Origin of the sequence: Pseudomonas nitroreducens, assembly GCF_024170165.1 — a bacterium.
Taxonomy (GTDB): domain Bacteria; phylum Pseudomonadota; class Gammaproteobacteria; order Pseudomonadales; family Pseudomonadaceae; genus Pseudomonas; species Pseudomonas nitroreducens_C.
Genome location: NZ_JALJXP010000002.1, coordinates 111,072 through 166,136, shown reverse-complemented (window position 1 = coordinate 166,136; position 55,065 = coordinate 111,072). Strand labels below are relative to the sequence as shown.

The following is a 55,065-nucleotide window of genomic DNA, read 5'->3' as shown; positions in this document are numbered from 1 at the left end:
AGCAACGGAGCCTTGGATGAACGACACCTTTGTTCGCAGTGGGCCGCTCAAGGAGCTTTCCAGCTATCCGCACTGGGCCCAGCGCCTGGTGCAGGAGTGCGAAACCAGCCGTCTGGCGGTGGTCGAGCATCCCCTCTATGCGCGCATGCGCGACGGCCAGCTGAGCCGGCAGACCCTGCGCGCCTTCCTCATCGGCGGCTGGCAGGTGGTGGAGCAGTTCCCCCTGTACATGTCCCACAACCTGCTCAAGACCCGTTTCGGCCGCAGCCCCGGCGAAGACATGGCGCGGCGCTGGCTGATGCGCAATATCCGCGTCGAGCTCAACCACGCCGACTACTGGGTGCGCTGGGCCGAGGCCTACGGCGTGACCCTGGCCGAGCTCAAGGCCCAGCTGGTGCCTGCCGAACTCCACGCCCTCGGCCACTGGTGCTGGCACAGTTGCGCCACCGAGGAGCTGGCGCTGGCCATGGCCGCCACCAACTACGCCATCGAAGGCGCGACCGGCGACTGGTCGGCGCTGGTCTGCTCCACCGACACCTACGAACGCAGCCTGCCTGCCGGTACCCGCAAGGACGCCATGCGCTGGCTGAGGATGCACGCCCGCTACGACGACGATCATCCCTGGGAGGCCCTGGAGATCATCTGCACCCTCTGCGGTCCGCAACTCGCCATGCCACGCTGCCTGGCGCTGCGCGAGGCGATCTGCAAGAGCTACGGCTACATGCGCCTGTTCCTCGACCAGTGCCTGGCGCTGGAGCAGGTGCAGGGTGAGGTGCGGCGCGGGCCGATGCAGATAGCCGGCTGAGAGGCGAACCTCACAGCCGCGGCCCGACTCAGGGCACGAGAATGATCTTCTCGCTGCTCCCCTCGTTGATCTCGTGATAGCGCTGCACCCCCTCGCTCAGCGGTACTTCGCGCAGGCCCGTGGGCAGCGGCAGCCTGCCGTCGTCGAACCACTGGCCGAACTGGCGCAGCATCGCGGCGCAGGCCACCGTGTCGTACAGCAGCGAGTTCACTCCGACCACCGAGCCGCCACGGCGATACAGCGCCAGGGCCGGCAGCTGCACGTGACCGTCCACCGGCGCGGCGATGATCGCGATGCGACCGAAGGTGGCCAGCGCGGAAACCGCCGCCGGCAGCCAGAAACCGGTGGTGTCGAAGATCACCTCGGCGCCGCCGGGGAAGTGTTCTTCCACCTGCGCCGCCAGGGTGTCCGTCGAGCCCAGCAGAATGCTCGGCACCTTCTGGGCCTGCAGTTCCGCCTGCGACTCGGCGCGCCGAACCGCCCCCAGCACCTCGGCACCACGGGCCTTGGCCAGGGAAATGGCCGCCGCGCCGACGGCGCCGGAGCCGATCACCAGCAGGCGGGTGCCGGCGCCGACCTGGCTGCGCTCCAGCGCGTCCCAGGCGGTGGTGAAGGGCACGCCGCAGCTGGCGGCCTGGGCGAAGCTCATGCGCTCGGGCATCAGCGCCACGCCGCCGGCCGGCACGCTCATCAGCTGCGCGTGGCTGCCGTCACGGCTGAAGCCCAGCCCGCGGCCGGTGCCCCAGACGGATTTACCCAGCAGCTCGGCCGGGCCCTGCACCACGGTGCCGGCGAAATCACGGCCGGGAACGCGGGGCAGGGTGGTGTAGGGGAAGCGGCCGAGGACGTTCTTCACGTCGCTGGGGTTCAGGCCGGCGGCGTGGATTTCCACCAGCACTTCGTCGGCGGCGGGTACCGGGTCGTTGATGTCGATGAAGCTCAGGGCGGCGAGGTCGCCGGTGCGATCGAATTGCAGGGCTTTCATGGCACGGATCCTTGGCAATCAGTGGTAGACGAGGGGGTCAGTGGAACCAGCGGTTCAGCAGCGGCAGGGCGTTCTCGCCGATCTGCATGCCCAGCAGGCCGACCAGCGCCACCAGCGGCGGCGCTGGCGAGCGGAAGTCGAGGAAGTGGTAGGCGAGGCCGACGTTGATGCCGATGGCCAGGGATATCAGGTAGTTCATCTTGTACTCCGCGGGGGCTTCCGGCGGCTGGCGGGAATGGAGCCAGTCTAGGAGCCGCGCCGGGGCGCCGCCGGTCATTGGCTTCGGAATATCGGACAGATGTGGGCAGGGGGTATTGGATGGGCGTGTCGGGCCCAGGAGAGGGCTGGGGCCAGATCGTAGGGTGCATAACGCGCCAGCGTTATCCGCCGCAAGGTAATCGGCGGACAACCCGTTCCGGGTTATGCGCCCTACGGTCCTGCAGCAGCAGGCCCCGCCCGAGATCCGCCTGCAGGGCCGGTGCTTTGCTCTGGTGTCGGAGGTCTGCTGCGTCGGCTTGAGTGTTTCTGCGTCGCATAGACATGCGCGGAGGTATTGGGTTTCGCCCCCTCGGGCGACCTACTTTGCCAAACGACGCAAAGTAGGCAAAGGTCTTGCCCCGGACATCCGGTTTTTCGCTTAGGCGAAAAATTCCCTCGTTGAAGCGAAGTTCCAGGGGCACGCCGCGAAGGGCCGTCCCTGGCCCATCGCAGCTCTCGCGGCATCCATGCCGCTCAACCCCTGAAACTCCGCTTCAACGAGGCCTCCTGAACGGGGCAGTTCGGAGTGCGCGGGTATTTCTCTGGAAGACTTTCGAGCCAGAGCCAGAGCCAGAGCCAGAGCCAGAGCCAGATCAGGGCATTTTGCTTTTCGTAGGAGCGAGCTTGCTCGCGAACCGGCCAACGCCAAACTTCACTTGGCGCAATACTCCGACGGCGCCACCCCCAGTTCCCGCCGGAACATCTCGCTGAAGCTCCCCGGCTGATACCCCAGTCCATGGGCGATCTGGCTTACCGCGAGGCCTTCGTTGAGTTGCGCCACTGCCGTGGCCAGCTGCACCTGCCGGCGCCACTGGGCAAAGCCCATGCCCAGGCTGCGTGTGAACAGGCGGGCAAGCGTACGCACGCTGGCGCCGGCGTCGGCGGCATGCTGCTCGAAGGAAATCTCCTGGCTCGGCTCGGCCATCACCGCCAGGCACAGGTTCAGCAGACGGCGGTCGGAGTCGTCCGGCAGCGGCACACGCAATAGCAGGCTGCGCGCGCGTTGCAGTTCCAGCACGGCCAGTTGCGACAGTGCCTGGTAATAATCGGTGTCCGGCTCGCGCTCGTGCTCCACCAGCCGGACGATCAGCTCGCGCAGCAGTCCGCCGACTTCGAACGCCTGCACCTGCTCGCCAAGGGAATCCGCCGTCCCCGGTCGCAGGTAGATGTTGCGCATCTGCAACTCACTGACCACGCGGATGCCATGGGGCACCTGCGGCGGCAGCCAGACGGCGCGGTTGGGCGGCACCAGCAGCGCTTCGGAGGGCGTCTCCAGCCACATCACCCCGGACATGGCATAGAGCACCTGCCCCCAGTCGTGGGAGTGCGGCTCGATGTGCAGGCCGCGCGGGTAGCTGCGGGCCAGGGCACGCAGGGTCGCCGGGGTAGCTTCGAAATCAGGGGGAGCGGCGCGGGCCGTAGTGCGGGCCATAGTCCGATTCGGGCAGGGGAGATGGGCCGCATGGTAGCCGCCGCACGGCGCCCTGACGAGAGCGGGCTGGCAGGCTGGCGCACCACCTTGTCACGAATTCTTTACGGTGTGGCGGCATGCCGCATGGGTCTTTGGGGGGTGTAAGGATTTCTTGCCGGGCTCGCTGTGCAATCAAGCGCGGAGTGGCCATTGTCCTGCTTGTTCCAAAGCCCCGCGACAGTTGAGATGGAGGCATTCCAGACGCCTGGACGGCCCCGAGCCGAGCCAGCCGATAATGACAACGAGGAGGCCGGATGAACGCCGTGACCAAGATCGAACAGCACAACCCCATCGGCACCGACGGCTTCGAGTTCGTCGAATTCACCGCCCCCGACGCCCAGGGCATCCAGCAACTGCGCCAGCTGTTCACCGGCATGGGCTTCACCGAGACCGCCAAGCACCGTTCCAAGGAAGTCTTCCTGTTCCAGCAGAACGACATCAACATCGTGCTCAACGGCAGCCCCACCGGCCACGTCCACGAGTTCGCCAAAAAGCATGGCCCGAGCGCCTGCGCCATGGCCTTCCGGGTGAAGAACGCAGCGCAGGCCGCTGCCTACGTCGAATCCCAGGGCGCGAAACTGGTGGGCAGCCACGCCAACTTCGGCGAGCTGAACATCCCCTGCGTCGAAGGTATCGGCGGTTCGCTGCTGTATCTCGTCGACCGTTATGGCGACAAGAGCATCTATGACGTCGACTTCGAGTTCATCGAAGGCCGCAGCGCCAACGACAACGCCGTCGGCCTGCTGTGCATCGACCACCTGACCCACAACGTCAAGCGCGGCCAGATGGACGTCTGGTCCGGTTTCTACGAGCGCATCGCCAACTTCCGCGAGATCCGCTACTTCGACATCGAAGGCAAGCTCACCGGCCTGCTGTCCCGCGCCATGACCGCGCCCTGCGGCAAGATCCGCATCCCGATCAACGAGTCGGCGGACGACAAGTCGCAGATCGAGGAATTCATCCGCGAATACCACGGCGAGGGCATCCAGCACATCGCCCTGACCACCGAGGACATCTACGCCACCGTGCGCCAGTTGCGCGCCAACGGCGTGGACTTCATGAGCACTCCGGACACCTACTACGCCAAGGTCGACACCCGCGTCGCCGGTCACGGCGAGCCGCTGCAGCAATTGCGCGAGCTGAACATCCTCATCGATGGCGCGCCGGGCGACGACGGTATCCTGCTGCAGATATTCACCAACACGGTGATCGGCCCGATCTTCTTCGAGATCATCCAGCGCAAGGGCAACCAGGGCTTCGGCGAGGGCAACTTCAAGGCCCTGTTCGAATCCATCGAGGAAGACCAGATTCGCCGTGGCGTGATCTCCGACCAGTAACGCGCTTGCCGGGTGGCCGCGCAGCTCGCGTGGCCGCTCGCGGAGAACCGCCATGCTCACCCTGTATTCCTACTGGCGCTCCAGTGCCGCCTACCGCGTGCGCATCGCCCTCGGGCTCAAGGGCCTGGCCTACCGCCAGGTCCCGGTGCACCTGGTGAAGGACGGCGGGCAGCAGCACGCCGCCGACTACCGCTCGCTCAACCCGCAGGAGCTGGTGCCGTTGCTGGTGGATGGTGACGCGCGCATCGCCCAGTCCCTGGCCATCCTCGAATACCTCGACGAAACCCATCCGCAACCCGGCCTGCTGCCGCGCGATGCGCTGCAACGTGCGCAGGTTCGCGCGCTGTCCCTGCACATCGCCTGCGACATCCACCCGCTGAACAACCTGCGCGTGCTGCAGTACCTCAGCGGCCCGCTGGGTGTGGTGGACGAGGCGAAGAATGCCTGGATCCGCCACTGGGTCGAAACCGGCCTGCATGCGGTGGAAGAGGGCGTCGCCCACTGGACCGGCCCGCTGTCCCTGGGTGAGCGGCCCGGCTACTTCGAGGCCTGCCTGATTCCCCAGCTGTACAACGCCCGCCGCTTCGACTGTGACCTCTCCGCTTGCCCGCGCCTGCTCGCCATCGCCGCGCGCTGCGAATCCCTCGAAGCCTTCCAGCAGGCCGCTCCCGAGGTGCAGCCCGACGCCCAGTGAACCCGGCTGTCGAGGTCACAGCTCCGCCGCCCGACTTTGAGACGGGCCGCCCGTGATTGACCGTGCGCCCCGACCTTTCCTAGAGTGACCGGGCCATTTTTCGTTAGAGGGATACTCATGAAAAAAGCACTTTGGCTGCTCGCGGCCGCCGTGCCGGTCCTTCTCGTCGCCTGCGGCGGCGAGGAAAAGAAAGCACCCCAGGTCGATGCACTGGTCCTGCCCGGTGACGCCAAACTGGATTCGCGCAGCGTCTCGTACAAGTGCGAGGACGGCCGCAAGATCAGCGTGCAGTACCTGAACAAGGGCGACAACAGCCTGGCCGTGGTGCCGGTGAGCGACGCCTCCAGCCTGGTCTTCGCCAACGTCATCTCCGCCTCCGGAGCGCGTTATGCGGCAGGCCAGTACGTGTGGTGGACCAAGGGCGAAGACGCCACCCTGTACAAGGACTGGAAAGGCGGCGAGCCCGCCGACGGCGTGGCCTGCAAGGAGAACTGATTGTTCTTGTAGCACCCGAACGAAGAAGCCCGGCAGATGCCGGGCTTTTTCATTCGCGTTCGATTCGCGAGATTGGCGTTGGGCGAACAGCCGCCACACCTGCCGCTAGAAGGTGAACTCCAGGTTCACCGTCGGCGTCGAGGTGCGCGTGCCGCGTCCGCCGTCCACGCCGAACTTGTTGTGCCAGTACTCGTAGCCCACGCCGACCCACAGGTTCGGCTGGCGCTTGGTGCCGGGCAGGGGGGCGAACATCAGCGAGGTACGCACCAGCGTTTCCGGCGCGGTGTCGTTGTCGTTGTAATCCTCGCCCTTCTCCCCGGTGTAGTTCAGGAAGCCCTGGAACTTCGCCCCGTGGTCGCCCAGCTGGAACGGCCGCAGCCAGGTCAGGTTGACCATGTAGGTGGTGTCGAAGGTGTGGTCCGGGTGCTTCACGTTGGGGATGCCGGAGTGGTTCTTCTCGCGGTAGTAGAACAGCGACAGGTCGAGTACGCCGGGGCTGTTGAACTTGATGGTGGGGCCGAACACCAGCGCGCGTTTCTTCGCCGAGCCGAGGTTGTTGTTGCGGCTGGCGTCGAAGCCGAAGGTGAAGGCGTGGTCCTTCACCAGACCCTTGCCCTGTGGCAGGTCGAACACCCGCGAGGCGAACAGCTGGCTGCGGAATACCCCATAGACCTCGCTGCTGCCGTGGTCGGTGCCCTTGCGCGGGTCATTGCTGTCGGACTCCAGCACGTCGAGATGGAAGAAGTTGCTGCCGTAGCGGTAACCGTCGGCGTGACTGAAGCTGAAGATGTTCTTGCTGATGTCGTGCGGGTTGTTCGGGTTGGTGAAGCCCTTACCGTAACGGTACCCGAGGGTATTGCTGGTCCACTCGAAGAAGCGATCGTCGTCATCGGCCTGCGCCATGCCCAGCGGGGCAAGCACCAGCGCGGTACCGAGGGCGAACCGGCGGCCGTTGCTCAGGCGGCGGCTGGAACGCAGTTGGGGGCGGGCGGCGCCAAAGGCCGTCATCGCGGATGAAACCATGCTGCACCTCTGTATTGTTCTTGTTTTTCGTGGCTTCGGGGCCGGCGTCCCGCAGGCGGAACTGCGGTCGGTGACAGGCTGGGTTCTAATGGTGAATTGCCGACATTGCAAGAAAAACTTGTACACAAATCCGTATACAAAAATTGACGCGAAAGTCAGGAACGGGCGCTCCGCGGCGAACTGGAAGGCTTCGCGACAGGCGTCGCGGTGCGCGGTATCCTGATCATCATTTCCCCGTTGAATCCTCTCCATGCTGCAGATTTCCAATACCGTGCAGATTCCCGACGCCGAGATCGAGCTGAACGCCATCCGTGCCCAGGGCGCCGGCGGGCAGAACGTCAACAAGGTGTCCAGCGCCGTGCACCTGCGTTTCGACGTGCGCGCCTCCTCCCTGCCGGAGTTCTACAAGGAACGCCTGCTGGCCCTCAGCGACCAGCGCCTCACCAGCGACGGCGTGGTGGTGATCAAGGCGCAGCAGTACCGCACCCAGGAGCAGAACCGCGAGGACGCGCTGAACCGCCTGGCGGAGTTGATCCGCAGCGTCGCGAAGGTGGAGAAGAAGCGCCGCCCGACCAGGCCGACGCTGGGTTCGAAGACGCGCCGGCTGGAAGGCAAGAGCAAGCGCGGGGCGATCAAGGCGGGGCGGGGGAAGGTGGATTTCTGAAGCATCGCCGCCCCTGTAGGAGCGGGCATGGCCCGCTCCTACAGGGAGCTCCAGTCCCGCACGGCGGATAACGCTGACGCATTATTCGCCCTACGCGAAGCTCCAGCGGCGAATCAGTGCACCAGCATCCCGGTGAACACATAGGCCTGCGCCAGGGTGATCAGGCCGATGAACGCGGCGAAGATCAGGCTGTGCTTGACCGTGAAGCGGAACAGGTCCGACTCGCGGCCGACCATCCCGGTGGCCGCGCAGGCCACGGCGATGGACTGCGGCGAGATCATCTTGCCGGTTACCCCACCCGTGGTGTTGGCCGCTACCAGCAACGTGTCGCTGACCCCGAGCTGGTGCGCGGTGGTCGCCTGCAGCGAGCCGAACAGGGCGTTGGACGAGGTGTCCGATCCCGTCAGGAACACCCCCAGCCAGCCGAGGAACGGCGAGAAGAACGGGAAGGCCGCGCCGGTTCCCGCCAGCACCAGCGCCAGAGTCGTGGACATCCCCGAGTAGTTGGTGACGAAGGCGAAGGCCAGCACCATGCCGATGGTCAGCACCGGCCACTTCAGCTCCTTCAGCGTCTCGCCGAAGGTCGCCGCGCCGCTCTTCACGCCGATGCGCAGGATGGCCATGGAGATCAGCGCCGCGAAGAAGATCGCCGTGCCGCTGGCCGACACCAGGTCGAACTTGTAGATCGCCGGCATCGGCGTCGGGTTGGCCACGATCGGCGCAGCCTTCAGAACAAGCTGATCGAGGTAGGGCACGGCGATCACCGCCACCCAGTTCTCCAGCGCGCCGCCGGGCAGGAACATCGCCTTGAAGGGCTTCATGGTCCAGATCGTCACCAGCACGGTGAGGATCAGGAACGGCGACCAGGCCTTGAAGATCTGCCCGAAGCTGTACTGCGATTCCCGGCGCTGACCGCCACTTCCACCGACGCCGCCCAACGTCGCGGTGCCGTCGGCGTTGATGCTGGAGAACTCCGTCTCACGCACGTTCGCCGGCTGCCACACGCGCAGGAACAGGGTCAGGCAGACCATGCTCAGCAACGCCGAGGTGATGTCCGGCAGCTCCGGGCCGATGAAGTTGGAGGTGAGGAACTGGCTGATGGCGAAGGTGCCGCCGGCCACCAGCAGCGCCGGCCAGGTCTCGCGGATGCCGCGCCAGCCGTCCATCATCGCCACCAGCCAGAAGGGCACGATCACCGACAGGATCGGCAGCTGGCGGCCGGCCATGGCGCCGATCTTGAAGGCGTCCACCCCCGACACCTGCCCGGCGACGATGATCGGGATGCCCAGCGCGCCGAAGGCTACCGGTGCAGTGTTGGCGATCAGGCACAACCCGGCCGCGTACAACGGGTTGAAGCCCAGGCCCACCAGCAGCGCCGCGGTGATCGCCACCGGTGCACCGAATCCCGCCGCGCCTTCGAGGAAGGCACCGAAGGAGAAGCCGATCAGCACCACCTGCAGGCGCTGGTCGACGGTTATCGACAGCACCGAACTGCGGATGATCTCGAACTGCCCGCTTTTGACCGTCAGCTTGTAGAGGAACACCGCCGCCACGATGATCCAGGCGATTGGCCAGAGCCCGTAGAAGAAGCCGTAGACCGCTGAGGCCAGCGCCTTGTCCACCGGCATGTGGTAGACGCTGATGGCGATCAGCAGCGACAACACCAGGGTGATGGCGCCGGCGACGTGACCCTTGAGGCGGAACACCGCCAGGGCGAGGAAGAAGAAGATGATCGGCACGAGGGCCGCCAGGGCCGAGAGGCCGAGGCTGCCGAGCGGGGTATAGAGCTGCTGCCAGGTTTGCATGGGGATTGTCCCTTGTTGTTGTCGGTGGCAAAGCGTCAGCGGTGGAGAGGTCTTCCCGGTGGATCATTGGCGGGCGGCGCACGCGCCGGCAGGTATTGAAAAAGCCCCGCAACGCGGCGCGTAGCGGGGCTTCTGCAAGCTGATTCGGGCAAGCTTTCCGGGGTGTCGCCGCCGGCTCGCTTGAGGCCGGCGACGACCACCACGCGGCCGGTGGCTGTCTGTCGCCCGGGCCGCGTGAGGTCTTTCAAAGCGCGGCCACTCCGGCACTGGCGACCTGCGCATCCTCGCCGGCCTTCACCCCGGAAACGCCCACCGCACCGATCACCTGGCCGTCGACCAGCACCGGCACGCCGCCTTCGAGCGAGGTGATTAACGGCGCGGTGACGAAGGCGGTGCGGCCGCCGTTGACCATGTCCTCGTAGCCTTTGGTTTCGCGCCGGCCCAGTGCCGCGCTGCGGGCCTTTTCCGTGGCGATGTAGGCGCTGGCCGGCGCGCAGCCGTCGAGGCGTTCCAGGGCCAGCGGATGGCCGCCGTCATCGACCACCACGATGGACACCGCCCAGTGGTTGCGCTGTGCTTCGTTGCGCGCGGCGGCGAGGATGCGGCCGACTTCCTGCTGGGTCAGAACGGCTTTGCTGAGCATGCTTGCACCTCGCCTTGAAGGGATTGCAAAGGCGCATCGGCGAGCGCCTCTTCCACCAGTTCGATCCAGTGCCGTACCGGCGTGCGGCCGGCGCCGCCCAGGTGCGTCTGGCAGCCGATGTTGGCGGTGACTATGACTTCCGGGGCACCGCTCTCCAGCGCCTTCAGGCGGTTGTCGCGCAGGCGCCGGGAGAGCTCCGGCTGGGTCAGCGAATAGGTGCCGGCGGAGCCGCAGCACAGGTGGCTGTCCGGCACGCTGGTGAGGCTGAAGCCCAGCCGGGTGAGCACGCCCTCCACCGCGCCGCCGAGTTTCAGGGCGTGCTGCAGCGTGCACGGGCAATGGAAGGCCAGACGGCGCTCGCCTCGCAGATGCAGGTCTTCCAGCGGCTCGTCGCGCAACACTTCGGACAGGTCGCGGGACAGCTCGCTGACCCGCCGGGCCTTGTCTGCGTACTGCGCGTCGCGCTCCAGCAGATGGCCATAGTCGCGGACAAACGCACCGCAGCCGCTGGCCGTCTGCACGATGGCTTCGGCGCCGGCGTGGATTGACGGCCACCAGGCGTCGATGTTCCTGCGCGCCCGCTCCAGCCCCTGTTCCTGGGCGTTCAGGTGATAGTCCACGGCGCCGCAGCAGCCGGCATCCGCCGCCGGGATCACGCTGATACCGAGGCGATCCAGCACCCGCGCAGCGGCGGCATTGGTGTTGGGTGACAGCGCCGGTTGCACGCAGCCTTCAAGCATCAGCATGCGCCGCGTGTGGCGCGGTTTCGGACGCTCCACGGGCGGATGCGGATGGCGCGGCAGCTTGCTTTGCAGGCCCTCCGGCAGCAGCGGGTAGAAGGTACGCCCGGCCTTGGCCAACGCGCCGAACAGCGCCGCATTGGGCACCACCGCGCGCAGGCCCCGGCGCATCACCCGTTCGTTGAAAGTGCGCGGCACCTGTTCCTCGACCACGGCGCGGCCGATGTCCAGCAGGTTGTGATAGTCCACGCCGGAAGGGCAGGTGGTTTCGCAGTTGCGGCAGCTCAGGCAGCGGTCCAGGTGCTCGCGGGTGCTGGCGCTGGGCGCGGTGCCTTCGAGCACCTGCTTGATCAGGTAGATGCGCCCGCGCGGGCCGTCCAGCTCGTCGCCCAGCAACTGGTAGGTCGGGCAGGTGGCGGTGCAGAAGCCGCAGTGCACGCAGGAGCGCAGGATGCGCTCGGCTTCCTCGGCGCGCGGCAGGTGCCTGGCCTGTTCGCTCAGGTTGGTTTGCATCAGAGCTCCCTGTACATCCGGCCGGGGTTGAAGACGCCTTGCGGGTCGAGCTGCTGCTTGAGGCTGCGGTGGTAGCGCAGCAGGGCGGCGGGCAGCGGGTGGAAGCCATCGTCGCCCGGGGTGTAGCGCAGTGCATGGCCGCCGACTTCGGCGACGCTGTGGCGGATCAGCTCGGCGTCCGCGTCGGACTTCAGCCAGCGTTGCGCACCGCCCCAGTCGATCAATTGTTCGCCCGGCAGGGACAGCGCCGGCGTGGCATTGGGTAGCGACAACCGCCACAGCGTGCCCGGGCCGGTGAAGAAGTCCAGGCGCTGTTCGCGCAGGTCCTGCCAGTAGGCGCTGTCGATCTCCTCGCCACCCAGGCGCAAACGGGCGGAACACACCGAACCTTCGCCACCTTCCAGGCGCAGGTGCAGCGCGCTGCCGTCATAGCAGGCGGCGGTGATCGGGATCGGTTGCGCACCCCATTCGGCGAGCTCGCCCAGCGCCTGCTGGACGCCCATTTCCAGGCGCAGGCTGGCGCACATGCGCGGCTTGGGCAGCACCTTCATCGACACTTCGGTGATCACTCCCAGGCAGCCGAAACTGCCTGCCAGCAGGCGCGACAGATCGTAGCCGGCGACGTTCTTCATCACCTCGCCGCCAAAGCGCAGCAACTTGCCGTGGCCGGTGATCAGCCGGGTGCCGAGCACGTAGTCGCGTACCGAGCCGGACCAGGGCCGGCGCGGGCCGGAAAGCCCGGCGGCGACCACGCCGCCGAAGGTCGCGCCCGAATGATTGGGTGGCTCGCACGGCAGCATCTGCCCGGCGGCCTCCAGCGCCGCTTCGATCTCCGCCAGCGGCGTGCCGGCGCGGGCAGTGAGCACCAGTTCGGTCGGGTCGTAGCTGACGATGCCGTTGTGCGGGCGCGTGTCCAGCTCCGCCCCGTTCACCGGGCGGCCGAGGAACGCCTTGCTGTCGCCGCCGCGAATGCGCAACGGCGTACGAGCGGCGAGCGCCTGATTCACCTGGTCGAGCAGTTCGCTGCTGGCATCGGGCATCAGAAACGCTCCAGGTCGGGGAAGGGCAGTTGCCCGTGGTGCACGTGCATCGCGCCGAATTCGGCGCAGCGGTGCAGGGTCGGGATGTTCTTGCCGGGGTTGAGCAGGCGGTCCGGGTCGAAGGCCGCCTTCACCGCGTGGAACAGGGTCAGCTCGTCGCTGTTGAACTGCGCGCACATCTGGTTGATCTTCTCGCGCCCTACGCCGTGCTCGCCGGTGATGCTGCCGCCCACCGCCACGCAGAGTTCGAGGATTTTCCCGCCGATGGCTTCGGCGCGTTCCAGCTCGCCGGGCACGTTGGCGTCGAAGAGGATCAGCGGGTGCATGTTGCCGTCGCCGGCATGGAACACGTTGGCCACGCGCAGGCCGAATTCCTCGGAAAGCTCGGCGATGCCCTGCAGCACGCGCGGCAGCTCGCGACGCGGGATGGTGCCGTCCATGCAGTAGTAGTCCGGGGAGATGCGCCCCACCGCCGGGAAGGCATTCTTGCGCCCGGCCCAGAAGCGCACGCGTTCGGCCTCGTCGCAGGCCAGGCGCACGTCGGTGGCGCCGGCCGCGCGCAGCACGCCGTCGACGCGCTCGCAGTCGTCCTGCACGTCGGCTTCCACGCCGTCCAGTTCGCACAGCAGGATGGCCGCGGCGTCCACCGGGTAGCCGGCGTGGATGAAATCCTCGGCGGCGCGGATCGACAGGTTGTCCATCATCTCCAGCCCACCGGGAATGATGCCGGCGGCGATGATGTCGGCCACCGCGCGGCCGGCCTTTTCCACCGAATCGAAACTGGCCAGCAGCACCCGCGCCACCTGCGGGCGCGGCAGCAGCTTGACGGTGACCTCGGTGACGATGCCGAGCATGCCCTCGGAGCCGGTGAACAGCGCCAGCAGATCGAGGCCGGGGCTGTCCAGGGCGTCGCTGCCCAGCGTCAGCTGCTCGCCCTCGACGGTGAGGATCTCCACCTTGAGCAGGTTGTGCACGGTCAGGCCGTACTTCAGGCAATGCACGCCGCCGGCGTTCTCGGCGACGTTGCCGCCGATGGAGCAGGCGATCTGCGAGGAGGGGTCCGGCGCGTAGTACAGGCCGTGCGGCGCGGCGGCCTGGGAGATCGCCAGGTTGCGCACGCCGGGCTGCACGCGGGCGAAGCGCCCCTGCGGGTTCACTTCGAGAATGCGGTTGAAGCGCGCCATCACCAGCAGGATGCCTTTCTCCAGCGGCAGCGCGCCGCCGGAGAGCCCGGTGCCCGCGCCGCGCGCCACCACCGGCACCTTGCGCGCATGGCAAAGCTTCAGCAGCGCCTGCACCTGCTCGATGCGTTCGGGCAGCGCCAACAGCATGGGCACGGTGCGGTAGGCGGAAAGGCCATCGCATTCGTAGGGCTTGAGGTCTTCGGCGCGGTGCAGCAGTTCGAGGTCGGGCAGGGCCGCGCGCAGCTCGGCCAGCAGGGCAGACTTGTCGACGGCAGGCAACGCGCCATCGACGCGTTCGTCGTAGAGGATGTTCATAGGCTGACGGTGCTCTGATCTTGTTTTTGTTGGTTCGCGCCCGCCAGGCGGTCGCGTGGAGCCACGGCACGCTGAAAATGCGACGGCCGCTCAGGCGGCGTCCATCTGCATTGATACTGGTCCTACCAGTTCTTGCACGAGCGTCCACTGGAAAAGCCCTGTCCTGGCGGCTAGGGTTCTTCGCAGCCACGCAGGCCAGTGGTAGCTGGTCCTACCAGTTCGGGAGAGGCGCAATGACGACCTATGCACAGGGCAAGCAGCGTGTCGCCGATCAGGTGGCCGAGAAGATCGAGCGGTTGATCGTCGATGGCGTGCTCAAGGTCGGCCAGGCGCTGCCCTCGGAGCGGCGCCTGGTGGAGAAGCTCGGCTGCTCGCGCTCGGCGTTGCGTGAAGGGCTGCGCGCGCTGCGTGGGCGCGGCATCGTCGACACCGAGCAGGGGCGCGGCTCGTTCGTCGCTGACCTGAATGGTTCGGAGGACGTGTCACCGCTGCTGCACTTGTTCCGCTCGCAGCCACGCACGCTCTACGACCTGCTGGAGGTTCGCGCGCTGCTTGAAGGTGAGTCCGCGCGCCTGGCGGCGCTGCGCGCCACCGAGGCCGATCTGGTGCTGATCGGCCGGCGCTTCGAGGAGATGCACGCCGCCTACGACGAACCGCAGCCGCTGGACCCGCGCGAGCATGCGCGGCGCGATCACGCCTTCCACCAGGCGATCAGCGAGGCGTCGCACAACCCGGTGCTGGTGCACACGCTGCAGTCGCTCAACGAACTGATGCTCAGCACCGTGTTCGCCTCGGTGAACAACCTCTACAACCGTCCGCCGCAGAAGCGCCAGATCGACCGCCAGCACGCACGGCTGCACCGCGCCATCAGCGAACGCCAGCCGGAACAGGCCCAGCGCGCCGCCCGCGAACATATCCACAGCGTGCGCGACAACCTGCGGGAGATCGAGCAGGAGGAACAGCGGTTGGTGCGCGCGACCTTGCGCCTGGAAGGCTGGAAATAACCTTCTCGGTTTTGCCTGTGACACACCGTAGGGCGCATAACGCGCCAGCGTTATCCGCCGTTCCGGGGGAGGGCGGCGGATAACCTGTTCCAGGTTATGCGCCCTGCGTTTCTGTAGGAACGGGCCATGCCCGCGACCGCGTAACGGACCGGCCGGCGGCCGGAGCGCGAAATCAGGATTCGGTGGGGGCAGGGCGCTTGGCTGCAGCAGCGGACTTTGTCCGCTCGTCGCGGGCATGGCCCGCTCCCACAGGCTTGGGCTTCTCGTTGCGGGCCTTGCGCTCGCGCATTTCCGCCAGCATGCGCTCGGCATTGGCCTGGCAGCCCATGCCCTCGGGCTTGTTCTCGATGCCGTCGATCACCGCCAGCAGCCGCTCGCGGTTCTGCCGCAACTGCTGCTCCATCACCTCGATCTCCGCGACCTTGCGGCGCAGGCCGGCGACCAGTTCGCCGTGGCCGTTCTCGATGGGGTTGGAGTGCGGCAGCAGGCTGCGGATTTCCTCCAGGCTGAAACCGGTCTGCTGGGCGCTGCGGATGATCTCCAGCAGGTCGAGGGTTTCCGCTGGGTACGCGCGGTAGCCGTTGGCCAGGCGGCGCGCCGGGGCGATCAGCCCGCTGGCTTCGTAGAAGCGGATGCGCGAGGGAGCGAGGCCGCTGAGGCTGGCCAGTTCACCGATTTTCATGCTGGGCTCCGAAAGGGGCTTGACCTTGAAGTGAACTTTAAACTTAACCTCGCCGCAGCCACAACCACCCGGACAACCACCCGAACAATCACGGAGCCCCGCCATGTCGCCCTTCCAGCCCCTGCGCCTGCCCAACGGCGGCGAAGTCCCCAACCGCATCGCCAAGGCCGCCATGGAAGAAAACATGGCCGATGCCGACCAGGCGCCCTCGGCCGCACTGCTGCGCCTTTACCAGGCCTGGGCGGACGGCGGCGTCGGCCTGATCCTCAGCGGCAACGTGATGATCGACGGCCGCGCCATGACCGGCCCTGGCGGCGTGGTGCTGGAGAATGACCGGCATCTGCAGCGCTTCCGTGAATGGGCGCGCATCGGCCGTTCCCGCGGTGCGCAGTTCTGGCTGCAACTCAACCACCCCGGTCGCCAGGTGCAGACCAACCTTGGCCAGGGCGCCATCGCACCGTCGGTAGTACCGCTGGAGATGGGCAAGTTTTCCAAGCTGTTCGCCATCGCCCGCGAGATGACCGAAGGCGATATCGCCGAGGTGATCCGGCGTTTCGTCCGCGCTGCCCAGCTTGCCGAGGAGGCTGGTTTCACCGGCGTGCAGATCCACGCGGCGCACGGGTACCTGCTCAGCCAGTTCCTCTCGCCGCTGGCCAACAAGCGGCAGGACCGCTGGGGCGGCTCGCTGGAAAACCGCGCGCGGCTGCTGCTGGAAGTGGTCCGCGCGGTGCGCGCCAAGGTGTCGCCAGAATTCTGCGTGGGGGTGAAGATCAACTCCGCGGACTTCCAGCGCGGCGGCTTCGACGCCAGCGACGCGCGTCAGGTGATCGAGTGGCTGAACGACGAGCAGGTCGACCTGGTCGAGCTCTCCGGCGGCAGCTACGAGGCACCGGCGATGCAGGGCGATGCCCGCGACGGCCGTACCCTGGCGCGGGAAGCCTACTTCCTGGAATTCGCCCGCGAGATGCGTGAAGCGGCGCGCATGCCGCTGATGGTGACCGGCGGCATCCGTCGCCTGCCGGTGGCCGAACAGGTGCTGGACAGCGGGCTGGAGATGGTCGGCATCGGCACCGCCCTGGCGCTGGAGCCGCAGCTGGTGCTGCACTGGCAGCGCGGCAGCCAGACCCAGCCGGAGCTGCCGGCGATCCGCTGGCGCTCCAAGCCGCTGGCGGCGCTGGCCTACATGGCGCTGGTGAAGCTGCAACTGAAGCGGATCGGCGCCCGCCGCGCGCCCAATCCACAGGCTTCGCCGTGGCGCACGCTGGTGATGGAACAGTGGCACACGCTGCGCCGGGCCAGGCAGTACCGGCGCTGGGCGGCGCGGCAGGTGGGCTGATCAGGTGCGACGCCGTCTGATTTTCTGCGGTTTCTGATCGTCCGTGCGGGGGCTTGCCCTCTCCCTAACCTTGGCTACGCGCCCCGCTCCGAAGGGAGAGGGGACTGTCCGGTGAGCCCGGAGAGTTCGGTGCTCGCCGGCTAACTCCATAAAGAGCCCTTGCGCCGAACGGCTCCCTCTCCCTTCAGGGAGAGGGCGGGGGGAGAGGGCATGAATGGCAGAGGAGCACATTGTGGGCGGGCCGCACATACAAAGGTACGGTGAGGCCGGTAAATCACGCCTGCTGCCGGGTCGCTGCCAGCACGATCTCGCGGATGCAGACACCCTGCGGCTGGTCGTAGGCGTAGCGAATCGCGTTGGCCACGTCCTCGGCGCTGAGCACCTTGCCGCCCATGTCGCGCTTCCAGTCCTGGTAGCCGCTCTTGATCGCTTCGTCGGTGGTGTGGCTGAGCAATTCGGTCTCCACCGCGCCGGGGGCGATGGTGACGACGCGGACGTTGTGCGCCGCGACTTCCTCGCGCAGGTTCTCGGAGATCGCGTGCACGGCGAACTTGGTGCCGACGTAGGCGACGTGGTTGGGGAAGGTCTTGCGCCCGGCCACCGAGCTGACGTTGATCAGCGTGCCGCGGTTGCGTTCGACCATGCCCTTGAGCACGGCGTGCACGCCGTTGAGCAGGCCCTTCACGTTGACGTCGAGCATGCGCTCCCATTCGGCCGGGTCCTGCTCGACCATGTTGCCCAGCAGCATGACGCCGGCGTTGTTCACCAGCGCATCGGCCGGACCGAAGCGTTCCTCGGCCTCTGCCACGGCGGCCTCCAGGGCTTCGCGGTTGGTCACGTCCACGGCGCGGCACAGGGAGTTGGGCAGTTGCAATGCTTCCAGGCGCTCGACGCGACGGGCGAGCAGCAGCAGCGGGTGGCCCTGCTGGGAGAAGAGGCGGGCGGTGGCTTCGCCGATACCGGAACTGGCGCCGGTGACGATGATCAGGGGCTTGCTCATGGGGATTCTCCTGCTATCGGAAAACTGGATGACTGAACGATGCAGTGAAGTATATTGAGCGGTATTCCGCCTGAAAAATGGCTTATTCCTGTGCCTGGTATCGGGGTTGCCTATGGATATCCGACAGCTGGCCGCCTTCGTCGCGGTCTTCGAAGAACGCAACATCACCGCCGCCGCCCAGCGCCTGTTCGTCAGCCAGCCGACGCTGTCGGTGACCATCCGCCAGCTGGAAGAGGCCTTGGGCACCGAGCTGTTCCTGCGCCAGGCGCGTGGGGTGGAAGTCAGCGAAGCGGCGCGCACCCTGTATCCGCGCGCCCGCGCGCTGCTGGCCGAAGCCGACGGCCTGCGCAACATGTTCCGCCAGGCCTCGGCACGCCAGCCGTTGCACCTGGGGGTGGAAGGCGACGTCAGCGCCGAGCAGGTCGAAGGCTTCGTCAGTCTCGCGCAGCAGGCCGTGCCCAATCTGCTGCTGCACCTGGAGGAGGGCTGCGTGGGCGATGCGCGGCTGGCGGTGGAGGAATTCTGCTGCGAGGACGAACTCTTCGTGCCGGTCTGGGAAGACCCGTACGTGCTGGCGTTGCCGCCGGGTGTGGAGGATGCGCAGGACTGCGGCTGGATCACCTGCCCGACTCACCCGTCCCATCAGCGCCTGATGACCGCCTATGGCAGCGCGCCGGTCGTTGCCCAGGCCAGCACCCTGAACCTCGCATTGCGGCTGGTCAGCGCGGGCATTGGCGCGGCGATCCTGCCGGCATCGCTGCTGGCCGGCGCGCCGGCGGTGCGCAGCGGCACGTTGAACCTGCCGCTGCCGATCCGCCGCATCGGCCTCTGCCATTCCGCCCAGGCGCTGGAGCACCCGGCGGTGCGCGGGCTCTACGATTTCCTGCGAGCCCGCGAGGCGGCCTGACTCAGGCCTGCACCTTCTGTGCGGCGGGCCCACGCAAGGACAGCAGCAGGACCAGCGAGGCCGCGAGAATCTGCAGGCTGGCGTAACCGTTGGTGGTGGCGACCAGGCCGTAGCGCTGGATTGCCAGTCCCGCGAGGATCGCCGGCACGCTGAAGGCCAGGTAGCTGAGCACGTAGAAGCTCGCCATCAGTGCACCGCGTTCGTGGGCGTGGGCCAGCGGCACCACCGAGCGCAGGGCGCCGAGGAAGGCGCCGCCGAAACCGAGCCCGGCTACCGCGGTGCCGAGGAAGAACAGCCAGAGGTTGCCGCTGTCCACGCCGAGCAGGGTGATCAGCAGGCCGATGACCAGTGCCAGGCCGCCGCGGCGCAGGATCACCGCCGCCGGCCGGTTGCGCAGGGCGAAGATCGCCAGCGCGCCGCACAGGCACAGCAGCGACACCAGCCCGCCGCCGATCATCGGTACTTGCAAGCCAGTCACCTGGCGCGCCAGCGTCGGCCCCAGCGACAGGTAGAAACCGCCCAGCGCCCAGAGGCTGGCGTTCAGCGGCGCCACACTCCAGAACGCGCGGCGCGCCTGCGGGGGAATGCGGATGCGCGGCTTCAAGGAGGCCAGAGCACCGGGTTGCCGGCTGATGCTTTCCGGCAGCCAGCGCAACAGCACGATGCCCAGGGCGAACAGAGCCAGCAGCCAGACATAGACCTCATGCAGCGGATCGGCGCCGAACTGCACCAGCGTGCTGCTGCCCAGCGCACCCATGGCCATGCCGAGCATGGGCGCGATGCTGTTGATCAGCGGGCCGCGCTCGCGGTCGATATCCAGCATCGCCGCGCCCAGCACGCTGGTGGCGATGCCGGTGGCAAAGCCCTGCAGCAGGCGTGCGAGGATCAGCAGTTCGACCGAGTTGGCGTAGAGGAACACCGCCATCGCCAGCAGTTCGAGGATCAGTGCGGCGCGGATCACCGGGCGCCGGCCGAGGTGGTCCGACAGCGAGCCGAACACCAGCAGCGCCAGCATCAGGCCGCCCGCGTAGATGCTGAACACCAGAGTCAGCAGGGCCGGGGAGAAGTGCCAGGACTCGCGGTACAGCGCATACAGCGGCGTGGGCGCGGCAGCAGCGGCGAGGAAGGCCATGAGGATGGCCGTCAGCAACCAGGCGGAAGCCTTGGCTGAGAAGCCGGACGCGCTTTTCGATTGGGTGTGTGCCATGATTCAGCTCGCAAAGGCTAAGATTTTGCTTTTGCGAGATGCTGGACCGGTTTTCGGATAAAAGCAAATTCTTTGCTTTAAGGTGCTTATGGCAATTAATCAGGGTGTTCGGCCGGGCGGCCGCAGCGCGCGGGTGCAGGCCTCGGTACACAAGGCCGTGGCAGAGCTGCTGGAAGAGCGCGACCGCTCCGAACTGACCGTGCCGATGATCGCGGCGCGCTCCGGCGTCACGCCGTCGACCATCTATCGGCGCTGGGGCGATTTAAGCGAATTGCTTGGCGACGTCGCCCTGCAGCGCATCCGCCCAGACGCCGAACCGGCCGACACCGGCAGCCTGCGCGGCGACCTGCTGGCCTGGGGCGAGCAGTACATGGAGGAAACCGCCTCGGTGCCCGGCCGCGCGGTGGTGCTCGACCTGCTGGCCGCCGGTGGCGGCTCCTCGGGGCGCTGCATGGCGATTGCCTGCGGCCAGTTCGACATCATCCTGCTGCGCGCCAGGGAGCGTGGCGAAAGGCTGCCGGAGCTGGACCGCATCGTCGACCGGCTGATGGCGCCGCTGGTGTACCGCATCCTGTTTTCCGGCGAGGAACTGGAAGTGGCCTATGTCGAGCGCCTGGTCGATCTGACGCTGGAGGGGTTGTAACCCACCGCTCGGTGCCCGCTGCAGGAGCGGGCCGTGCCCGCGATCGCGCGCAGGGCACGCTCCTGCGGTTTGAGGCTTGGCTTCAGGCGCGGCTCAGGCGGATCACCGTACGGGCGACGGACACCCCGGTGAACAGCACCACGAACAGCCGCAGCGTCTGCATCGCCAGCACCAGACCGACGTCGGAGTGGGTGTCCACCGCGATGATCGCCATGGCGTCGAGGCCGCCGGGGCTGGTGGCGAGGTAGAGGGAGAGGAAGTCCATCCCGGTGATGGCCGCCAGCGCCCAGGCGAACAACGCGCAACTGGCGATCAGGGCCAATGCGCTGACCAGCATGGCCGGCAGGTGGCGGCCGACGTAGGCGAGACTTTCACGGTCGAAGCGCAGGCCGATGTAGCAGCCGATCACGCCGTAGGCGCTGGCCAGTAACCAGTGCGGCAGGGTGATGTGCAGCACGCCGGTGAGTTGCAGCACGGCGCCGGCCACCAGCGGTACCAGCAACGGACCGGCCGGCAACTTTGCGCCGGCGGTGGTGCAGACGAAGATCAGCAGCAGGCAGTTGATCAGGTCGGGCAGGGTGGCGGTGTCGACGATCGGCGTGCTGTGGGCCGCCGAGCCGCCGCCTTCGATGCCCAGCAGACGGCCGACCAGGGCGCCGGCCATGACCACGCAGACCACCCGTACGTACTGCATGGTGGCGACCACGCGCGGGTCGGCGCCGTTGGCTTCGGCCATCGACACCATGGCCGCCGCGCCGCCCGGCGCGGTGCCCCAGGCGGCGGTGCTGCCGGGGATGCCGCCGAAGCGCACCATGGCGTAGCTGACCACGGCGGAGAGCAGCAGAGTGAGGAGGGTGGCGCTGAGCATCAGCGGCCAGGAAGCGACCATCGCCTGCAGCACCGACCAGCTCATGGCGTGGGCGACCAGCAGGCCGATGCAGCCCTGGCTGAGGCGGAAAGCCTGGCGCGGCAGGCGGATTTCCGCACCGCTGACGCCAAAGGCGATGGCCACCAGCATGGGGCCGAGGAACAAGGCGGCGGGGATGCCGAGCCAGGTCAGCAGTTGCCCCGCGCCTCCGGCTCCGAGCGCCAGGGCCAGCCATTGCAGGCTGACGGGGATGCGGGCGACGGGCAGGGCAGGGCGGCTGGACACGGACGGCTCCGGGTGGGGAAGACGTCGGAATTATCGGTAGCCGGATCGATCAAGTCTATTTTCTAATAGTCATGAATCCATTCCTGAAATCTATCGGTTGGCTGCCATGGACCTGCGAGATCTCGCCTACTTCGAAACCATCGCCGAGCTCGGCCACCTGGGCCGTGCCGCCGAGCGTCTGGGGCGCAGCCAGCCGGCGCTGACCAAGAGCATCCAGCGCCTGGAGGAGTCCCTTGGCGCGCGACTGTTCCAGCGCGATGGCCGACGCATCCGCCTGACGCCGGCCGGCGAACTGATGCTGCAACGCGCCCGGCAATTGCGACAGGACATCGAGGAAACCCGCCGCGAAGTGCGCGATTTCGCCAGCGGCGTGGTGGGCAATATCCGCCTCGGCTGCGCCGCGACCATGGCCGAGTACCTATTGCCGCGCCTGACCGAGGACCTGCTGGCGCGCGCACCGGAGGTCACCATGAGCCTGGTGCTGGGCCAGGACGACGTGCTGCGCGAGGCGCTGCGCAGCGGGCGGCTGGACATGGCGATCTGCTCGCGGATCGTCGACGACCCGCAACTGAGCAGCGAGCCGCTGCTGCAGGACCAGGTGGTGGTGGTCGCCAGCCGTGACCATCCGATCTTCGCCACCCCCGTCACCCTGGCCGACCTCTGCCGCTACCGTTGGGTGTTGCCGGCTACCGGCGTGTCGTCGCGGCGCTGGATGGACTCCACCTTCCAGGCCCACCAGTTGCCGATGCCGCAAGTGCAGATCGAGACCAACGCGATCCCCATGCTGCCCAACCTGATCGCCCGTACCCGCCTGCTCAGCTTCATCGCCCGCGAGGCGCTGGCCGGCGGGCACGGCATGGACCAGTTGCGTGAGGTGGAGCTGGCCGAGACCACGCTGACGCGGACCATCGGTCTGGCGGTGCGTGAGGGCGCCTACCTGTCTCCCGCCGCACAATTGCTGCGTGGCATGTTGCGCGAGCATGCACAACGCTACGGCACGGAGCTTTAGGTCTTTTGTAGGAGCGAGCTTGCTCGCGAACCGCACCCTGCCGCTATCCCTGGCAAGCGCTTACGTAGGATGGGTGGAGCGTGCGATACCCATGCTGTCGGTACGCCGGAATCGATGGGTATCGCTGCGCTCCACGCCATCCTACATTCGAGGATTACTGGATACGGTATGCGTGTGGGTCGTAGGGCGCATATCCCGTTCCGGGTTATGCGCCCTACGCATTACAAGAGCGCCAAACCCAGCGCACCGTGTTTGGTTTTGGCTCTTGAAGACTTCCAGCGAAACATCCGCACACGCCGAATGCCCCGTTCAGGAGGCCTCGTTGGGTCGGAGTTTCAGGGGTTGAGCGACATGGATGTCGCGAGAGCCACGATGGGCCAGGGATGGCCCGTCGTGGCGTGCCCCTGAAACTTCGATTCAACGAGGGTATTTTTCGCCCCAAGCGAAAAGCCGGATGTCCGGGGCAAGACCTTTGCCTACTTTGCGTCGTTTGGCAAAGTAGGTCGCCCGAGGGGGAGAAACAAGATGCCCGCGCGCACGCCGATGCGGCGCAGAAACACCCAAGCCGAAGCATCTTCGTAGGGCGAATAACGCACCAGCGTTATCCGCCGCAACGCATCCGGCGGATAACCTGTTCCAGGTTATGCGCCCTACGATCGCACCGTCTGCTCAACGGCTTGGGACTTCACCCACCACCGTCGTGCGATACATCTCCCGGCGCATTCCATGGTAATCCGACACCGGATAATGCCAGGTGCTGCGGTTGTCCCAGATCGCCAGGGTGCCCGCGCTCCAGCGCATGCGGCAGGTGAATGCCGGCTGGGTGGCGATGCTGAACAGGTAATCCAGCAGCGGCTGCGACTCGGCCGGGCGCATGCCCTTGATGCCGCTGGTGTAGGCCGGGTTGATGTAGAGGATCTTCTTGCCGGTCTCCGGGTGTCGGGTCACCAGCGGATGCGAGCGCACCTCGCCCTCATGGCTGCCGTAGCGCACCGCCATGTTTTCCATCAGATCGTTGTGCTTGGCCTCGGCACCATAGGCGCGCTCGGGGCTGTGGATGGCGTCGAGGGTTTCCAGCTGCGCGCGCAGCTTCGGTGACAGCCATTCGTAGGCCAGCGCCAGGTTGGCGTAGAGGGTGTCGCCGCCAAACGGCGGGATGTCGTGGCCGTAGAGCAGGGTGAAGGCCGGCGGGCGCTCCTGGAAGGACCAGTCGCTGTGCCAGGCGCCGCCGAACACCACCGGGGTCTTCTCGTTGGCTTCCTTGACCACCCGCACCACGTGCGGGTGATCGTCCATGCCGACCACATAGGGTTCGCGGCCGAATTCGCCGAAGCGCAGGGTCACGGCTTCGAGGTTTTCCACGCTGAGGTTCTGCCCGCGGATGAACAGCACCTTGTGCGCCAGCAGCGCCTGGCGCAGTTCGGCGTAGCCTTCCGCGCCCAGGGTGGTGAGGTCGAGATCGCTGACGTCCGCGCCGATCGCACCGGTGGCGGGGACGATGCGGAAGTGGCGGTAGTCGGCCGCACGGTTCTGGCTCGGCAGCGCGTAGAAGAACTCGAACATGGGGAAGCCTCTTGTGAGTGTTATTGGCATGTCCAGCATGGTCAGTGCTGGCGCTTTCTTCCATGATGAAGTCCGCCAAAAAATGACTTTCTCCGCCACGTTGTTCTTTCCGCCCGCAGGAGCCCGCGATGGACTGGCGCCAGACCCGCGAGATCACCGGAGTGCGTTACCTGCTCGACAGCGCCCGCGACGAGGGACTGGGCGCGGACGATTGTCTGGTGGGCAGCGCGATCGCGCTGGCCGACCTGCAAGCGCGTGCCGGGCGCATCCAGGCCTGGCAGGAACTGGCGGTAATCCGCAATCTGCTGCAGCACGTCGACCGCCCCGGTTTGGGGCTGGCGACGGGGCGGCGCTATCACCTCACTTCGCTGGGCCTGCTGGGTTTCACCATGCTCGCCAGTCGCACCTTGCAGGAAGCCTTCGAGACCTTCGGGCGCTTCCAGAGCCTGGCGCTGACGCTCTGCCCGGTGAGCAGCGAGGTGGAGGCGCGGGGATTGTGGCTGGTGTTCGATGACCGCGTGCTGCCCGAGGATGCCCGCGCCTTCGTGGTGGAACGCGGCATCGCCGGTTGCTGGCAGCTTTCCGGTGAACTGCTGCAGCGGCCGCTGCAACCTTTGGCCATCGAACTGCGCAGCCCGGCGTTGGAGGATGCTGGCGCGTTCCGCGAGACCTTCGGCATCGAGCCGGTATTCGCGGCACCGCGCAACGCCATGCTGTTCGCCCTGGAGGACTTGCAGGCGCCATTGCCCCAGGCGCAGATCAGCGCACGGGACAGCGGTGAGGAGCTCTGCGAACGCCTGTGTGGCGAACTGGCGCTGACGCTGGCAGCGACACCCACCGCGCGGCAGGTGCAACAACTCCTGTTGCGCGACTCCGCCAGCCTGCTCGGCGCGGCGACGGTGGCCGAGCGCATGGGCCTTTCCGAGCGCACGCTGCAACGGCGTCTGGCGGAGGAAGGGCAGAACCTGCAGGGGCTCAACGACGGCATCAAGCAGCGTCTCGCCGAGCGCCTGCTGCGCGAATCGCGGATGGACCTGCAGGGCATCGCCCAGTGCCTGGGCTATGCCGAGGCGGCGAGTTTTTCCCGCGCTTTCCAGCGCTGGACGGGGCAGTCGCCCGGACGTTGGAAACGTCAGTCCGGAACCCTGCCGGCGCGCTGAAGTCGAACCGCCCGCGACGCCTCTGGAACGGTTGAAAGCCGCGAGATAGAGCCTTCTGGTGTGGCCGATTGCCATCGGTCACGGGTTAATTTCGCGCGTCTCCCATCCGTTGCCCTCAAGAGGCGTGTCGTCATTTTCACGAGGCGTCCGAGAAGAAAAAGGAGAACCCATGTCCTCAGCAACCTGCCTGCGCGCGTGCCTCGGAAGGTGCGCCGCGATGACCTTCAGCGCACTGCATTGGCGGGCTTGAACCGCCACCCACTCCTTGCACCGGCACCGCGCGAGCGGCACGGCCGCGTGCCCCTGGCCGGGCATCCGGCCGCCACCCGAGCATTGAGGGAATCGATGAGCAAGACCTTCCGACTGGCCGCTGCGGCCGGCAGCCTGCTGGCCGCCGGACTGCCCGCGCTGGCCCATGGCGCCGAGCTTGAGGCGCAGATCCGCTGGACCCGCTACGGCATCCCGCACATCCAGGCCAAGGGCGAACTGGGCCTGGGCTACGGCATCGGCTACGCCTATGCCCGCGACAACGCCTGCCTGCTGGCCGAGGAAGTCCTCACCGCGCGCGGCGAGCGCTCGCGCTACTTCGGCGAGGGCGGCAAGTCCTCCGCCGGCATCGGCAACCTGCCCTCGGACTTCTTCTACACCTGGCTCAACGACAACGAATCCCTGCGTCGCCTGCGCAGTGCCCAGCCGCAGCCGATCCGCGACCTGCTCGATGGCTACGCCGCCGGCTACAACCGCTGGTTGTGGGACACCCAGGCCGCCGGCACGCAGTGCGCGGGCAAGGCCTGGCTGCGCCCGCTGGAAGCTGACGACCTGCTGCGCCTGACCCGCCGCCTGCTGGTGCAGGCCGGCGCCGGGCAGTTCGCCGAGGCCATGATGGCGGCCGCGCCGCCGGGGCAGGCAACCTCCGCGGTCGTCAGTGACGGCGAGGTACTCGCGGCGATGGACCGGCGCGAGAATTTCCACCGTGACCACGGCAGCAACGCCATTGCCGTGGGCAGCGAGCGCTCGGCGGACGGCAACGGCCTGCTGCTGGCCAACCCGCACTTCCCCTGGTTCGGCGCGCTGCGCTTCTACCAGATGCACCTGACCATTCCCGGCCAGCTCGATGTGATGGGCGCCTCCCTGCCGGGCATGCCGCTGGTGAACATCGGCTTCAGCAAGGACGTGGCCTGGAGCCACACGGTGGACACCTCCAGCCACTTCACCCTGTACCGCCTCGACCTCGACCCGCAGGACCCGCACCGCTACCGCGTCGACGGTCAGTCGCGGCCGCTCAGGGAAGTCACCCTGCGCGTTCGCGTACTCGAGCCCAACGGACGCGTGAGCACGCGCAGCCACACGCTGTACGAGTCCGAGTACGGCCCGCTGCTCAGCGTGCCCGGTAAATTCCCCTGGAACGCCAGCGAAGCCTTCGCCGTGCGCGACGCCAACCTGGGCAACGACCGTGTGCTGCAGCAGTGGTACGCCATCGATCACGCGCGCAGCCTGGATGAACTGCGCGACAGCATCGAGCACATGCAGGGCATCCCCTGGGTCAACACCCTGGCGGCCAACCCGGAAGGCAAGGTGCTCTACCTCAACCAGTCGGTGGTGCCGCACCTGAGTCAGCAGCAACTGGCCGACTGCGCCATTGCCGAGTACCAGAAGCAGGGCCTGCCGGTGCTGCAGGGCGGGCGCCGCGCCTGCGACTGGTCGAGCGCGCCGGGTAGCCGTCACGCCGGGCTGACGCCGCCGGAGCAGATGCCGGCGCTGGAACGCGCGGACTTCGTGCAGAACTCCAACGACAGCGCCTGGATGAGCAACCCGGCGCAGCCGCTGACCGGCTTCTCGCCTCTGGTCAGCCGCGACTCGGTGCCGGTCAGCGCCCGCGCGCGCTTCGCCCTCGACCGGCTGCAGGGCGACGCCAGGATCGGCCCGGACGACCTGCAGAAGATGGTCACCGACAACCGCGTCTATGTCGCCGACATGCTCCTCGACGACCTGCTGCAACTGTGCAAACCAGCCCCGGCGGGCACCGCGGCGGCGTGCGCTGCGCTGGGTTCGTGGGATCGCCACGTCAATCTCGATAGCAACCCCGGCTTCGCTTACTTCCAGGCCTTCGTCGCGCGCTTCCTGAAGATCGACGGCGGCTGGCGCCTGCCCTTCGATCCCAAGCTGCCGCTGGCCACGCCCTCGGGCATCGCCCTGGACAAGCCGGAGGTCCGCCAGCAGGCGCAGCAGGCGCTGGTCGCGGCGGCGCAGGAGATCGACGGCCGCCGCATCCGCGCGGACGAGAAGTGGGGCGAGTTGCAACTGACCGGCGATACGGCCAACCCGCTGGGCATTCCGGGTGGCACCGGCAACGAGGGCGTGTACAACGCCATCACCTCGGAGTGGCAGGGTGACCATTACCGCGTGCTCAGCGGCAGCAGCTACATCCAGCTGGTGGACTTCACCGCCGACGGCCCGAAGGCGCGCGGCCTGCTGGCGTTCTCGCAGTCCAGCGAACCCGGCTCGCCACATCATCGCGACCAGACCGAGCTGTTTGCCAAACAGCAGTGGCCGGAGCTGCCGTTCACCGACGAGCAGATCAAGGCCGATCCGGAGCTGAAGGTGCTGGAGTTGCGCGAGCAGTAACGAAGGAGGGCGCCCTGGCGGGCGCTGGTCGCGGGCATGCCCCGCTCCTGCAAGAGAACCTCCTCCTGTAGGAGCGGGCCATGCCCGCGAATCCCGACAACGCCGGGATAACGGATCGACGCCAGCTGTCACCAGCCTGACACCGAGCGCCTCTAGTCTGGCGGCAATGCCCCTGTGCGAAGGCCGCCGCCATGCCCCTGACCAATGAATCCGTGATCCGCCGCATCCACCGTGAACTGCTCGACCACAGTGACGAAGAGCTGGAACTGGAGCTGCTGGAAGACGTACGCAACCTCGACGAGCTGTTCGACGAGCACGCCGACGTCGACGAGGAAAAGCTCGCCCGCCGACGCTACTTCAGCGAACTGTTCCGCCTGCAGGGCGAGCTGGTGAAGCTGCAGAGCTGGGTGGTGAAGACCGGCCACAAGGTGGTGATCCTCTTCGAAGGCCGCGATGCAGCGGGCAAGGGCGGGGTGATCAAGCGCATCACCCAGCGCCTCAACCCGCGCGTCTGCCGCGTCGCCGCGCTGCCCGCGCCGAACGACCGCGAGCAGACCCAGTGGTACTTCCAGCGCTACGTCTCGCACCTGCCGGCGGCCGGGGAGATCGTCCTGTTCGACCGCAGCTGGTACAACCGCGCGGGCGTCGAGCGGGTGATGGGCTTCTGCTCGGACGACCAGTACGAGGAGTTCTTCCGCAGCGTGCCGGAGTTCGAGCGCATGCTGGCGCGCTCGGGCATCCAGCTGATCAAGTACTGGTTCTCCATCTCCGACGACGAACAGCACCTGCGCTTCCTCAGCCGCATCCACGACCCGCTCAAGCAGTGGAAGCTCAGCCCCATGGACCTGGAGTCGCGGCGCCGCTGGGAGGCCTACACCAAGGCCAAGGAGATCATGCTCGACCGCACCCATATCCCCGAGGCGCCCTGGTGGGTGGTGCAGGCCGACGACAAGAAGCGCGCGCGGCTGAACTGCATCAACCATCTGCTGAACCTGATTCCCTACGAGGACGTGGAGCACCCGGCGGTAGTCCTGCCACAGCGCCAGCGCCACGAGGACTACGCGCGCACGCCGACGCCGCAGCAGATCGTGGTGCCGGAAGTCTACTGAGGGCATGCGTACCGCGTAGGAGCGGATTCATCCGCGATCGGCATCGCCCCGGCGGAGGATGTGCCGGCGGAAAACAATCGCGGACGGAGTCCGCTCCTACGTACAGCTCGCCTTCGTGCGGGCTGTCCTTCCCACAGAGACACAACTTGTAACATTCGCTGCCGATCATGACCGGGACACTCCCCTAAGCGGACTCCCAGCATGACCACCGATACCCTGGCCGTTCCCGTCGTCGAAGGCCGGCCCCATCTGGAACACAAGCCCGGCCGCATTACCGCCTTCATCTTCTTTGCCGTGCTCGCCGTCGGCCTGCTGTTCTCGGCCTGGAGCCTGGTGCGCGACGTCGACGACGTCACCTCCACGGTCACCACCTGGACGCCGTTCCTGCTGCTCGGGGTCGCCCTGTTCATCGCCCTGGGCTTCGAGTTCGTCAACGGCTTCCACGACACCGCCAACGCGGTGGCCACCGTCATCTATACCCACTCGCTGCCGCCGCATTTCGCGGTGGTCTGGTCGGGCTGCTTCAACTTCCTCGGCGTGCTGCTCTCCAGTGGCGCGGTGGCCTTCGGCATCATCGCCTTGCTGCCGGTGGAACTGATCCTGCAGGTAGGCTCCTCGGCCGGCTTCGCCATGGTCTTCGCCCTGCTGATCGCCGCCATCCTGTGGAACCTTGGCACCTGGTGGCTGGGCCTGCCGGCGTCGTCCTCGCACACCCTGATCGGCTCGATCATCGGTGTCGGTGTGGCCAACGCGCTGATGCACGGCCGCGACGGCACCAGCGGCGTGGACTGGGCGCAGGCGACCAAGATCGGCTATTCGCTGCTGCTCTCGCCGCTGATCGGCTTCGTCTGCGCCGCGCTCCTGCTGCTGGCGCTGCGCCTGCTGGTGAGGAACCGCGCGCTGTACAAGGCGCCCAAGAGCAAGACGCCGCCGCCCTGGTGGATTCGCGGCCTGCTGATCCTCACCTGCACCGGCGTGTCCTTCGCCCACGGTTCCAACGACGGGCAGAAAGGCATGGGCCTGATCATGCTGATCCTGGTCGGCACCCTGCCGATGGCCTACGCACTGAACCGCAGCATGCCGGCGGACCAGACCGTGCAGTTCGTCGCCATCGCCGAAGTCACCCAGCAGGCGCTGGTCCGCGCCGCGCCGCAGGCGGCTCCGGCCGACCCGCGCGCGGTGCTCTCGGAGTACGTGCGCACCAAGGAAGCCAAGCCGGAACTGATCCCTTCGCTGGCGGCGCTGACCGGCGCCATCGGTGCGCAAGTGAAGGGCTACGGCAGTCTCGCCGGCGTGCCGGCCGAAGCCATGGGCAACGTGCGTAACGACATGTACCTGACCAGCGAGGCGATCCGCCTGATGGACAAGGACAAGGTCGGCAACTTCGACGCGGATACCACCAGCAAGCTGGCCGCGTTCAAGGGCAAGATCGACGAGTCGACCCGCTTCATCCCGCTGTGGGTGAAGGTCGCCGTGGCCATTGCCCTCGGCCTGGGCACCATGGTCGGCTGGAAGCGCATCGTGGTCACCGTCGGCGAGAAGATCGGCAAGACCCACCTGACCTACGCCCAGGGCGCCTCGGCGGAGATGGTGGCGATGCTGACCATCGGCGCGGCGGACATGTACGGCTTGCCGGTGTCGACGACCCACGTATTGTCGTCCGGCGTCGCCGGGACCATGGCGGCCAACGGCTCGGGCCTGCAGATGCGCACCATCCGCAACCTGCTGATGGCCTGGGTGCTGACCCTGCCGGCGGCCATCGTGCTCTCGGCGTCGCTGTACTGGCTGTTCACCCATCTGTTCTGACCTTGGGTGATGCCCTGAAAGCGCCGCTCTCAGAGCGGCGTGTTCTTTTGGCACGGACTCCCCTGTAGGAGCCGGCCCTGCCCGCGATCCGCCGGCAGAGCCGGCGCCATCCTTCGCTCCAAGGTTGACCCTGTATTGCTGCGTTGGCGTGGGTGTTCCAGCGCCGCTTCGGTGTGCGCTCGGAATCTGTGTTTCGCCCCTCGGGCGAGTCACTTCTTCCAAACGCCGAAGAAGTAACCAAGAAGGCTCGCCCCGGACATCCGGTTTTTCGCTTAGGCGAAAAATACCCTCGCTAAATTGGAGTTTCAGGGGCCCGAACTAGGCGTCCCCCCACGAAGGGCCATCCCTGGCCCATCGCGGCTCTCGCGACATCCATGTCGCTCAACCCCTGAAACTCCAATTCAACGAGGCCTCCTGAACGGGGCCGTTCGGAGTGCTCGGAGGTTTCTCTGGAAGTCTTCAGATCCAGAGCTAAAGCCAGATTGGTTGGGTTCTTCGTAGGAGCGAGCTTGCTCGCGAACCAAACAACGCCGGATTCCCCTGTAGGAGCGGGCCATGCCCGCGATCGCGCGCATGGCGCGCTCCTACACGGAGCTTCCGCGTTTCCTGCTGGTCCGCTTGAAATATCGAACGCGTGATGCGTATTTTGTACGGGCTCGCGCGCCTCGCGCGGCGTCCTGTGACAAGGACAAAAGAACAAGGATAAGAAGTCATGAGTAACGATCCTGGAATCCCGCTCGCCGAACGACTGGCTGGAGTGGAAGAGATCGAGTGCGTCACCCCCGACCTCAACGGGGTGCCGCGTGGCAAGGTGATGACCGGCGAGGGCTTTCTCACCGGGCGCCGGCTGCAGCTGGCGCGCGGCGTCCTGCTGCAGTGCATCATGGGCGGCTACCCGGCCGCGAAGTTCTACGGCAGCGACGACGGCGACCTGGCCCTGATCGCCGAGCCGACCCAGATTCACCGCCTGCCCTGGAGCGATGAACCCCGCGCCTTCGCCATCTGCGACGCGCTGGAGCTCGATGGCAAGCCCTCCGGCCTGTCCACCCGCGGCCTGCTCAAGCAGGTCGTCGCGCGCTACGCCGAACGCGGCTGGAGCCCGGTGGTGGCGACCGAGCTGGAGTTCTTCGTGTTCGCTCCCAACCCCGATCCGCAGGAAGCCTTCCAGGCGCCGGTCGGCCTCGACGGTCGCCGCGAGATGGGTCACTCGGCCTTCAGTGTGTCCTCCAACAACGGCCTGCGCCCGTTCTTCCAGGATGTCTACCGCTGCATGGAGGCGGTAGGGCTGGAACGCGACACCTTCATGCACGAGATGGGCACCACCCAGTTCGAGATCAACTTCCTGCACGGCGACCCGGTGCTGCTGGCCGACCAGACCTTCCTGTTCAAGCACCTGCTCAAGGAAGTCGCGCTCAAGCACGGGCTGATCGTGGTGTGCATGGCCAAGCCGCTGGCGCACACGCCGGGCAGCTCGATGCATATTCACCAGAGCATCGTCGATGGCGAGGGGCGCAATATCTTCAGCGACGCCCAGGGCGAGGCCACGCCGGCCTTCCGCCACTTCATCGGCGGCCTGCAGGCGTGCCTGTCGGACTTCACCCTGCTGTTCGCACCCAACGTGAACTCCTTCCAGCGCCTGTGCCATCCGTACGCCTCGCCGAACAACGCCTGCTGGTCCCACGACAACCGCGCCGCCGGCCTGCGCATTCCGGCCAGCGCGCCGGTGGCCCGTCGCGTGGAGAACCGCCTGCCGGGCGCCGACGCCAACCCCTACCTGGCCATCGCCGCGAGCCTGGCTGCCGGCCTGCATGGCATCGAGCAAGGCCTGGAACCCACCGCGCCGATCCAGGGTGAGTTCGAGGTCCCGGCGGAGCTGCTGCTGCCCTGCACGATGTACGACGCACTGCAGCGCCTGCAGCGCAGCGAGCTGGCCCGCGAGGTGTTCGGCAACGAGTTCATCGACGGCTACAGCGCGACCAAGTCCATGGAGCTGACCAGCTTCTTCGACGAAATCACCCCGTGGGAGCGTCGCGTCCTGGCCGCCCAGGCCTGATTCGAATGGGCTGATTTGCAGTGGCTGACACAGCGGCGCCGAAACCCGGCGCCGCTGTGATCGGCAGCCATCTTCTGGCGATCTTCAGGCCATCCTCGTTCATCCCGCCGACATCCTTCGAAACGCCCCGCATGACCGTGCGCGACACGCGCTATTCCGGGCCCGGCAGCCCTCTCGACGCGCCGATTGGCAGGCTCTAAGGTGTGAGCGCAAGTCCTGCTTTCCGCTGCCCGGACATTGTGCCGGGGTTGTCCTGGACCAGGAGGTCCAATGCTTCGGATCGTCACCGCGTTTCGTGCTCTGTACTTCGCCGCCGTCATGCTCCTGACCGGTTCCGGTCTGCTCAGTACCTACCTCGCCCTGCGCCTGGGCGCGGAGAAGGTCGATGGGCTGTGGATCGGCGCCATGATGGCCGCCTACTACCTCGGCCTGGTGCTGGGCGGCAAGATCGGCCACCGGCTGATCGCCCGCGTCGGTCACATCCGCGCCTACGTCGCCTGCGGCGGGTTGGTCACCGCCGCCGTACTGGGCATCGGCCTGCTGCCCTGGTTGGGCTTCTGGCTGTTGCTGCGGGTCGCCATCGGCCTGGGGATGATGTGCCAGTACATGGTCATCGAGAGCTGGCTCAACGAGCAGGCCGAGGCACGCCAGCGCGGCGCCGTGTTCGCCGGCTACATGGTGGCCTCTTACCTGGGGCTGGTGCTCGGCCAGTTGGTGCTGGTGGTGCATCCGGGGCTGGGCCCGGAGCTGCCGATGATGATCGCGCTGTGCTTCGCCCTGTCGCTGATCCCGGTGGCGATCACCCACAAGGTCCACCCTGCGCCGCTACGCCCGGCGCCGCTGGAGCCGCGCTTCTTCATCCAGCGGGTGCCGCAGTCGCTGACCACGGTGCTGGTGTCCGGTCTGGTAGTCGGTTCGTTCTACGGCCTGGCGCCGCTCTACGCAGTGCGCCAGGGCTTGAGTACCGAGGATATCGGCCTGTTCATGGGCGGCTGCATCTTCGCCGGGCTGCTGGTGCAGTGGCCACTGGGCTGGCTGTCGGACCGCATCGACCGCGCCGTGCTGATCCGCAATGCCGCCATCCTGCTGTTGATCGTGGCCGCGCCGCTGGCGGCACTGCCGCTGCTGCCGGTACCGCCGATCTCCCTGGCGTGGCTGTTGCCGATGGGCTTCATCGTCTGCCTGGTGCAGTTCACCCTGTATCCGCTGGCGGTGGCCTTCTCCAACGACCACGTCGAAGGCGAGCGTCGTGTATCGCTCACCGCCATGCTGCTGGTGACCTTCGGCGTCGGCGCCTGTATCGGCCCGCTGGCGGCCGGAGCGCTGATGAAGCTGTTCGGCGCGAACATGCTCTACGCCTTCGTCTGCGCCTGCTCGCTGATCCTCATCTGGCGCGTTCAGCCGCAGAAGGTCAGTGGCGTGCACCGGGTCGACGAGGCGCCGGTCAAGCACGTCGCCACGCCGGACAGCCTGGCGTCCTCGCCGCTGTCCGCCGCCCTCGACCCACGGGTCGACGAGGCGGCCGTGGAAGAGCAGATGAAGGGCAACGACACGAGCGCGCCGGCAGCCGAGCCGGAAGCGGAAGTGGAAGCAGAGGAAGAAAGCCGGCCCGCCTGAGGGCGGGAGGGATGGGCGGCAAGAGCTTGCCGCCCGCAGCTGTCTAGAACAGCTCGTCCTTGTCGAAGCGTCGGGCTTCGCGCTGCAGCTGGTAGACGAAGCGCTCGATGTTGCGCTGCGCCAGGCCGCTCATCTGGTGGAAGCGCATGCCGGCGAAGCTGTAGCCGACCTTTTCCTCGAACTGCACGTGGCGCAGCTCGACCGCCATGGTCAGGGCGCCGAAGGGCAGGCGCGCGGTGAATTCCTCGTAGACCTGGCCGGGCTGCAGACGCTCGGCGGCGTTGCCTTCCAGGCGGATCTTGCAGCCGGTGGCGGAAATGTCGATCAGGCTGCCCTTGAGCGGTGACTTCAGTTTGCTGCCGCCGATTTCCACCGGCACCGGCTGGCCCTGGCCGACGGGAGCGCGAAAGGCGTTGCGGCGCTGGTGGTAGAGCATCTCGGCCGGCACCGGCAGCCAGTAGCAGCGGGCGCCGTCGATCTCGGAGAAGAAGGCGTTCTGGGTGTTTTCCCAGGCGATGCGCACACCTTCGTGGAAGGCTTCGATGCGGAAATGCTCGCCGTTCTGCAGGAAACGTTCGCCGTCGTTGGGGATGAGTTCATCCAGGGCGACGATGTTGCGCTCGCGATTGATTTCGACGACGAAGCTCTGGAAGCGCTGACCGCGCCCTTCGAAGGTGATTACCAGGGGATCGTGACTGTCCATCAGCATTTTCAGGCTGGAGTGGATCTCCACCGGAGCTTTCAACACCTTCGGTGGTTGAGGGCCATTTTCCTCGGCGAACAGATTGGACACGGTCCGCGGGTCTCCATTGTGTTTGTTATGAGTCGTGCACGGGGCAGGGCTGGATAGTGGCATTCTGCCCTAGGGCGGGCCTTCAGGCCAGAGGCGTCAGGCCTGGCTGAGCGGACGCTGGCGGTTGCTCTGGGTGGAGCCGCCGTAGCGGTCATAGAGTCGCGGAGTTTCCTGGCCACGCAGGATGTCGAGCGTGCGCTCGGTGCTGGTCTGGCCGGAACGGATGAGGCGGCCGTTGCGCTGGTTGGCTTCCTGGCAGCGTTCGAGCAGGTTGCCGAGCTCTTGCGCACGCGCGGTGAGAGCGGCGTTGCCGGTCGCCTGGGCAATCTGTGCAAGCCCCTCGTTGTCAGCGCTGACCCCGGCCTGTTGCAGTGCCTGGGTGCGGATGCGACCGTTCTGCTCGAGCTGATGCAGCAGCGGCAGCTTGCTGTCGAGCAGCTTCTGCAGCTGGTCCAGGTCGCGAGCTTGCAGCGCCTGGAACTCATCGTCGATCAGCTGCAGCAGGCTGCTGGCTGCTTCGATGTCGCCGTTGATCAGGGAAAGCAGGGCATCGGACATCTTGGGCTCGGCGTACTAGCGGTTGACCAGCGCTGTCTGGACTCAGCGCTGGGATTCGAAATCGAGCAGCTTGCTGGCGACTTTCTGGCTGTCGACCTGGTAGCTGCCGTCAGCGATGGCCGCCTTGATGCGGGCCACTTTGTCGTTGTCGACCACGGGCTGGTCCTTGAGTTGATCGCTTACTTTCTGCAGTTGCTGCGCGGTGTCGCTCAGCTGAACCGACTCGCCGCTCTTGGCCGGGGCGTTGACGGAGGCATTCTCTGCGGCGGCTTCGCTGCGACCGCTCTGGGCAGCACTGCTACGGCCAGTGCTGGCTGTCGTAGAGGCCGGGTTCAGCCGGTTGAAGTCGATGACCATGGTGGAAACCTCTGGAGGTATTGGACGCTTGCCAAGCTTTTCGGCCGCCCTTGAAGAAACTTTAGGCCGAATTTTCGTGCGCCCGAGCACATTTTGCAGAGGGCTGCGCCCATCATGCCAGAAAAACGCCCGAGGCCGAGCGCTACAGGCTGACTTCCACCGTCCCCGGCTCGACCACCCGAGCCCTGACGATACGCTGGGAGCGCAGGTTGCGCACGCGGATCTGCTCGCCGGGCACGCCGTCTGACAGCGCCTCTCCGGGCATGAACACATTGATCGCACTGGTCCTGGCGCGAATCACCACCTGGTCGCCCTTGCGTACGGCGGCGGCCTGTTCGAGGAACACCGGCGCCAGCACCTGGTCGTTGACAGTCGGGCGCTTGAGCTTCATGCCCACCACCTGGTTCGGGTCGGTCAGGTAGCCCTGGCTCAGTTGGCCGACGTCCCGTTCGACGACACTGATATCGCCGGGCTCGACGACATGGTTGCGCTGCAGGGGCAGGGTGGTGACGACAACTTGACGGAACAGCTTCACCGTCGCCGGCACGAACACCGTCCACGGCGAGCTGCCCTCGCAGAGCACCCGCACGGTGACCCGACCAACGGGCTGCGCCGGGCTTTCCAGCTTCTGCGTCAGGTCCTTGTCGCACTCCGCCAGGCGCAGGCGGGGGTCGATGCGTGCGACTTCGATCTCGTAGCGTGCGTCTATGCCGGAAGTCTGCAGATAATCTTCCACCTTGAACTCAAGAAAGCCCTGGGTGGAGCCGATAAGGATCTCAGGCGCAGTGAAGCCTTCCGCCCCTGCCGGGGAGAGGGTCAGCGCACCCGTCATGCCGAGCAGCGCAGCCATCAGGGCGCGCGCGGGTCTGGGCTGTCGGAAAAATGTCGTTGCTCGTTTCATGCAACGATCCAAGCAATGGTCATGCCGCCTTCGCGAGTCGGGCGGCGTTGCGTGCACAGGAGGCTCAATGGCCGGAGTCATGGATTCGGTCAACCAGCGTACGCAGCTGGTTGGCCAGAATCGTCTCGAACTGCTGCTGTTCCGCTTGAACGGCAGCCAGCTGTACGGGATCAACGTGTTCAAGGTGAAGGAGGTGCTGCAGTGCCCCCGCCTGACCGTGATGCCCAAATCCAGCCAGGTGGTGCGCGGGGTGGCGAACATCCGCGGCGGCACCATTCCGATCCTCGATCTGGCGCTGGCCACGGGGCGTCATGCCCTGCGGGACATCGCCAACAGCTTCGTGATCATCACCGAGTACAACACCAAGGTGCAGGGCTTCCTGGTGCACTCGGTGGAGCGCATCGTCAACATGAACTGGGAGTCGATCCATCCGCCACCCAAGGGCACCGGCCGCGATCACTACCTGACGGCGGTGACGCGGGTGGACAACCAGCTGGTGGAAATCATCGACGTGGAGAAGATCCTCGCCGAAGTGGCGCCGACCTCGGAGGACATCTCCGAAGGCGTGCTGGATGCCGAGACCCAGGCCCGTGCGGTGAGCAAGCGTGTGCTGGTGGTGGACGACTCCTCGGTGGCGCGCAAGCAGCTGGTGCGTTGCCTGGAGACCGTCGGTGTGGAAGTGCTGGCGCTCAACGACGGCCGCCAGGCGCTGGATTACCTGCACCAGATGGTGGAAGCCGGTGGGCATCCGGGCAGCGATCTGCTGATGGTGATCTCGGATATCGAGATGCCGGAAATGGACGGCTACACGCTCACGGCGGAAATCCGGCACGACCCGCGCATGCAGGATTTGCACATTCTCCTGCATACTTCGTTGTCCGGGGTGTTCAACCAGGCCATGGTGAAGAAAGTCGGCGCTGACGACTTCCTCGCCAAGTTCCGTCCCGATGACCTGGCGGCCCGCGTGTCGGACCGCATCAAGGCGGTGGACGGCGCGCCGGCCTGACGCCGGCGTGACGCGATGCGGGTGCCGCCGGTGCCGCCCGCATCGTCTATGGTTTTTTGAGCACCGGTCAGGCAGTTGCCGGCGCAGCGCCGGCAGCCGTCCACGAGCAAAGAGGCTTATCTGTGACATCCACCAATTCTGAATTCGAGCTGTTCCGGGATTTCCTGGAGAAGACCTGCGGCATCCTCCTGGGCGCCAACAAGCAGTACCTGGTCTCCAGCCGCTTGAACAAGTTGATGGAGCAGCAGGGCATCAAGTCCCTGGGCGAACTGGTACAGAAAATCCAGATGCGCAGCCAGCTGCGCGAGCAGGTGGTCGATGCCATGACTACCAACGAGACCCTGTGGTTTCGCGATACCTACCCCTTCGAGGTACTGAAGAACCGCGTGCTGCCGGAGATGATCAAGGCCTCGCCCGGCCAGCGCCTGCGCATCTGGTCGGCGGCCTGTTCCTCGGGGCAGGAACCCTATTCGCTGTCGATGAGCATCGACGAGTTCGAGCGTACCAACCTCGGCCAGCTGAAGGCGGGGGTGCAGATCGTCGCCACCGACCTGTCCGGCTCCATGCTCACCGCCTGCAAGGCCGGCGAGTATGACAGCCTGGCCATCGGCCGCGGCCTGTCGCAGGAGCGCCTGGCGCGCTACTTCGACCAGAAGACCCCGGGGCGCTGGACGGTGAAGCCGCCGATCAAGAGCCGCGTGGAGTTCCGCGCGCTGAACCTGCTGGACAGCTACGCGACGCTGGGCAAGTTCGACATGGTGTTCTGCCGCAACGTGCTGATCTATTTCTCGGCCGAGGTGAAGCGCGACATCCTCCTGCGCATCCATGCCACCCTCAAGCCCGGCGGCTACCTGTTCCTCGGCGCCTCCGAAGCGCTCAACGCGCTGCCGGACCACTACCAGATGGTCCAGTGCAGCCCGGGGATCATCTACAAGGCCAAGTGACCGGCCGCTGCCCTGCCTGTTCGGGCGGGGTTCTTGCTGCTGCATTCACCTGATCGCGGACTTTGTCCGCGATCTGCATTTCTGCGTGCGTCGAAGATCGCGGCGGAGCGCGGCCGCAGGATGGGTATCGCTGCGCTCCACGCCATCCGGCTTGTGCGTTTGCCGGGGAGGGCGATCAGGTGGCAATGGCCCTCCCTGTAGGAGCGGGCCATGCCCGCGAGCCGTCGGCAGGGCCGACGCCAGCCGATCACCAGGTCTTCGGCCGATAGCCCTTCACGCAGGCCCGCACCTCATCGTCGATCACGTTGCCCGGCTTGATGCAGTCGGACAGCCTGCGCGGGCTGTCGCTATAGGGCGACGCCACCGGGGCGGCCTGCAGCCCGGCAGGCGACATGCCCAGGCGACCTTGCAGCACCACCCAGCGCTCCTGCAGCCAGGCGTGGCTGGCTGGATTGCGCCACACGGAGGTACCGGCAGCGAGTATCAGCAAGGGGATGAGGAACCACAGCAGTGGCTTCAGCAGCATCCGCCAGTTGCGCTTCGGGTCTTCGGGCGGCTTCTGCTTGTTCTGCCGCCTGACCTGCTCCCAGTAATAGTCGCGATCACGGTCGCTCATCGGTGTTGTTCCGCCGGGTCGATGGCTGCAAGGGTAACGGCTGGCGCGGTCGTCGGCGAGGCGCGATCAGTGGTCCTTGTGACGGGCTTCGCGCACCACCATATTGGTTTGCATGAGCGCTCCCAGAACCTCTTCCCGCGCCAAGCGAGCCGATGTGCTGTCCAGCTTCCACCCGGCGGTGGCCGGCTGGTTCCGGGCGCACTTTGCCGCACCGACGCAGGCGCAGGTCGAAGCGTGGCCGGCGATCCAGGCGGGCGAGTCGACCCTGGTGGCAGCGCCCACCGGTTCGGGCAAGACGCTCACGGCCTTCCTATCGGCCATCGATGCGCTGGTCCGCGAGGGGCTGGCGAACGGCGGCGCGCTGCCGGACCGCACCACGGTGGTCTACGTCTCACCGCTCAAGGCGCTGTCCAACGACATCCGCACCAACCTCGAGGAGCCCCTGGCCGGCATCGGCGCGGCGCTGGTGGAAATGGGCCTGCCGGAGGTGGATATCCGCACCGCGGTGCGCACCGGCGACACCACCTCCCGCGAGCGTGAGGCCATGCGCCGGCAGGTGCCGCACATCCTCGTCACCACACCCGAGTCGCTCTACGTGCTGCTCGGCTCGGATTCCGGCCGCGCCATGCTGGCCGGCGCGCGCAGCGTGATAGTCGACGAAATCCATGCGCTGGCCGCGAGCAAGCGCGGCAGCCACCTGGCGCTGTCGCTGGAACGCCTGCAGGCGTTGTGCGAAGCGCCGCTGGTGCGCATCGGCCTGTCTGCCACGCAGAAGCCCATCGAGGCGGTGGCGGGCTTCCTGGTCGGCCGGCACCCGGCCTGCCGCATCGTCGACATCGGCTACAGCCGCGAGCGCGACCTGAACCTGGAAGTGCCGGCGGCGCCGCTGGAAGCGGTGATGTCCCACGATGTCTGGGACAAGGTCTACGACCGCCTCGCCGAGCTGGCCGGCGAGCACCGCACCACGCTGGTATTCGTCAACACCCGGCGGCTGTCCGAGCGCATCACCCGGCACCTGGCCGAGCGTATCGGCGCCGGCTGGGTGGCGGCGCACCACGGCAGCCTGTCCAAGGAACTGCGCCTGGGCGCCGAGCAGCGGCTCAAGGCCGGGCAGCTGAAGGTGCTGGTGGCGACCGCTTCGCTGGAACTGGGCATCGACATCGGCGACGTCGAACTGGTCTGCCAGATCGGCTCGCCACGCTCCATAGCCGCCTTCCTGCAGCGCGTCGGCCGCTCCGGCCACAGCGTCGGCGGCACGCCCAAGGGACGGTTGTTCCCGACCTCGCGGGACGACCTGATCGAATGCGTGGCACTGCTCGACAGCGTGCGGCAGAACGAACTGGACGCCCTGAGCATTCCCCTCGCGCCGCTGGACGTGCTGGCCCAGCAGATAGTTGCCGAAGTGGCCTGCCGGGAATGGCGCGAAGACGCGCTGTTCGAGCTGTTCACCGCCGCGCAACCTTACGCCGGGCTCAGCCGTGAGCAGTTCGACGCGATGCTGCGCACCCTCGCCGAGGGCTACACCAGCCGCAACGGCCAGCGTGGCGCGTACCTGCACCGCGATGCCGTGCACCAGCGCCTGCGTGGGCGACGTGGCGCCAGACTCACTGCCGTGACCTCCGGCGGCACCATTCCCGATACCGGCGACTACGCCGTGTTGCTGGAACCGCAAGGCCTCAGCGTCGGCACGGTGAACGAGGACTTCGCGGTGGAGAGCCTGGCCGGCGATGTGTTCCAGCTGGGCAATATTTCCTACCGCATCCTGCGTGTGGAGCCGGGCCGCGTGCGCGTCGAGGACGCCCAGGGCCAGCCGCCGAACATTCCCTTCTGGCTCGGCGAAGCGCCGGGGCGTACCGACGAGTTGTCCACCAGCGTCGCGCGCCTGCGCGGCCAGCTCGACGAATTGCTCGCCCAGGGCGAGCACGATCCCGAGCCACTGACGCGGGCCATCGATTGGCTGCGCGGACTGCTTGGCCTGAACGACGCGGCGGCGCGGCAACTGGTGGAATACCTGGCCCGCGCGCGCCACGCCCTCGGCGCGCTGCCGACGCAGAAGACGCTGATCCTCGAACGCTTCTTCGATGAATCCGGCGGCATGCAGCTGGTCATCCATTCGCCCTGCGGCAGCCGCATCAACCGCGCCTGGGGACTGGCGCTGCGCAAGCGTTTCTGCCGCACCTTCAATTTCGAACTGCAGGCTGCGGCCACGGAAGACGCGATCATCCTCTCGCTGTCCACCAGCCACAGCTTCCCGCTGGAGGAGGTGTGGCGCTACCTGCATTCCAACAGCGGCGAACAGGTGCTGATCCAGGCGCTGCTCGACGCGCCGCTGTTCGGCGTGCGCTGGCGCTGGAACGCCACCACCGCACTGGCCCTGCCGCGCTACAGCGGCGGGCGGAAAGTCGCCCCGCAGCTGCAGCGCATGCGCAGCGAAGACCTGCTGGCCTCGGTGTTCCCCGATCAGGTCGCCTGCCTGGAGAACATCGTCGGCGAGCGCGAGATTCCCGATCACCCGCTGGTGGCGCAGACCCTCGACGACTGCCTGCACGAGGCGATGGACTGCGAGGGCTGGCTCGACCTGCTGCGGCGCATGGAAAGTGGCGAGGTCACCCTGCTGGCGCGCGACCTGCCGGCGCCCTCGCCGTTGGCGGCGGAGGTGCTGTCCGCCAGCCCGTATTCCTTCCTCGACGACGCGCCGCTGGAAGAGCGCCGCACCCAGGCCGTGCAGCGTCGCCGCTGGACCGATCCGGAAAGCGCCGATGACCTTGGTGCGCTGGATGCTGAAGCCGTCGACGCGGTGCGCGCCGAGGCCTGGCCGGAAGCCCGCGACGCCGACGAGATGCACGAGGCGCTGAGCGGTCTGGGCGGCATCCGCGATAGCGAAGCGCAGGCCAACGAGGGCTGGCCCTTCCTGCTCAAGTCGCTGTCCAGGGCGGGTAGGGCGACGCGCGTGGAGTTGCCGTCGGGCGCCGTCTGGGTGGCGGCGGAACGGCTCAGCCAGTGGCTCGCGCTGCACCCGCAGGTGGTGATGAAGCCTTCGCTCGATCTGCCTGCGGCGCTGCGTGAACCCCGCGCGGCGGACCAAGCTCAGGTCGAACTGGTGCGGGCGCGCCTGACCGGTTTCGGCCCGCGCCTGCTGGGTGAGCTGGCACAGGACCTGGGCATTTCTGCCGGCGACGCCGGTTTCGCGCTGGCCAGCCTGGAGCGCGAGGGCTACGTGTTGCGCGGCCGCTTTACGCCGGGGGCTGGCGAGGAGGAGTGGTGCGAGCGCCACCTGCTGGCGCGTATCCACCGCTATACGGTCAAGCGCCTGCGCCGGGAGATCGAACCGGTGGCGCGGGCGGATTTCATGCGCTTCCTGTTCGACTGGCAGCGCGTCTCTGCGGGAACGCGGGTGCGCGGTGCCGAGTCCCTGGCGGGAGTGCTCAGTCAGCTGGAAGGCTTCCAGGCCGCCGCCAGCGCCTGGGAGAGCGACCTCCTGCCCAGCCGGGTGGCCGATTACGGCATCAACTGGCTGGATGACCTGTGTCGCGCTGGCCGCATCGTCTGGGCGCGTTTGCCCGGCCGAGCCGCTGCGAAAGGTCGCGGCGGCCCGCTGAAGAGCACGCCCATCGTACTGCTGCCGCGCGCGCAGTTGGCGCAGTGGAGCGCGCTGAGTTCGGGGCAGGCGGATGCCGAGCTGACCGCCAAGGCCGGCAAGGTGCTGGAGGTGCTCAAGGCGCACGGCGCGTCCTTCTTCGAAGAGCTGGCGAGCGACAGCCATCTGCTGCGCACCGAGCTGGAAGTGGTGCTGGGTGAGCTGGTGGCGGCCGGGCGGGTGAACGCCGACAGCTTCGCCGGCTTGCGCGCGCTGCTGATGCCGGCAGCACGACGGCACCCTCAGCGTCGCTCGCGCACGCCGCTGTTCGGTATGGCCGATGCCGGACGCTGGGCGCTGCTGCGCCGCGCCACGCAGGAACCAGAAGTGCGCTTGCCGGCGGAGGTGCTCGAACATGTCGCCATGACCCTGCTGCGCCGCTACGGCGTGGTCTGCTGGCGCCTGCTGGATCGCGAGGCCGACTGGCTGCCGCCCTGGCGGGACCTGCTGCGGGTCTACCACCGCCTGGAGGCGCGGGGGGAAATCCGGGGTGGGCGCTTCGTCGCCGGGTTGACCGGCGAGCAGTTCGCCCTGCCTGAAGCCGTGGGCCTGCTGCGCGAAGTGCGCCGGCGCGAGGCGAATGGCGAGTGGGTGGTGGTGTCGGCGGTCGACCCGCTGAATCTTGCCGGGACGCTGCTGCCGGGACGCAAGGTGCCGGCGGTGAGCGGCAACCGTGTGCTTTACCGCGATGGCGTGCCGGTGGGCGCGATGATCGCCAGCGAGGTGGAGCTGTTTGCGGAGCTGGCGCCCGAAGACCAGGCGCGCGCGCGGGAACTGCTGATCCGCCGGTAAGCCGAACGCGGCTGACGTACACTCAGCGGCACGGACGTTTCTCCCTGCGAGGCTGTGATGTCTTCCCGCGAGTCCCCGAGTCTGCCTGCCCTGTTGCGCCAGTGGTGGTTCCTGCCGCTGCTGGTCCTCGCGCTGTGCCTGCGCCTGTATGAGCTGACCGGCTCGGCCCTCTGGGGCGACGAAAGCTCCAGCCTGTTCCTCGCTCGCTATTCGCCGCTGCAACTCTGGCAGCACGCCGCCCGCGACGTGCATCCGCCGCTGTACTTCTACCTGCTGCACCTGTGGACCGGGCTGCTGGGCGAGGGCGTGCTGCCGCTGCGCCTGTTCAGTGCCCTGTTCGGCACGCTGGCGGTGTTCCTCGGCGGCTGGCTCGCCTGGCGTCTTGCCAGTCGCCGTGCTGCCCTGCTTGCCGTGCTGCTGCTGGCGCTGCTGCCCACGGCGGTGCGCTACAGCCAGGAAGTGCGAATGTACTCGCTGCTCGGTTGCTGGCTGCTGGCGGCGACCCTGGCCCTGCTCTACTGGCTGGAGGAGGGCAGGCGCCGCCATCTGCTGGCCTACGTGTTGCTGATGACAGCGGCTTTTTACACCCACTACTTCAGCCTGTTCGGCCTGCTGGTGCACTGGGCCTGGCTGGCCTCGCTGCCGGAAACTCCGCTACGCCGCCGCGACTGGTGGCTGGCGAACCTGGCCATCGCCGTGCTGTTCCTGCCCTGGTTGCCCGGCCTGCTGGACCTGGTTCGCCACATGGCGGTGCTGGTCGCCGGCGGCGATGTGGGCTGGGAGCCGCCGGTGGATGGCCGTTCCGTTCCGTCGATGCTCTGGCAGTGGCTGGCGCAGTCCGATGGCAACGAGCTGGCGTGGCCCCTGCTGGTGGGTGTGCCGCTGCTGGTGGTGGGGGCGATGTTGCTGGTGCTGCATCACGATCGCAGCCGCCAGCGCGCCGGCATGCTGCTCTCGCTGTATGTCGGCCTGCCGTTGCTGGGGCTGTATGGCGTGTCCTTCGTGTCACCGGTATTCGTCGAGCGCTACCTGACGGCCTTCGCGTTGAGCCTGCCGTTACTGTTCGCACTGGCGCTGGACCGCTTGCTGGAGGTGCGGCGCACGCTGGGTGCGCTGACGCTGGCGACGCTGCTCGGCTTGCAGGGCCTGGGGCTGGCGCGCGCCTACGAGACGGATCAGGGCGAGCAGTTCGATGGCATGGTTGCCTACGTCAATGCCCATTACCGCGCCGGCGACCGGGTGGTGGTGGACGATATCCTCTGGTACCTGGCGTTCCGCTACTACAACCGCACCGGCGTTGAGCCGCTGCTCTATACCGCGCCGGCGGACGACGGATCTTCCGGGCGGCCGGGCGAGTATGGCTTCGGTTCCTTGATCGACGATCGCCAGCACAGCTTCGTCGATCGCCTGGCCGACCTGCCGCGGGACGATGGCCGCGTCTGGCTGGTGATGAGTCGCTACAACGACGAGGAGATCCCCGATGTGCCCGCCAGCTGGCGACGTATCGCCCAGCATGCCGGTGGGGAAGTGCAGGCGCTGCTGTTCGAGCGCGCGGCACTGCGTAACGCCGCGCGCTGACCGCTCAATGGCTCAGAAACGGATGCGCCCGGTGAAGGCGTCCTTGAGCATTACCCAGTCGCCCATCAGCGACCACAGCGGGTACTTGAAGGTGGCCGGGCGGTTCTTCTCGAACACGAAGTGACCGACCCAGGCGAAGCCGTAGCCGGCCAGCGGCATGGCCAGCAGCCACAGCCAGTGCCCGCTGACGATGGCGTAGGCGAGGATCGACAGCACCAGCAGGCTGCCCACGTAGTGCAGGCGGCGGCACACGGCGTTGCTGTGCTCCTGCAGGTAGTATGGGTAGAACTCGGCGAAGCTCTGGAATCGATCGGCGGTCTGGGTGCTCATGACGCACCTCCTGTTGTTGTGATGGCGCCAGTGTAGGCTGGTGCTGTCAGACTTGCGGATGACATAGGGGGCCAGTTTAGTATCCCCCTGTGCCGCCGGCTTATCCGGCCGTTCGGCGCGGATCACCACCATAACTAGAAGAAATTGCATGCCTGAGCGTACGACCCTGTCGAGCTGGGTGCGGGGGATCGTCCAGTCGCTGGAGCTGGAAGGCCTCGACTGCCGCGCGCTGTTCACTGAACTGCAGCTGGATTTCGCTGCCCTCGACGACCCCGATGCGCGCTTCCCGCAGGACGCCATGAGCCGTCTGTGGAACCGCGCCGTGGAGCTTTCCGGAAATCCGGCCATCGGCCTGAATATCGCCCGTGTGCATACCCCGGCGTTTCCCGTGGTCGGCTATGCGCTGATGTCCAGTCGCAACCTGGGCGAGGGCTTCGAGCGCCTGGAGCGTTACCAGCGGATCATCGCCGAAGGCGCCGACCTGACCTTCCGCCGCCAGCCCGAGGGCTGCCTGTACCGGATCGTGGTCCATGGCGACCGGCTGCCGGTGCCGCGGCAGAGCGCGGAGTGCTCGCTGGCCAGCCTGATTGCCATGCTGCGCTGGATCACCGGGCGGGCGATCAGACCGCTGGAAGTCCGGCTGGCCGGCGAAGCGCCGCAGCACATCGAACCCTATCGCGAGCTGTTCCAGGCGCCGCTGAGCTTCGGCCATGCCGACTGCGCGATGCTGTTCTCCCACGAGGACATGAGTGCGCCGCTGCCCACTGCCAACGAAGAGCTGGCGCGCCTGCACGACCGTTTCGCCGGGGAATACCTGGCGCGCTTCGTCAGCAGCCGCTTCAGCCATCAGACGCGCCAGGTGCTTTGCCGCCTGCTGCCCCAGGGCGAGCCCAAGCGCGAAAGCGTGGCGCAGGCGCTCAACCTGTCCGAGCGCACCCTGCAGCGCCGATTGCAGGAAGAGGGCAGCAGCTACCAGCAGCTGCTCGACGACACCCGTCGCGAACTGGCTCAGCAGTACCTCGCCACGCCGCGCATGACGCTGTTGGAGATTGCCTACCTGCTGGGGTTCTCGGAGCCGAGCAACTTCTTTCGCGCGTTCCGCCGCTGGTTCGGCAAGACGCCGGGGGAATACCGCGAGGACTTGTGAGTTGTTGTAGGAGCGAGCTTGCTCGCGAACTGCCGGACGCCGGAGCAGCCGGGAAACCCTTCGCGAGCAGGCTCGCTCCTACAAGGGCTGCACCCTGTGCCGGCGTGCTCATCTTGCCAATCGCGGTAGGGCGATCAATGCCGCCAGAACGCCGGGGTGAACAGCACCAGCACGGTGATGATCTCCAGGCGTCCGAGCAACATGCCGCCGCAGAGCAGCCACTTGGCCGCGTCCGGCAGCGAGGCGAAATTGCCCGACGGGCCGATGATCGGACCCATGCCCGGACCGACGCCGGCTACGGTGCTGGCCGCGCCGGTGAGCGAGGTCATCCAGTCCAGGCCGAGGAACGACAGGCCCAGCGCCAGGCCGCCGACGGTGGCGCCGAAGAAGAACGAGAAGGTCAGGATCGAACGTACGATCTCCTCGTCCAGACGGTGGCCGTTGTAGTTCTGGCGGATCACCGCGCGCGGGTGGATCAGCTGGTAGAGGCTGGCACGCAGCAGGGTGTAGGCCACCTGGAAACGGAAGATCTTGATGCCGCCGGCGGTGGAGCCGGAGCAGCCGCCGATGAAGCCCAGGTAGAAGAACAGCATGATCGAGAAGTGCCCCCACAGGCCGTAGTCGCCCAGGGCGAAGCCAGTGGTGGTCATCACCGAGGTCACGTTCACCGCGACGATGCGGAAGGCGTCGAGCCAGGGGAGGCCCGAATTCACCGAATACCAGGTACCCATCACCAGCCAGGTGAACACCAGCAGGCCGAGGAACCCGTGGACCTGGTGGTCGCGGATCAGCGCCTTGCGGTTGCCGCGCAGGGTCGCGACGTAGAGCACGAAGGGAATGCTGCCCAGGATCATCACCATCACCGCGACCCAGTGCACCGCCGGCTGGTGCCACTTGGCCAGGGACTGGTCGGAGGTGGAGAAGCCACCGGTGGAGATCGCCGACATGGCGTGGTTGAGCGAGTCGAACAGGCCCATGCCGGCCCACCAGAAGGCCAGGGTGCCGGCGATGGTGATGGCCACGTAGACCCCGACTATGTACTTGGCGACCATGTGCGAGCGCGGCATGACCTTGTCGGAGCGGTCCGAGGACTCGGTCTGGAACAGGCGCATGCCGCCGATGCGCAGCATCGGCAGGATCGCCACCGCCATCGCGATGAAGCCGATGCCGCCCAGCCAGTGCAGCAGCGAGCGCCAGATGAGGATGCCCGGGGACATCTTGTCCAGCCCGGACAGAATGGTCGAACCCGTGGCGGTGATCCCCGACATGCTCTCGAAGATCGCGTCGGTGAAGCTGATGTGCCGGGCGAACATGAAGGGCAGGGAGGAGAAGAAGCAGACGATCACCCAGCTCGACACGGTGAGCATGTACATGTCCCGCGGGCGCAGGTGGACGTGCTCCGGGCGGCCGGGGATGACCATGCCCAGGCCGCAGGTGAAGGTGATGATCGCCGACCAGATGAAGGGGTGCAGTTCGTTGGCGCGACCGTAGTAGAGCAGGGTGGCCATGGGGACCAGCATGGCGACCGCCAGCGTGATCACGAAGATGCCGATGATGAATCCGAGGGTGCGTAGTGTCGGCAGGGCCATGCGCTGAGGTCTAAAGCAAGAAGGAATCGGCCATTTTACCTGTAGGTCGTTGCCTGTAAACCAAGCGGCTATCCGGCTTCACCCGTGCAGCGGTGGGTCGGCGCCTGCCTTCATTTGTCCGCTTTCACATCGCCAACCTTCACCCGGTGCACGCCACTGAAGGCCCGTCAGGGGTGTTGCAGGTGGGAGTGGCGCGCCTTGCGTGCATGCGCTGGGCCAATGCGAACCCTTTGCGTCTACAATGGCGGCTTTCGAGTTTGACTGGAGGCAGCCCATGGAGGCTCTCGACGCGTTGCTCAACCGTGTGTCCCACGCCCGCCTGAGCGAGCCGGCACCGTCCGCCGAGCAACTGGACCGCCTGTTCCGCAGCGCGCTGCGCGCCCCGGACCACGGGCAACTGCGCCCCTGGCGTTTCCTCACCGTGGAAGGCGAGGCGCGCAAGGAGCTGGGTGAGCTGTTCGCCCGCGCGGTGGCGGCCAATGAGCCGGACGGCAAGCCCGAGGCGCTGGACAAGGCGCGTGCCATGCCGCTGCGCGCTCCGCTGCTGGTGGTGGCCGTGGCACGCCTGCAGGATCACCCCAAGGTGCCGGAGATCGAGCAGTGGCTGGCGGCAGGTTGTGCCGCCCACGGCATCATCCAGGCGGCCTACGTCGAAGGATTGGGGGCGATGTGGCGCACTGGCGCCATGGCGTTCGATCCGCTGGTGCGCGAGGGTCTGGGCCTGGCCGAGAATGAACGTATCGTCGGCTTCATCTACCTCGGCACGCCGGTCGGCGAGCTGCGCCGCCCGGCGCCGCTGGACCCGGCCGGGTTCGTCAGCGCCTGGCGGGGCTGAGCGGCATTTCCAGGCGGACCTTCCAGGTGCCGCCATGATTGTTCAATCGGGGGGCGTGCCAGATCAGCTGGCCGCCCTGCCAGTTAGCCAGACGCCGCGCCGGCGGCAGGGCTGCTGGCAGCCAGGCCCTCGCCTGCGGGTCATGGCCTTGCAAGTCCAGGCGCAACTCACCGTGCGCTGAACCGAGCGACAGCTCCAGCGCCGCGTACGGCTGGTGCTTCAGCGCCGCTTCGAGCAAGGCGTCCAGCGCATCACCCAGCGCATCCGGCCAGCTTTCCAGCGGCCAGGTGCCGCTCTGCGGCAGGCTCAGGTGCAAGCCGGGCCAGCGCTTGCGCCACTGCGCGGCGAGGCGCGCCAGCTCCACCGCCAGCACCAGGTACTGCGGATCGTCGTAGGGCTCGCTGCGCAGCAGGGCTGCCGGCGACAGTGGCCGTTGCAGGGCGGGGATCGGGGTAGCGAAGGCGGGTAGGCTCATGATTGCTCTCCGAAAATGCGCTCGGTTCAGGCGATCCGGTGGCGCAGCGGCAGGTCGATGCTGGCCACGAAACCGCCATCGGGATGGTTGGCCAGGCGCAGTCGTCCGTGATGGCGCTCGATGGCGCGACGGGCGATGGCCAGGCCCAGGCCATGGCCGGGGCTGCTCTGGTTGGGAGCGCGGAAGAAGGGTTCGCCCAGTTGCGCCAGGTGTTCTTCGCTGGCGCCGGGGCCGTGGTCGCGCACGTCGATGTGCAGACGCTCGTCCTCGACCTGCGCCTGTATTTCCAGCGGCCGGTCTGCCGGGTTGAAACGCAGGGCGTTGCGCAGCAGGTTGTCGAGGGCGCGTTCGAGCATGTCCGGCCAGCCGTCGATGGCCAGTTGCGGGGCAATGTCGAGCTGGATGTTCTGCTCCGGGTAGAGCAGGTGTGCGTCGTTGCGCAGGCGTTCGAACAGCGGCAGCAGGTCGATGCGACTGGTCGGACCGGGCTCGGCGTCGAGGCGGGCCAGGGCGAGGATTTCGCCGATCAGCGCTTCCAGGCGGTCGCACTCCTGCTCCAGGCGCGGCCACATGGCGGCGCGCTGCTCGGGGCCAGCGCGCTCGGCCAGGGCCAGGGCGATGCGCAGACGCGCCAGTGGTGAACGCAGCTCATGGGAAACATCGCGCAGCAGCTGGCGCTGGCTGCCGATCAGCCCCTGCAGGCGGGCACCCATGCGGTTGAAGTCGCGGGCCAGCACGCCCAGTTCGTCACCGCGGCGGGCGAGGCGGGCGAGGCTGTCCTGTTGATAACTGGTCTGGCCGAGGTCATGCACGGCGCGGCGCAGGCGGTTCAGCGGGCGGGTGATGGACAGTGTCAGCAGCAGGCTGAATACGGTCAGTACCACCAGGGCGATGCCCAGCGCGCTGAGCGGCCAGAGCAGGCTGCTGCGGTGCCAGGCCTGCAGCGTCGGGTGCGGAATGCGGTAGATGAACAGGTAGGTCTGGTCGGTGCGGCTGCTGGTGTATTCCTGGCTGAGCTGGCGCCAGGGGAAGCGCGGCAGGTCCTGGCGGTCGAAATTGCTGTCGCGCGGGCGTGGCGGGCGCGGCAGGTAAGTGCCGTTGACCAGGCGCTGGCCGGTCTCGTCGAGCACCTGCACCGAGAGTTCGTATTGCTGCCGGCGGCTTTCCAGCAGCTGTTGCGCAGCGGCGGGGCCCTGGGTCTCGTAGAGCAGGGTCCATTGCTTGGCGATGTCGTGCAGGCCGGGATAGCGGGCGATCACCCAGGTGTCCTGGTTCAGGGCGCGGCCCAGCAGGATCGACAGTCCGGCCACCAGCAGCAGGGCGAGCCAGAAGGCGGCGAGGATCCGCCAAAAGAGTGAACGCATGGTCTTCCTGTTCAGCCGCATGGTCTATCCGTTGTCAGGGCCCCACGGCAAGACGCCGGGATAACCCGGCGCCTGCACTTGCTGGAGCGATCAGTTGGTCTTGGTGCCGTCTTTCTGGGCCTTCCAGGTCTGGAATTCAGCCCATTCGGCCTTGCGCTGTTCACGCTGCTTCTTCAGCTCGTCGAACTTCTTCTGCTGCTCGGGAGTGAGGATGCCGCGGATGCTGGCTTCGGACTTGTCACGGTTGGCCTTCAGCTCTTCCTGCATGGCCTTGCGGTCGGCCTCGGGCAGTTTGTTCCAGTACTTCTCGGTGATCGCGCGGCGATCCTTCATCGAGTCGCCCATCAGCTTGCCGACTTGCTGGCGCTGGTCCTGGGTCAGGTTCAGTTCGCGGAACATGCCGCCGTGTTCGCCGCGCGGGCCGTGCATGCCCGGGCCATGGTCTTTCATGAACGGGGCGGGCGGCGGAGCGTCGGTCGGCGCCGGAGTGGCCGCCAGCGCGACGGTCGGCAGGGCGGCAGCGATCAGCAGGGCGGTCAGGGTCTTGCGCATGGTGTTTCTCCTTTCAGGGACCGGTCGTTACCGGATGAGCCCAGTCTAGGGTCGGCAAGGTCAAGGGCGGTCAGTCCCACGTAAAGCTTCGGTAAAGATTACGTGAAGCCCGGCTGGAATCTTTGCGAAGCCCGGGCCAGAGCGGCCCGGACCTTCCGCATGGCGAGGGTTCAGGCTGCGTAGAAGTAGCCGCGCCCGCGCAGGGCGAGGATGCGCGGGCGACCGTCGGGGTGGCTGCCGAGCTTCTTGCGCAGGTTGCTGACGTGCATGTCCAGGCTGCGGTCGTACAGGGTCAGCTTGCGGCCCAGGGCGAGTTGCGCCAGGGCCTGTTTGTCCAGCGGCTCGCCCGGCTGGCGCAGCAGGGCTTCGAGGATGCGGCTCTCGGAGAGGGTCAGGCTGATTTCTTCGGTGCCGATGGTGGCCACGCCGCGCGACAGGTTCAGCGCCAGATCACCCAGTTCCAGCTGCGCGGCGGGTTGCGCGGGGTGGCTGCGACGCAGCACGGCACGCAGGCGGGCGGTCAGCTCGCGGGGGTCGCAGGGCTTGGCCAGGTAGTCGTCGGCGCCCAGTTCCAGGCCGAGGATGCGGTCCAGCGGCTCGCCGCGGGCGGAGAGCATCAGCACCGGCAGGTCAGGGTGGTCGCTGCGCAGCGATTTGAGCAGCTCCAGCCCGCTGCCGTCGGGCAGCATGACGTCGAGCACGACCGCGTCCGGCGCGCGGCTGCCCAGCGCGGCGCGGGCTTGCGCACCATCGTGGGCGGCGCGGATGCTGAAGCCTTCCTGGGTCAGCCAGGTGGTCAGCAGTTCGCAGAGTTCGACGTCGTCGTCGATCAGCAGCAGTTCACTCATGAAGAGGCTTCTTTCAGTTGATCCATTCGCGGCGCGAGCGGCGGCGGCCACGGCTGAGCATGCCGAGGATGAACGCCAGCAGGGCGGTGCCGGCGCCGGTTACGTACCAGGTCTGCTGCTCGCTGAGCAGGCGCGGTGGCTGGTTGGCCTGGGCCTCGCGCAGCTGCAGCTTCAGGCGCTGGTTCTCCTGGGTCAGGCGGGCGATGCGGGCTTCGTCCTGGCTGTTGTCAGGGTTGGCCAGCTGCGCGGCCAGTTCGGCACGCTGCCGCTCGCTGTCGGCCAGGCGCTGCTCCAGTTCAGGCTGCGCAGCCGGCGGTTGAGTTGGTGCTTGGACAGCGCTTTGCGCCGGTTGCTCCGTGACGGGCTCTTCGGCGAGGGCGGGCAGCGGCAGGGCGAGGCAGGCGAGCAGGGGCAAACGGCGCATCGGGACTCCTTGTTCGATGATGTGCCGCCGTCCATGGCCATCCCGGCGCTGTCCGGCTGCGATGCCCCGTGGCGCTCCGTGCCGCGGGGTGCAACGCTCGCGCGCTGTTAGGGCAGGACTTTCTTGAACGGCTTTACCACGACTTCGGCGTAGACTCCGGCGGCGCGGTACGGGTCGGCGTCGGCCCAGGTCTGGGCGGCAGCCAGGGAATCGAACTCGGCGACGATCAGGCTGCCGGTGAAGCCAGCGGCGCCCGGGTCGTTGCTGTCGATGGCCGGGTGCGGGCCGGCCAGGACCAGGCGGCCTTCTTCCTTCAGCTGCTCCAGGCGTGCGATGTGCGCGGGACGGGCGGCCAGACGGCGTTCTTGGGAAGCGGTGATATCACGGGCAATGATCGCGTAGAGCATGTCAGTCCTTGGGTTTCTCGCCGGTAGGCTCATCGTGCATGTGGCGGGCCAGGAACACGCCCTGGCCGATCAGGAACAGCAGGGTCATGCCCAGGCTGCCGAACACCTTGAAGTCCACCCAGTAGTCCTGGAAGGTGAAGGCGACGAACAGCTGGACACAGCCGCAGATCAGGAAGAACAGCACCCAGGCGACGTTCAGCTTCGCCCAGAGGGAATCGGTCAGGTGCACCGCGTGGCCCATGATGCGCTGGATCAGCGGTTGCCCGCCAATGAAGTGACTGCCGGCGAAGGCCAGGGCGAACAGCCAGTTCACCACCGGCGCCTTCCACTTGAGGAAGGTCTCGCTGTGGAAGGCCAGGGTCATGCCGCCGAACACCAGACAGGCGGCGAGCGTCACCCACTGGCCCTTGTCCAGCTTGCGCTGCTTGATCAGCAGCGTGCCGTAGACCAGAACGGAAGCGGCAATCAGGACGGCCGTGGCGCTGTAGATCCCGCCGACCGAGAAGCTCTGGCCGGCGAGTTCGACGTTGCGCGGGTCGAGCTTGTAGACGATGAAAAAGAGGATGAGGGGAATGAAATCGATGAATTGCTTCATTACGGCAGCCAGAGCCCAGTAGAGCCGGCATAATACCAACCTGCGGATGAACTGAAAGAGCCATCCGCCCAACGCTGCGTCAGATCATGGTTTCAATGCGTTGCCGCGGGAGCGTTGGCACAGAAGCGTCTATACAGAAAGCTATCCCAACACCACTCTGCTCCGACACATAGCTATCCTGACACACAGCCACCCTGCATTCCCTGGAAGCCCCATGCGAGTCGATCTGCACTGCCACAGCACCGCGTCCGACGGACAGCTCAGCCCGACGGCCCTGGTCGAGCGTGCCCATGGGCGCGGCGTGCGCGTGCTGGCCCTGACCGACCACGACACCCTCGACGGCCTGCCCGAGGCGCGCCGCGCTGCGCAGGCGCTGGGCATGGAGCTGGTGGACGGCGTCGAGGTGTCCTGCACCTGGGGCGGGGCGACCATTCATGTGCTGGGCTACGGCTTCGATGCGACGGCCGACCC

General features: G+C 67.1%; 51 protein-coding genes (1 of these 51 cut by a window edge). 23 read left to right on the top strand and 28 right to left on the bottom strand.

Features of this window, described 5'->3' with window-relative positions:
- Positions 1–16: 16 nt before the first annotated feature.
- Positions 17–805: a TenA family transcriptional regulator gene (locus tag J2T47_RS05095; RefSeq protein ID WP_253443079.1), complete on the top strand. Its 789-nt coding sequence runs from the start codon at positions 17–19 to the stop codon at positions 803–805.
- Positions 806–833: 28 nt separating this feature from the next.
- On the opposite strand, the gene J2T47_RS05090 is transcribed toward J2T47_RS05095, so the two are convergent.
- The 3 genes from J2T47_RS05090 to J2T47_RS05080 all read right to left on the bottom strand — a co-directional run bounded on the left by J2T47_RS05090 (position 834) and on the right by J2T47_RS05080 (position 3,480).
- Positions 834–1,790: a quinone oxidoreductase family protein gene (locus J2T47_RS05090; protein ID WP_253443078.1), complete on the bottom strand. Its 957-nt coding sequence runs from the start codon at positions 1,788–1,790 to the stop codon at positions 834–836.
- A gap of 37 nt (positions 1,791–1,827) precedes the next feature.
- Positions 1,828–1,989 carry a DUF1427 family protein gene (locus J2T47_RS05085; RefSeq protein WP_253443076.1) on the bottom strand — a complete coding sequence of 54 codons (162 nt, stop codon included), beginning with the start codon at positions 1,987–1,989 and terminating at the stop codon, positions 1,828–1,830.
- A 711-nt stretch (positions 1,990–2,700) separates the two neighbouring features.
- Positions 2,701–3,480 carry an AraC family transcriptional regulator gene (locus J2T47_RS05080; RefSeq protein WP_253443074.1) on the bottom strand — a complete coding sequence of 260 codons (780 nt, stop codon included), beginning with the start codon at positions 3,478–3,480 and terminating at the stop codon, positions 2,701–2,703.
- Between the two features lie 293 nt (positions 3,481–3,773).
- Here J2T47_RS05080 and hppD point away from each other — a divergent pair, with 293 nt between their 5' ends.
- From hppD to J2T47_RS05065, 3 genes are all read left to right on the top strand, one after another.
- Entirely contained in the window at positions 3,774–4,856 is a 1,083-nt protein-coding gene (hppD, locus tag J2T47_RS05075; protein WP_253443073.1) for a 4-hydroxyphenylpyruvate dioxygenase, read from the top strand.
- A 52-nt stretch (positions 4,857–4,908) separates the two neighbouring features.
- Positions 4,909–5,550 (top strand): maleylacetoacetate isomerase, encoded by a 642-nt coding sequence (gene maiA / locus J2T47_RS05070; RefSeq protein ID WP_253443072.1) that lies wholly within the window; start codon positions 4,909–4,911, stop codon positions 5,548–5,550.
- A gap of 117 nt (positions 5,551–5,667) precedes the next feature.
- Positions 5,668–6,045 (top strand): MliC family protein, encoded by a 378-nt coding sequence (locus J2T47_RS05065; protein ID WP_253443071.1) that lies wholly within the window; start codon positions 5,668–5,670, stop codon positions 6,043–6,045.
- Positions 6,046–6,150: 105 nt separating this feature from the next.
- Here J2T47_RS05065 and J2T47_RS05060 read toward each other — a convergent pair whose 3' ends face one another.
- Positions 6,151–6,948, bottom strand: coding sequence for a nucleoside-binding protein (locus J2T47_RS05060; RefSeq protein ID WP_253443793.1), 798 nt, complete (start codon positions 6,946–6,948; stop codon positions 6,151–6,153).
- Between the two features lie 370 nt (positions 6,949–7,318).
- Here J2T47_RS05060 and arfB point away from each other — a divergent pair, with 370 nt between their 5' ends.
- Positions 7,319–7,732, top strand: coding sequence for an alternative ribosome rescue aminoacyl-tRNA hydrolase ArfB (gene arfB, locus J2T47_RS05055; protein ID WP_253443070.1), 414 nt, complete (start codon positions 7,319–7,321; stop codon positions 7,730–7,732).
- 113 nt (positions 7,733–7,845) lie between these two features.
- On the opposite strand, the gene J2T47_RS05050 is transcribed toward arfB, so the two are convergent.
- From J2T47_RS05050 to glcD, 5 genes are all read right to left on the bottom strand, one after another.
- The gene (locus J2T47_RS05050; RefSeq protein ID WP_253443069.1) at positions 7,846–9,537 is read right to left on the bottom strand and encodes a lactate permease LctP family transporter; all 1,692 of its coding nucleotides are present in this window, start codon (positions 9,535–9,537) and stop codon (positions 7,846–7,848) included.
- 244 nt (positions 9,538–9,781) lie between these two features.
- Positions 9,782–10,180, bottom strand: coding sequence for a heme-binding protein (locus J2T47_RS05045; RefSeq protein ID WP_253443067.1), 399 nt, complete (start codon positions 10,178–10,180; stop codon positions 9,782–9,784).
- A complete protein-coding gene (gene glcF, locus J2T47_RS05040) occupies positions 10,159–11,433 on the bottom strand; it encodes a glycolate oxidase subunit GlcF (protein ID WP_253443065.1) in 1,275 nt (424 codons plus the stop codon). The genes J2T47_RS05045 and glcF overlap by 22 nt, the downstream gene beginning before the upstream one ends.
- The gene (gene glcE / locus J2T47_RS05035; protein WP_253443063.1) at positions 11,433–12,473 is read right to left on the bottom strand and encodes a glycolate oxidase subunit GlcE; all 1,041 of its coding nucleotides are present in this window, start codon (positions 12,471–12,473) and stop codon (positions 11,433–11,435) included. Before glcE ends, glcF begins: the two co-directional genes overlap by 1 nt.
- A complete protein-coding gene (gene glcD, locus J2T47_RS05030; protein ID WP_253443061.1) occupies positions 12,473–13,972 on the bottom strand; it encodes a glycolate oxidase subunit GlcD in 1,500 nt (499 codons plus the stop codon). Before glcD ends, glcE begins: the two co-directional genes overlap by 1 nt.
- A 233-nt stretch (positions 13,973–14,205) precedes the next feature.
- On the opposite strand from glcD, the gene glcC reads away from it, so the two are divergent.
- Positions 14,206–14,976, top strand: coding sequence for a transcriptional regulator GlcC (gene glcC / locus J2T47_RS05025; RefSeq protein WP_253443050.1), 771 nt, complete (start codon positions 14,206–14,208; stop codon positions 14,974–14,976).
- Between the two features lie 172 nt (positions 14,977–15,148).
- Here the strand turns inward: glcC and J2T47_RS05020 are convergent, their stop codons facing one another.
- A complete protein-coding gene (locus tag J2T47_RS05020; protein ID WP_253443046.1) occupies positions 15,149–15,658 on the bottom strand; it encodes a MerR family transcriptional regulator in 510 nt (169 codons plus the stop codon).
- Positions 15,659–15,761: 103 nt separating this feature from the next.
- Between J2T47_RS05020 and J2T47_RS05015 the strand changes: the two genes are divergently transcribed.
- Positions 15,762–16,994, top strand: a complete 1,233-nt coding sequence (locus tag J2T47_RS05015) for an NADH:flavin oxidoreductase/NADH oxidase family protein (RefSeq protein ID WP_253443044.1) — start codon at positions 15,762–15,764, stop codon at positions 16,992–16,994.
- 274 nt (positions 16,995–17,268) lie between these two features.
- Here J2T47_RS05015 and J2T47_RS05010 read toward each other — a convergent pair whose 3' ends face one another.
- Positions 17,269–17,994, bottom strand: a complete 726-nt coding sequence (locus tag J2T47_RS05010) for an SDR family oxidoreductase (protein ID WP_253443041.1) — start codon at positions 17,992–17,994, stop codon at positions 17,269–17,271.
- A 112-nt stretch (positions 17,995–18,106) separates the two neighbouring features.
- Between J2T47_RS05010 and J2T47_RS05005 the strand changes: the two genes are divergently transcribed.
- Positions 18,107–18,901, top strand: coding sequence for a LysR family transcriptional regulator (locus J2T47_RS05005; RefSeq protein WP_253443038.1), 795 nt, complete (start codon positions 18,107–18,109; stop codon positions 18,899–18,901).
- A 1-nt stretch (position 18,902) separates the two neighbouring features.
- On the opposite strand, the gene J2T47_RS05000 is transcribed toward J2T47_RS05005, so the two are convergent.
- On the bottom strand, positions 18,903–20,108 hold the full coding sequence (locus tag J2T47_RS05000; RefSeq protein ID WP_253443035.1) for an MFS transporter: 1,206 nt from the start codon (positions 20,106–20,108) through the stop codon (positions 18,903–18,905).
- An 88-nt stretch (positions 20,109–20,196) separates the two neighbouring features.
- Between J2T47_RS05000 and J2T47_RS04995 the strand changes: the two genes are divergently transcribed.
- Positions 20,197–20,751, top strand: coding sequence for a TetR/AcrR family transcriptional regulator (locus J2T47_RS04995; RefSeq protein WP_253443033.1), 555 nt, complete (start codon positions 20,197–20,199; stop codon positions 20,749–20,751).
- Between the two features lie 82 nt (positions 20,752–20,833).
- Here the strand turns inward: J2T47_RS04995 and J2T47_RS04990 are convergent, their stop codons facing one another.
- On the bottom strand, positions 20,834–21,904 hold the full coding sequence (locus tag J2T47_RS04990) for an AbrB family transcriptional regulator (protein ID WP_253443031.1): 1,071 nt from the start codon (positions 21,902–21,904) through the stop codon (positions 20,834–20,836).
- A gap of 106 nt (positions 21,905–22,010) precedes the next feature.
- On the opposite strand from J2T47_RS04990, the gene J2T47_RS04985 reads away from it, so the two are divergent.
- Complete coding sequence (locus tag J2T47_RS04985) at positions 22,011–22,913, top strand: LysR family transcriptional regulator (protein ID WP_253443019.1); 903 nt, start codon at positions 22,011–22,013, stop codon at positions 22,911–22,913.
- 669 nt (positions 22,914–23,582) lie between these two features.
- On the opposite strand, the gene J2T47_RS04980 is transcribed toward J2T47_RS04985, so the two are convergent.
- Entirely contained in the window at positions 23,583–24,476 is an 894-nt protein-coding gene (locus J2T47_RS04980; protein ID WP_253443017.1) for a TauD/TfdA dioxygenase family protein, read from the bottom strand.
- Positions 24,477–24,604: 128 nt separating this feature from the next.
- Between J2T47_RS04980 and J2T47_RS04975 the strand changes: the two genes are divergently transcribed.
- From J2T47_RS04975 to J2T47_RS04950, 6 genes are all read left to right on the top strand, one after another.
- The gene (locus J2T47_RS04975) at positions 24,605–25,636 is read left to right on the top strand and encodes an AraC family transcriptional regulator (RefSeq protein WP_253443015.1); all 1,032 of its coding nucleotides are present in this window, start codon (positions 24,605–24,607) and stop codon (positions 25,634–25,636) included.
- Positions 25,637–25,981: 345 nt separating this feature from the next.
- Entirely contained in the window at positions 25,982–28,261 is a 2,280-nt protein-coding gene (pvdQ, locus tag J2T47_RS04970) for a bifunctional acylase PvdQ (protein WP_253443013.1), read from the top strand.
- A 191-nt stretch (positions 28,262–28,452) separates the two neighbouring features.
- Entirely contained in the window at positions 28,453–29,370 is a 918-nt protein-coding gene (gene ppk2, locus J2T47_RS04965) for a polyphosphate kinase 2 (RefSeq protein ID WP_253443011.1), read from the top strand.
- Between the two features lie 201 nt (positions 29,371–29,571).
- Positions 29,572–31,176, top strand: coding sequence for an inorganic phosphate transporter (locus tag J2T47_RS04960; RefSeq protein WP_253443009.1), 1,605 nt, complete (start codon positions 29,572–29,574; stop codon positions 31,174–31,176).
- Positions 31,177–31,990: 814 nt separating this feature from the next.
- Positions 31,991–33,229, top strand: coding sequence for a glutamine synthetase family protein (locus J2T47_RS04955; RefSeq protein ID WP_253443792.1), 1,239 nt, complete (start codon positions 31,991–31,993; stop codon positions 33,227–33,229).
- Positions 33,230–33,499: 270 nt separating this feature from the next.
- Positions 33,500–34,846, top strand: a complete 1,347-nt coding sequence (locus J2T47_RS04950; protein WP_253443006.1) for an MFS transporter — start codon at positions 33,500–33,502, stop codon at positions 34,844–34,846.
- Between the two features lie 43 nt (positions 34,847–34,889).
- On the opposite strand, the gene J2T47_RS04945 is transcribed toward J2T47_RS04950, so the two are convergent.
- From J2T47_RS04945 to flgA, 4 genes are all read right to left on the bottom strand, one after another.
- On the bottom strand, positions 34,890–35,639 hold the full coding sequence (locus tag J2T47_RS04945) for a flagellar brake protein (RefSeq protein WP_253443004.1): 750 nt from the start codon (positions 35,637–35,639) through the stop codon (positions 34,890–34,892).
- A gap of 96 nt (positions 35,640–35,735) precedes the next feature.
- Positions 35,736–36,197, bottom strand: a complete 462-nt coding sequence (locus J2T47_RS04940) for a flagella synthesis protein FlgN (RefSeq protein ID WP_253443002.1) — start codon at positions 36,195–36,197, stop codon at positions 35,736–35,738.
- 42 nt (positions 36,198–36,239) lie between these two features.
- Entirely contained in the window at positions 36,240–36,554 is a 315-nt protein-coding gene (gene flgM / locus J2T47_RS04935; protein WP_253443000.1) for a flagellar biosynthesis anti-sigma factor FlgM, read from the bottom strand.
- A 142-nt stretch (positions 36,555–36,696) separates the two neighbouring features.
- Positions 36,697–37,386, bottom strand: coding sequence for a flagellar basal body P-ring formation chaperone FlgA (gene flgA / locus J2T47_RS04930; protein ID WP_253443791.1), 690 nt, complete (start codon positions 37,384–37,386; stop codon positions 36,697–36,699).
- Between the two features lie 136 nt (positions 37,387–37,522).
- Between flgA and J2T47_RS04925 the strand changes: the two genes are divergently transcribed.
- Complete coding sequence (locus tag J2T47_RS04925) at positions 37,523–38,461, top strand: chemotaxis protein CheV (RefSeq protein WP_253442998.1); 939 nt, start codon at positions 37,523–37,525, stop codon at positions 38,459–38,461.
- Between the two features lie 122 nt (positions 38,462–38,583).
- Positions 38,584–39,405, top strand: coding sequence for a protein-glutamate O-methyltransferase CheR (cheR, locus tag J2T47_RS04920; protein ID WP_138212790.1), 822 nt, complete (start codon positions 38,584–38,586; stop codon positions 39,403–39,405).
- 247 nt (positions 39,406–39,652) lie between these two features.
- On the opposite strand, the gene J2T47_RS04915 is transcribed toward cheR, so the two are convergent.
- On the bottom strand, positions 39,653–40,021 hold the full coding sequence (locus tag J2T47_RS04915) for a hypothetical protein (RefSeq protein WP_253442995.1): 369 nt from the start codon (positions 40,019–40,021) through the stop codon (positions 39,653–39,655).
- Between the two features lie 112 nt (positions 40,022–40,133).
- Between J2T47_RS04915 and J2T47_RS04910 the strand changes: the two genes are divergently transcribed.
- Both J2T47_RS04910 and J2T47_RS04905 read left to right on the top strand, forming a co-directional pair.
- Entirely contained in the window at positions 40,134–44,450 is a 4,317-nt protein-coding gene (locus tag J2T47_RS04910; RefSeq protein ID WP_253442994.1) for a DEAD/DEAH box helicase, read from the top strand.
- 57 nt (positions 44,451–44,507) lie between these two features.
- Positions 44,508–46,028, top strand: coding sequence for a glycosyltransferase family 39 protein (locus tag J2T47_RS04905; protein ID WP_253442993.1), 1,521 nt, complete (start codon positions 44,508–44,510; stop codon positions 46,026–46,028).
- Positions 46,029–46,040: 12 nt separating this feature from the next.
- On the opposite strand, the gene J2T47_RS04900 is transcribed toward J2T47_RS04905, so the two are convergent.
- Positions 46,041–46,358 carry an Mpo1-like protein gene (locus J2T47_RS04900; RefSeq protein WP_045210136.1) on the bottom strand — a complete coding sequence of 106 codons (318 nt, stop codon included), beginning with the start codon at positions 46,356–46,358 and terminating at the stop codon, positions 46,041–46,043.
- 148 nt (positions 46,359–46,506) lie between these two features.
- Between J2T47_RS04900 and J2T47_RS04895 the strand changes: the two genes are divergently transcribed.
- Entirely contained in the window at positions 46,507–47,505 is a 999-nt protein-coding gene (locus tag J2T47_RS04895; protein WP_253442991.1) for an AraC family transcriptional regulator, read from the top strand.
- Positions 47,506–47,639: 134 nt separating this feature from the next.
- On the opposite strand, the gene J2T47_RS04890 is transcribed toward J2T47_RS04895, so the two are convergent.
- Positions 47,640–49,094, bottom strand: a complete 1,455-nt coding sequence (locus J2T47_RS04890) for a TrkH family potassium uptake protein (RefSeq protein WP_253442989.1) — start codon at positions 49,092–49,094, stop codon at positions 47,640–47,642.
- A gap of 274 nt (positions 49,095–49,368) precedes the next feature.
- Here J2T47_RS04890 and J2T47_RS04885 point away from each other — a divergent pair, with 274 nt between their 5' ends.
- Positions 49,369–49,929, top strand: a complete 561-nt coding sequence (locus J2T47_RS04885) for a nitroreductase family protein (RefSeq protein ID WP_017517219.1) — start codon at positions 49,369–49,371, stop codon at positions 49,927–49,929.
- Here J2T47_RS04885 and J2T47_RS04880 read toward each other — a convergent pair.
- The 7 genes from J2T47_RS04880 to J2T47_RS04850 all read right to left on the bottom strand — a co-directional run bounded on the left by J2T47_RS04880 (position 49,910) and on the right by J2T47_RS04850 (position 54,594).
- Positions 49,910–50,404, bottom strand: a complete 495-nt coding sequence (locus tag J2T47_RS04880) for a hypothetical protein (RefSeq protein ID WP_253442987.1) — start codon at positions 50,402–50,404, stop codon at positions 49,910–49,912. The genes J2T47_RS04885 and J2T47_RS04880 overlap by 20 nt on opposite strands.
- Positions 50,405–50,430: 26 nt before the next feature.
- Positions 50,431–51,768: a sensor histidine kinase gene (locus J2T47_RS04875; RefSeq protein WP_253442985.1), complete on the bottom strand. Its 1,338-nt coding sequence runs from the start codon at positions 51,766–51,768 to the stop codon at positions 50,431–50,433.
- A gap of 90 nt (positions 51,769–51,858) precedes the next feature.
- Positions 51,859–52,320, bottom strand: a complete 462-nt coding sequence (locus tag J2T47_RS04870) for a Spy/CpxP family protein refolding chaperone (RefSeq protein WP_253442984.1) — start codon at positions 52,318–52,320, stop codon at positions 51,859–51,861.
- Positions 52,321–52,490: 170 nt separating this feature from the next.
- The gene (locus J2T47_RS04865; RefSeq protein ID WP_253442983.1) at positions 52,491–53,168 is read right to left on the bottom strand and encodes a response regulator transcription factor; all 678 of its coding nucleotides are present in this window, start codon (positions 53,166–53,168) and stop codon (positions 52,491–52,493) included.
- 13 nt (positions 53,169–53,181) lie between these two features.
- Positions 53,182–53,592: a translation initiation factor 2 (IF-2, GTPase) gene (locus J2T47_RS04860; protein ID WP_253442982.1), complete on the bottom strand. Its 411-nt coding sequence runs from the start codon at positions 53,590–53,592 to the stop codon at positions 53,182–53,184.
- A 107-nt stretch (positions 53,593–53,699) separates the two neighbouring features.
- The gene (locus tag J2T47_RS04855; RefSeq protein WP_192431999.1) at positions 53,700–53,999 is read right to left on the bottom strand and encodes a YciI family protein; all 300 of its coding nucleotides are present in this window, start codon (positions 53,997–53,999) and stop codon (positions 53,700–53,702) included.
- Between the two features lies 1 nt (position 54,000).
- Positions 54,001–54,594, bottom strand: a complete 594-nt coding sequence (locus tag J2T47_RS04850) for a septation protein A (RefSeq protein ID WP_253442981.1) — start codon at positions 54,592–54,594, stop codon at positions 54,001–54,003.
- 214 nt (positions 54,595–54,808) lie between these two features.
- On the opposite strand from J2T47_RS04850, the gene J2T47_RS04845 reads away from it, so the two are divergent.
- Positions 54,809–55,065, top strand: partial view of a PHP domain-containing protein gene (locus J2T47_RS04845; RefSeq protein ID WP_253442980.1) — the start only. It continues 619 nt past the right edge of the window; the window shows 257 of its 876 coding nt (coding positions 1–257); it begins with the start codon at positions 54,809–54,811; its stop codon lies beyond the right edge, outside the window.

What these genes read in the sequence shown, in the direction of transcription:
- J2T47_RS05095 (WP_253443079.1), top strand. Translation starts at nt 17, where the DNA reads ATGAACGACACCTTTGTTCGCAGTGGGCCGCTCAAGGAGCTTTCCAGC.
- J2T47_RS05090 (WP_253443078.1), bottom strand. Translation starts at nt 1,790, where the DNA reads ATGAAAGCCCTGCAATTCGATCGCACCGGCGACCTCGCCGCCCTGAGC.
- J2T47_RS05085 (WP_253443076.1), bottom strand. Translation starts at nt 1,989, where the DNA reads ATGAACTACCTGATATCCCTGGCCATCGGCATCAACGTCGGCCTCGCC.
- J2T47_RS05080 (WP_253443074.1), bottom strand. Translation starts at nt 3,480, where the DNA reads ATGGCCCGCACTACGGCCCGCGCCGCTCCCCCTGATTTCGAAGCTACC.
- hppD (WP_253443073.1), top strand. Translation starts at nt 3,774, where the DNA reads ATGAACGCCGTGACCAAGATCGAACAGCACAACCCCATCGGCACCGAC.
- maiA (WP_253443072.1), top strand. Translation starts at nt 4,909, where the DNA reads ATGCTCACCCTGTATTCCTACTGGCGCTCCAGTGCCGCCTACCGCGTG.
- J2T47_RS05065 (WP_253443071.1), top strand. Translation starts at nt 5,668, where the DNA reads ATGAAAAAAGCACTTTGGCTGCTCGCGGCCGCCGTGCCGGTCCTTCTC.
- J2T47_RS05060 (WP_253443793.1), bottom strand. Translation starts at nt 6,948, where the DNA reads ATGGCGCAGGCCGATGACGACGATCGCTTCTTCGAGTGGACCAGCAAT.
- arfB (WP_253443070.1), top strand. Translation starts at nt 7,319, where the DNA reads ATGCTGCAGATTTCCAATACCGTGCAGATTCCCGACGCCGAGATCGAG.
- J2T47_RS05050 (WP_253443069.1), bottom strand. Translation starts at nt 9,537, where the DNA reads ATGCAAACCTGGCAGCAGCTCTATACCCCGCTCGGCAGCCTCGGCCTC.
- J2T47_RS05045 (WP_253443067.1), bottom strand. Translation starts at nt 10,180, where the DNA reads ATGCTCAGCAAAGCCGTTCTGACCCAGCAGGAAGTCGGCCGCATCCTC.
- glcF (WP_253443065.1), bottom strand. Translation starts at nt 11,433, where the DNA reads ATGCAAACCAACCTGAGCGAACAGGCCAGGCACCTGCCGCGCGCCGAG.
- glcE (WP_253443063.1), bottom strand. Translation starts at nt 12,473, where the DNA reads ATGCCCGATGCCAGCAGCGAACTGCTCGACCAGGTGAATCAGGCGCTC.
- glcD (WP_253443061.1), bottom strand. Translation starts at nt 13,972, where the DNA reads ATGAACATCCTCTACGACGAACGCGTCGATGGCGCGTTGCCTGCCGTC.
- glcC (WP_253443050.1), top strand. Translation starts at nt 14,206, where the DNA reads ATGACGACCTATGCACAGGGCAAGCAGCGTGTCGCCGATCAGGTGGCC.
- J2T47_RS05020 (WP_253443046.1), bottom strand. Translation starts at nt 15,658, where the DNA reads ATGAAAATCGGTGAACTGGCCAGCCTCAGCGGCCTCGCTCCCTCGCGC.
- J2T47_RS05015 (WP_253443044.1), top strand. Translation starts at nt 15,762, where the DNA reads ATGTCGCCCTTCCAGCCCCTGCGCCTGCCCAACGGCGGCGAAGTCCCC.
- J2T47_RS05010 (WP_253443041.1), bottom strand. Translation starts at nt 17,994, where the DNA reads ATGAGCAAGCCCCTGATCATCGTCACCGGCGCCAGTTCCGGTATCGGC.
- J2T47_RS05005 (WP_253443038.1), top strand. Translation starts at nt 18,107, where the DNA reads ATGGATATCCGACAGCTGGCCGCCTTCGTCGCGGTCTTCGAAGAACGC.
- J2T47_RS05000 (WP_253443035.1), bottom strand. Translation starts at nt 20,108, where the DNA reads ATGGCACACACCCAATCGAAAAGCGCGTCCGGCTTCTCAGCCAAGGCT.
- J2T47_RS04995 (WP_253443033.1), top strand. Translation starts at nt 20,197, where the DNA reads ATGGCAATTAATCAGGGTGTTCGGCCGGGCGGCCGCAGCGCGCGGGTG.
- J2T47_RS04985 (WP_253443019.1), top strand. Translation starts at nt 22,011, where the DNA reads ATGGACCTGCGAGATCTCGCCTACTTCGAAACCATCGCCGAGCTCGGC.
- J2T47_RS04980 (WP_253443017.1), bottom strand. Translation starts at nt 24,476, where the DNA reads ATGTTCGAGTTCTTCTACGCGCTGCCGAGCCAGAACCGTGCGGCCGAC.
- J2T47_RS04975 (WP_253443015.1), top strand. Translation starts at nt 24,605, where the DNA reads ATGGACTGGCGCCAGACCCGCGAGATCACCGGAGTGCGTTACCTGCTC.
- pvdQ (WP_253443013.1), top strand. Translation starts at nt 25,982, where the DNA reads ATGAGCAAGACCTTCCGACTGGCCGCTGCGGCCGGCAGCCTGCTGGCC.
- ppk2 (WP_253443011.1), top strand. Translation starts at nt 28,453, where the DNA reads ATGCCCCTGACCAATGAATCCGTGATCCGCCGCATCCACCGTGAACTG.
- J2T47_RS04960 (WP_253443009.1), top strand. Translation starts at nt 29,572, where the DNA reads ATGACCACCGATACCCTGGCCGTTCCCGTCGTCGAAGGCCGGCCCCAT.
- J2T47_RS04955 (WP_253443792.1), top strand. Translation starts at nt 31,991, where the DNA reads ATGACCGGCGAGGGCTTTCTCACCGGGCGCCGGCTGCAGCTGGCGCGC.
- J2T47_RS04950 (WP_253443006.1), top strand. Translation starts at nt 33,500, where the DNA reads ATGCTTCGGATCGTCACCGCGTTTCGTGCTCTGTACTTCGCCGCCGTC.
- J2T47_RS04940 (WP_253443002.1), bottom strand. Translation starts at nt 36,197, where the DNA reads ATGTCCGATGCCCTGCTTTCCCTGATCAACGGCGACATCGAAGCAGCC.
- flgM (WP_253443000.1), bottom strand. Translation starts at nt 36,554, where the DNA reads ATGGTCATCGACTTCAACCGGCTGAACCCGGCCTCTACGACAGCCAGC.
- flgA (WP_253443791.1), bottom strand. Translation starts at nt 37,386, where the DNA reads ATGACGGGTGCGCTGACCCTCTCCCCGGCAGGGGCGGAAGGCTTCACT.
- J2T47_RS04925 (WP_253442998.1), top strand. Translation starts at nt 37,523, where the DNA reads ATGGCCGGAGTCATGGATTCGGTCAACCAGCGTACGCAGCTGGTTGGC.
- J2T47_RS04915 (WP_253442995.1), bottom strand. Translation starts at nt 40,021, where the DNA reads ATGAGCGACCGTGATCGCGACTATTACTGGGAGCAGGTCAGGCGGCAG.
- J2T47_RS04910 (WP_253442994.1), top strand. Translation starts at nt 40,134, where the DNA reads ATGAGCGCTCCCAGAACCTCTTCCCGCGCCAAGCGAGCCGATGTGCTG.
- J2T47_RS04905 (WP_253442993.1), top strand. Translation starts at nt 44,508, where the DNA reads ATGTCTTCCCGCGAGTCCCCGAGTCTGCCTGCCCTGTTGCGCCAGTGG.
- J2T47_RS04900 (WP_045210136.1), bottom strand. Translation starts at nt 46,358, where the DNA reads ATGAGCACCCAGACCGCCGATCGATTCCAGAGCTTCGCCGAGTTCTAC.
- J2T47_RS04895 (WP_253442991.1), top strand. Translation starts at nt 46,507, where the DNA reads ATGCCTGAGCGTACGACCCTGTCGAGCTGGGTGCGGGGGATCGTCCAG.
- J2T47_RS04890 (WP_253442989.1), bottom strand. Translation starts at nt 49,094, where the DNA reads ATGGCCCTGCCGACACTACGCACCCTCGGATTCATCATCGGCATCTTC.
- J2T47_RS04885 (WP_017517219.1), top strand. Translation starts at nt 49,369, where the DNA reads ATGGAGGCTCTCGACGCGTTGCTCAACCGTGTGTCCCACGCCCGCCTG.
- J2T47_RS04880 (WP_253442987.1), bottom strand. Translation starts at nt 50,404, where the DNA reads ATGAGCCTACCCGCCTTCGCTACCCCGATCCCCGCCCTGCAACGGCCA.
- J2T47_RS04875 (WP_253442985.1), bottom strand. Translation starts at nt 51,768, where the DNA reads ATGCGTTCACTCTTTTGGCGGATCCTCGCCGCCTTCTGGCTCGCCCTG.
- J2T47_RS04870 (WP_253442984.1), bottom strand. Translation starts at nt 52,320, where the DNA reads ATGCGCAAGACCCTGACCGCCCTGCTGATCGCTGCCGCCCTGCCGACC.
- J2T47_RS04865 (WP_253442983.1), bottom strand. Translation starts at nt 53,168, where the DNA reads ATGAGTGAACTGCTGCTGATCGACGACGACGTCGAACTCTGCGAACTG.
- J2T47_RS04860 (WP_253442982.1), bottom strand. Translation starts at nt 53,592, where the DNA reads ATGCGCCGTTTGCCCCTGCTCGCCTGCCTCGCCCTGCCGCTGCCCGCC.
- J2T47_RS04855 (WP_192431999.1), bottom strand. Translation starts at nt 53,999, where the DNA reads ATGCTCTACGCGATCATTGCCCGTGATATCACCGCTTCCCAAGAACGC.
- J2T47_RS04850 (WP_253442981.1), bottom strand. Translation starts at nt 54,594, where the DNA reads ATGAAGCAATTCATCGATTTCATTCCCCTCATCCTCTTTTTCATCGTC.